The 56,064-nt window shown below is 68.4% G+C and carries 56 protein-coding genes and 2 tRNA genes (2 of these 58 cut by a window edge); 28 read left to right on the top strand and 30 right to left on the bottom strand.

The annotated features are described in order from the left end of the window. From JS278_RS06310 to JS278_RS06295, 4 genes are all read left to right on the top strand, one after another. Positions 1-12, top strand: partial view of a DUF3099 domain-containing protein gene (locus JS278_RS06310; protein ID WP_245935224.1) — the final stretch only. The gene continues 360 nt to the left of window position 1, outside the view; the window shows 12 of its 372 coding nt (coding positions 361-372); its start codon lies beyond the left edge, outside the window; the stop codon is at positions 10-12. A gap of 10 nt (positions 13-22) precedes the next feature. Continuing rightward, positions 23-871: an SURF1 family cytochrome oxidase biogenesis protein gene (locus JS278_RS06305; RefSeq protein ID WP_114044433.1), complete on the top strand. Its 849-nt coding sequence runs from the start codon at positions 23-25 to the stop codon at positions 869-871. Position 872: 1 nt separating this feature from the next. After that, positions 873-1,619: an SDR family oxidoreductase gene (locus JS278_RS06300; protein ID WP_114044432.1), complete on the top strand. Its 747-nt coding sequence runs from the start codon at positions 873-875 to the stop codon at positions 1,617-1,619. Positions 1,620-1,771: 152 nt separating this feature from the next. Beyond that, positions 1,772-2,449: a methyltransferase domain-containing protein gene (locus JS278_RS06295; RefSeq protein ID WP_114046162.1), complete on the top strand. Its 678-nt coding sequence runs from the start codon at positions 1,772-1,774 to the stop codon at positions 2,447-2,449. Here the strand turns inward: JS278_RS06295 and JS278_RS06290 are convergent. The 3 genes from JS278_RS06290 to JS278_RS06280 are packed head-to-tail and all read right to left on the bottom strand — an operon-like array spanning position 2,446 to position 5,068. Further along, the gene (locus JS278_RS06290; protein ID WP_114044431.1) at positions 2,446-2,922 is read right to left on the bottom strand and encodes a helix-turn-helix domain-containing protein; all 477 of its coding nucleotides are present in this window, start codon (positions 2,920-2,922) and stop codon (positions 2,446-2,448) included. The genes JS278_RS06295 and JS278_RS06290 overlap by 4 nt on opposite strands. Positions 2,923-2,967: 45 nt before the next feature. Beyond that, positions 2,968-4,566: an ABC-F family ATP-binding cassette domain-containing protein gene (locus JS278_RS06285; protein ID WP_114044430.1), complete on the bottom strand. Its 1,599-nt coding sequence runs from the start codon at positions 4,564-4,566 to the stop codon at positions 2,968-2,970. Between the two features lie 55 nt (positions 4,567-4,621). Continuing rightward, entirely contained in the window at positions 4,622-5,068 is a 447-nt protein-coding gene (locus JS278_RS06280; RefSeq protein WP_245935223.1) for a GNAT family N-acetyltransferase, read from the bottom strand. A 96-nt stretch (positions 5,069-5,164) separates the two neighbouring features. Here JS278_RS06280 and JS278_RS06275 point away from each other — a divergent pair, with 96 nt between their 5' ends. From JS278_RS06275 to JS278_RS06250, 6 genes are all read left to right on the top strand, one after another. Then, entirely contained in the window at positions 5,165-5,524 is a 360-nt protein-coding gene (locus JS278_RS06275) for a hypothetical protein (protein WP_114044429.1), read from the top strand. Between the two features lie 107 nt (positions 5,525-5,631). After that, entirely contained in the window at positions 5,632-5,835 is a 204-nt protein-coding gene (locus JS278_RS06270) for a ribbon-helix-helix protein, CopG family (RefSeq protein WP_114044428.1), read from the top strand. Next, a complete protein-coding gene (locus tag JS278_RS06265) occupies positions 5,832-6,209 on the top strand; it encodes a type II toxin-antitoxin system death-on-curing family toxin (protein WP_114044427.1) in 378 nt (125 codons plus the stop codon). Before JS278_RS06270 ends, JS278_RS06265 begins: the two co-directional genes overlap by 4 nt. A 12-nt stretch (positions 6,210-6,221) precedes the next feature. Continuing rightward, complete coding sequence (ypfJ, locus tag JS278_RS06260) at positions 6,222-7,100, top strand: KPN_02809 family neutral zinc metallopeptidase (protein ID WP_114044426.1); 879 nt, start codon at positions 6,222-6,224, stop codon at positions 7,098-7,100. A 99-nt stretch (positions 7,101-7,199) separates the two neighbouring features. Continuing rightward, entirely contained in the window at positions 7,200-8,552 is a 1,353-nt protein-coding gene (locus JS278_RS06255; protein ID WP_114044425.1) for a hypothetical protein, read from the top strand. 105 nt (positions 8,553-8,657) lie between these two features. Next, positions 8,658-9,215, top strand: coding sequence for a hypothetical protein (locus JS278_RS06250; RefSeq protein ID WP_114044424.1), 558 nt, complete (start codon positions 8,658-8,660; stop codon positions 9,213-9,215). Positions 9,216-9,217: 2 nt separating this feature from the next. Here the strand turns inward: JS278_RS06250 and JS278_RS06245 are convergent, their stop codons facing one another. Genes JS278_RS06245 through JS278_RS06210 form a run of 8 tightly spaced genes read right to left on the bottom strand, consistent with a single transcriptional unit; the run spans position 9,218 to position 16,041 of the window. Beyond that, the gene (locus JS278_RS06245) at positions 9,218-9,637 is read right to left on the bottom strand and encodes a metal-sulfur cluster assembly factor (RefSeq protein ID WP_245935221.1); all 420 of its coding nucleotides are present in this window, start codon (positions 9,635-9,637) and stop codon (positions 9,218-9,220) included. Next, positions 9,634-10,116, bottom strand: a complete 483-nt coding sequence (gene sufU / locus JS278_RS06240; protein WP_114044423.1) for a Fe-S cluster assembly sulfur transfer protein SufU — start codon at positions 10,114-10,116, stop codon at positions 9,634-9,636. The genes JS278_RS06245 and sufU overlap by 4 nt, the downstream gene beginning before the upstream one ends. Continuing rightward, on the bottom strand, positions 10,113-11,396 hold the full coding sequence (locus JS278_RS06235) for a cysteine desulfurase (protein ID WP_114044422.1): 1,284 nt from the start codon (positions 11,394-11,396) through the stop codon (positions 10,113-10,115). Before JS278_RS06235 ends, sufU begins: the two co-directional genes overlap by 4 nt. Then, positions 11,396-12,163 carry a Fe-S cluster assembly ATPase SufC gene (gene sufC / locus JS278_RS06230; protein ID WP_114044421.1) on the bottom strand — a complete coding sequence of 256 codons (768 nt, stop codon included), beginning with the start codon at positions 12,161-12,163 and terminating at the stop codon, positions 11,396-11,398. The genes JS278_RS06235 and sufC overlap by 1 nt, the downstream gene beginning before the upstream one ends. Before the next feature lie 5 nt (positions 12,164-12,168). After that, entirely contained in the window at positions 12,169-12,507 is a 339-nt protein-coding gene (locus JS278_RS06225; RefSeq protein WP_015070932.1) for a Rieske (2Fe-2S) protein, read from the bottom strand. Then, entirely contained in the window at positions 12,507-13,763 is a 1,257-nt protein-coding gene (locus JS278_RS06220; protein WP_425451475.1) for a SufB/SufD family protein, read from the bottom strand. Before JS278_RS06220 ends, JS278_RS06225 begins: the two co-directional genes overlap by 1 nt. Next, positions 13,750-15,228: a Fe-S cluster assembly protein SufB gene (gene sufB / locus JS278_RS06215; protein WP_245935220.1), complete on the bottom strand. Its 1,479-nt coding sequence runs from the start codon at positions 15,226-15,228 to the stop codon at positions 13,750-13,752. The genes JS278_RS06220 and sufB overlap by 14 nt, the downstream gene beginning before the upstream one ends. Before the next feature lie 54 nt (positions 15,229-15,282). Beyond that, entirely contained in the window at positions 15,283-16,041 is a 759-nt protein-coding gene (locus JS278_RS06210; protein ID WP_114044420.1) for a helix-turn-helix transcriptional regulator, read from the bottom strand. 359 nt (positions 16,042-16,400) lie between these two features. On the opposite strand from JS278_RS06210, the gene JS278_RS06205 reads away from it, so the two are divergent. From JS278_RS06205 to JS278_RS06170, 8 genes are all read left to right on the top strand, one after another. Next, positions 16,401-17,510: a sugar ABC transporter substrate-binding protein gene (locus tag JS278_RS06205; protein WP_181833886.1), complete on the top strand. Its 1,110-nt coding sequence runs from the start codon at positions 16,401-16,403 to the stop codon at positions 17,508-17,510. A gap of 93 nt (positions 17,511-17,603) precedes the next feature. Continuing rightward, positions 17,604-19,217 (top strand): ABC transporter permease subunit, encoded by a 1,614-nt coding sequence (locus tag JS278_RS06200; RefSeq protein WP_114044418.1) that lies wholly within the window; start codon positions 17,604-17,606, stop codon positions 19,215-19,217. A 1-nt stretch (position 19,218) separates the two neighbouring features. Further along, complete coding sequence (locus JS278_RS06195; RefSeq protein WP_015070939.1) at positions 19,219-20,124, top strand: sugar ABC transporter permease; 906 nt, start codon at positions 19,219-19,221, stop codon at positions 20,122-20,124. A 1-nt stretch (position 20,125) separates the two neighbouring features. Continuing rightward, positions 20,126-21,136: a LacI family DNA-binding transcriptional regulator gene (locus JS278_RS06190; RefSeq protein ID WP_114044417.1), complete on the top strand. Its 1,011-nt coding sequence runs from the start codon at positions 20,126-20,128 to the stop codon at positions 21,134-21,136. 261 nt (positions 21,137-21,397) lie between these two features. Continuing rightward, complete coding sequence (locus tag JS278_RS06185) at positions 21,398-23,983, top strand: sodium-translocating pyrophosphatase (protein ID WP_425451495.1); 2,586 nt, start codon at positions 21,398-21,400, stop codon at positions 23,981-23,983. A 60-nt stretch (positions 23,984-24,043) separates the two neighbouring features. Beyond that, positions 24,044-24,769, top strand: coding sequence for an ABC transporter ATP-binding protein (locus tag JS278_RS06180; protein WP_114044416.1), 726 nt, complete (start codon positions 24,044-24,046; stop codon positions 24,767-24,769). Between the two features lie 4 nt (positions 24,770-24,773). Next, positions 24,774-25,538 carry an ABC transporter permease gene (locus tag JS278_RS06175; RefSeq protein WP_114044415.1) on the top strand — a complete coding sequence of 255 codons (765 nt, stop codon included), beginning with the start codon at positions 24,774-24,776 and terminating at the stop codon, positions 25,536-25,538. Next, positions 25,526-26,419: a COX15/CtaA family protein gene (locus tag JS278_RS06170; protein ID WP_114044414.1), complete on the top strand. Its 894-nt coding sequence runs from the start codon at positions 25,526-25,528 to the stop codon at positions 26,417-26,419. The genes JS278_RS06175 and JS278_RS06170 overlap by 13 nt, the downstream gene beginning before the upstream one ends. Before the next feature lie 8 nt (positions 26,420-26,427). Here the strand turns inward: JS278_RS06170 and JS278_RS06165 are convergent, their stop codons facing one another. Beyond that, positions 26,428-27,396 (bottom strand): heme o synthase, encoded by a 969-nt coding sequence (locus tag JS278_RS06165; RefSeq protein ID WP_245935219.1) that lies wholly within the window; start codon positions 27,394-27,396, stop codon positions 26,428-26,430. Between the two features lie 386 nt (positions 27,397-27,782). Here JS278_RS06165 and zwf point away from each other — a divergent pair, with 386 nt between their 5' ends. The 5 genes from zwf to valS all read left to right on the top strand — a co-directional run bounded on the left by zwf (position 27,783) and on the right by valS (position 34,486). Next, positions 27,783-29,189, top strand: coding sequence for a glucose-6-phosphate dehydrogenase (gene zwf / locus JS278_RS06160; RefSeq protein ID WP_245935283.1), 1,407 nt, complete (start codon positions 27,783-27,785; stop codon positions 29,187-29,189). A gap of 23 nt (positions 29,190-29,212) precedes the next feature. Next, positions 29,213-30,223 carry a glucose-6-phosphate dehydrogenase assembly protein OpcA gene (locus JS278_RS06155; protein WP_245935218.1) on the top strand — a complete coding sequence of 337 codons (1,011 nt, stop codon included), beginning with the start codon at positions 29,213-29,215 and terminating at the stop codon, positions 30,221-30,223. Continuing rightward, a complete protein-coding gene (gene pgl / locus JS278_RS06150) occupies positions 30,220-30,954 on the top strand; it encodes a 6-phosphogluconolactonase (protein ID WP_114044412.1) in 735 nt (244 codons plus the stop codon). The genes JS278_RS06155 and pgl overlap by 4 nt, the downstream gene beginning before the upstream one ends. A 66-nt stretch (positions 30,955-31,020) precedes the next feature. Then, positions 31,021-31,815, top strand: coding sequence for a DsbA family protein (locus JS278_RS06145; RefSeq protein ID WP_114044411.1), 795 nt, complete (start codon positions 31,021-31,023; stop codon positions 31,813-31,815). A gap of 61 nt (positions 31,816-31,876) precedes the next feature. Then, complete coding sequence (valS, locus tag JS278_RS06140) at positions 31,877-34,486, top strand: valine--tRNA ligase (RefSeq protein ID WP_114044410.1); 2,610 nt, start codon at positions 31,877-31,879, stop codon at positions 34,484-34,486. Here the strand turns inward: valS and JS278_RS06135 are convergent, their stop codons facing one another. Then, complete coding sequence (locus JS278_RS06135) at positions 34,487-35,059, bottom strand: P-loop NTPase family protein (protein ID WP_114044409.1); 573 nt, start codon at positions 35,057-35,059, stop codon at positions 34,487-34,489. A 61-nt stretch (positions 35,060-35,120) separates the two neighbouring features. Continuing rightward, positions 35,121-38,444 carry a S41 family peptidase gene (locus JS278_RS06130; protein WP_114044408.1) on the bottom strand — a complete coding sequence of 1,108 codons (3,324 nt, stop codon included), beginning with the start codon at positions 38,442-38,444 and terminating at the stop codon, positions 35,121-35,123. A 102-nt stretch (positions 38,445-38,546) separates the two neighbouring features. Here JS278_RS06130 and JS278_RS06125 point away from each other — a divergent pair, with 102 nt between their 5' ends. Further along, the gene (locus tag JS278_RS06125) at positions 38,547-38,957 is read left to right on the top strand and encodes a hypothetical protein (RefSeq protein ID WP_114044407.1); all 411 of its coding nucleotides are present in this window, start codon (positions 38,547-38,549) and stop codon (positions 38,955-38,957) included. A gap of 34 nt (positions 38,958-38,991) precedes the next feature. On the opposite strand, the gene clpX is transcribed toward JS278_RS06125, so the two are convergent. From clpX to JS278_RS06080, 9 genes are all read right to left on the bottom strand, one after another. Continuing rightward, a complete protein-coding gene (gene clpX / locus JS278_RS06120) occupies positions 38,992-40,281 on the bottom strand; it encodes an ATP-dependent Clp protease ATP-binding subunit ClpX (protein ID WP_114044406.1) in 1,290 nt (429 codons plus the stop codon). Positions 40,282-40,418: 137 nt separating this feature from the next. After that, positions 40,419-41,126, bottom strand: coding sequence for an ATP-dependent Clp protease proteolytic subunit (locus JS278_RS06115; protein WP_114044405.1), 708 nt, complete (start codon positions 41,124-41,126; stop codon positions 40,419-40,421). Between the two features lie 8 nt (positions 41,127-41,134). After that, positions 41,135-41,731 (bottom strand): ATP-dependent Clp protease proteolytic subunit, encoded by a 597-nt coding sequence (locus tag JS278_RS06110; RefSeq protein WP_114046155.1) that lies wholly within the window; start codon positions 41,729-41,731, stop codon positions 41,135-41,137. Between the two features lie 148 nt (positions 41,732-41,879). Beyond that, the gene (locus JS278_RS06105) at positions 41,880-43,262 is read right to left on the bottom strand and encodes an AI-2E family transporter (protein WP_245935217.1); all 1,383 of its coding nucleotides are present in this window, start codon (positions 43,260-43,262) and stop codon (positions 41,880-41,882) included. 167 nt (positions 43,263-43,429) lie between these two features. After that, a complete protein-coding gene (gene tig, locus JS278_RS06100) occupies positions 43,430-44,836 on the bottom strand; it encodes a trigger factor (RefSeq protein ID WP_114044404.1) in 1,407 nt (468 codons plus the stop codon). 161 nt (positions 44,837-44,997) lie between these two features. Further along, positions 44,998-45,071, bottom strand: a tRNA-Gly gene (locus JS278_RS06095). 63 nt (positions 45,072-45,134) lie between these two features. Beyond that, complete coding sequence (locus JS278_RS16565) at positions 45,135-45,467, bottom strand: SDR family NAD(P)-dependent oxidoreductase (RefSeq protein WP_281269214.1); 333 nt, start codon at positions 45,465-45,467, stop codon at positions 45,135-45,137. A gap of 8 nt (positions 45,468-45,475) precedes the next feature. Continuing rightward, positions 45,476-45,829: an SDR family NAD(P)-dependent oxidoreductase gene (locus JS278_RS16560; protein ID WP_114044402.1), complete on the bottom strand. Its 354-nt coding sequence runs from the start codon at positions 45,827-45,829 to the stop codon at positions 45,476-45,478. Next, positions 45,826-46,554 carry a hypothetical protein gene (locus JS278_RS06080; protein WP_114044401.1) on the bottom strand — a complete coding sequence of 243 codons (729 nt, stop codon included), beginning with the start codon at positions 46,552-46,554 and terminating at the stop codon, positions 45,826-45,828. Before JS278_RS06080 ends, JS278_RS16560 begins: the two co-directional genes overlap by 4 nt. An 87-nt stretch (positions 46,555-46,641) precedes the next feature. Between JS278_RS06080 and JS278_RS06075 the strand changes: the two genes are divergently transcribed. Beyond that, complete coding sequence (locus JS278_RS06075; RefSeq protein WP_114044400.1) at positions 46,642-47,118, top strand: MarR family winged helix-turn-helix transcriptional regulator; 477 nt, start codon at positions 46,642-46,644, stop codon at positions 47,116-47,118. A 93-nt stretch (positions 47,119-47,211) separates the two neighbouring features. Here the strand turns inward: JS278_RS06075 and JS278_RS06070 are convergent, their stop codons facing one another. The 3 genes from JS278_RS06070 to JS278_RS15815 all read right to left on the bottom strand — a co-directional run bounded on the left by JS278_RS06070 (position 47,212) and on the right by JS278_RS15815 (position 49,166). Then, entirely contained in the window at positions 47,212-47,622 is a 411-nt protein-coding gene (locus tag JS278_RS06070) for a tyrosine-type recombinase/integrase (RefSeq protein ID WP_245935216.1), read from the bottom strand. A 500-nt stretch (positions 47,623-48,122) separates the two neighbouring features. Further along, positions 48,123-48,722, bottom strand: a complete 600-nt coding sequence (locus JS278_RS15820) for a hypothetical protein (RefSeq protein WP_147243162.1) — start codon at positions 48,720-48,722, stop codon at positions 48,123-48,125. A gap of 30 nt (positions 48,723-48,752) precedes the next feature. Then, a complete protein-coding gene (locus JS278_RS15815; RefSeq protein WP_147243161.1) occupies positions 48,753-49,166 on the bottom strand; it encodes an ImmA/IrrE family metallo-endopeptidase in 414 nt (137 codons plus the stop codon). Positions 49,167-49,229: 63 nt separating this feature from the next. Here JS278_RS15815 and JS278_RS06055 point away from each other — a divergent pair, with 63 nt between their 5' ends. From JS278_RS06055 to JS278_RS15810, 3 genes are all read left to right on the top strand, one after another. Continuing rightward, positions 49,230-49,949 carry a RelA/SpoT domain-containing protein gene (locus JS278_RS06055; protein ID WP_181833841.1) on the top strand — a complete coding sequence of 240 codons (720 nt, stop codon included), beginning with the start codon at positions 49,230-49,232 and terminating at the stop codon, positions 49,947-49,949. Next, positions 49,933-50,214 carry a hypothetical protein gene (locus JS278_RS06050; protein WP_114044395.1) on the top strand — a complete coding sequence of 94 codons (282 nt, stop codon included), beginning with the start codon at positions 49,933-49,935 and terminating at the stop codon, positions 50,212-50,214. The genes JS278_RS06055 and JS278_RS06050 overlap by 17 nt, the downstream gene beginning before the upstream one ends. Before the next feature lie 453 nt (positions 50,215-50,667). Further along, positions 50,668-50,916, top strand: coding sequence for a hypothetical protein (locus JS278_RS15810; protein WP_147243159.1), 249 nt, complete (start codon positions 50,668-50,670; stop codon positions 50,914-50,916). Positions 50,917-51,051: 135 nt separating this feature from the next. Here JS278_RS15810 and JS278_RS06045 read toward each other — a convergent pair. The 4 genes from JS278_RS06045 to JS278_RS06030 all read right to left on the bottom strand — a co-directional run. Next, positions 51,052-51,124, bottom strand: a tRNA-Pro gene (locus JS278_RS06045). Positions 51,125-51,209: 85 nt separating this feature from the next. Beyond that, positions 51,210-52,034: an alpha/beta fold hydrolase gene (locus JS278_RS06040; RefSeq protein WP_114044394.1), complete on the bottom strand. Its 825-nt coding sequence runs from the start codon at positions 52,032-52,034 to the stop codon at positions 51,210-51,212. Then, a complete protein-coding gene (gene lysX / locus JS278_RS06035) occupies positions 52,031-55,294 on the bottom strand; it encodes a bifunctional lysylphosphatidylglycerol synthetase/lysine--tRNA ligase LysX (RefSeq protein ID WP_114046153.1) in 3,264 nt (1,087 codons plus the stop codon). The genes JS278_RS06040 and lysX overlap by 4 nt, the downstream gene beginning before the upstream one ends. Before the next feature lie 90 nt (positions 55,295-55,384). After that, positions 55,385-56,064, bottom strand: partial view of a hypothetical protein gene (locus JS278_RS06030; RefSeq protein ID WP_114044393.1) — the 3' end only. 727 nt of this gene lie beyond the right edge of the window; 680 of the gene's 1,407 nt are visible here — the last part of the coding sequence; the start codon falls outside the window, past its right edge; the stop codon is at positions 55,385-55,387.

Here is a 56,064-nt window from a genome sequence, read left to right as displayed (position 1 = left end):
ACCAGCGACTAGGCTTCCCCGGGTGAGGAAGCTGTGGTTGCGTTGGATCGGGCTGGCTCTCTTCGTCGTCGTCCTGAGTCTGGTGATGATCCGGCTGGGCGAGTGGCAGATTCATCGTCTCGACGGCCGTCGAGAGGCCAATGCCACCATCCGGGCCCATCGCGCCCAACCCGTTCTGGACTGGACAGCCGTCATGAGGCCCGGCACCGCGATATCGGGCGAGGACCAGTGGAAACGGGTCCGGGTGAGCGGCTCCTATGACGCGGGCCACCAGGTGCAGGTGCGCTACCGGAAGGTGGGCGATCAGCAGGGCAGCGAGATCCTCACCCCGCTGCGCGCCACCGACGGCCGCACAGTCCTGGTGGACCGAGGATTCATCGGTCGCAAGGACGACGGCACCGATCCCGACATCGCCGACATCCCGAACCCGCCGTCCGGGCGGGTGACCGTGATCGGCTACGTCAAGGGCAATGAGAACGGCAAGGACACCGCCGTCGTTCCCGTCGACGGCCGGGCCCGTCTGATCAACTCCGACTCCTTCGCCAGGACCGCTGGCACCACATATGTCAACGGTTACATCGTCCTCGTGAACTCCACCCCCACTCAGAGCGGGAGACTGGCTCCGGTGCCCTTCCCGGAGCTGGACGAGGGCCCGCACCTGTCCTACGCCGTCCAGTGGTTCTGCTTCACCGCCATCGCCGTGGGCGGCCTGTTCATCCTCATCCGCGGCGACATCAAGGACCGCAGAAAACGCCGGGAGCGCGCCGAGCGGCGGCGGACCAGGCCGACACCGGTGGGTAAGCCGGCAACCCGCGGCGGGGTGCCGATCGATCGGCCGGCCGACTCGCCGACGCGCACGGAAGGAGATTGAGATGGATCTGGGTCTGAGCGGCCGCACCTTCGTCGTCACCGCGGCCAGCTCCGGTCTCGGGCTGGCCGGCGCACGGGCCCTGGCCGCCGAGGGGGCCAATGTCGTCATGGTGGCCCGGCGGGCCGACGTGCTTGAGCGTCAGGCCCGCGGCATCGGCGAGCGCGCCCGGCCGATGGCCGCCGACCTCACCGACCCCGACACCCCGCGGCGGGCCGTCCGGACCGCCGTCGACTCCTTCGGTGGCATCGACGGCGCCCTGGTGAGCGTCGGCGGGCCGGCGGCGGGATCGGTGCTCGGCACCGACGACCAGACCTACCTGGACGCCGTGGAGTCGGTGATGCTGCCGGCCGTGCGGACCGCCCGCGCGGTGGTCTCCGAACGCCCGGACGCCCGGCTGGCCTTCGTGCTGTCGAGCTCGGCGCGCTCCCCACTTCCCGCCATGGCGCCGTCCAACGCGACCCGCGGCGGGCTGGCGATGCTGGTCTCCCAACTGGCCGACGAGATCGGACCTCATGGCGGACGGGCCGTGGGGCTGATGCCGGGCACCATCGCCACCCCGAGGATCACGCAACTCCACGGCAGCGGCCACCAGGGATCCCGCGCGGCCACCGAGGGGCGGATTCCGTTGGGGAGGCTGGGACGGCCCGAGGAGTTCGGGTCGGTCGCCGCGTTCATGCTCTCGGACCAGGCCTCCTACGTCACGGGCTGCCTCATCCCTGTTGACGGCGGCGCCCTGAGGGTGCCGTGAACACCTCCGGCCTGTCCCAGACGGTCAGCTGGCTGTGCTGCCCCACCTGCCTGCGCCGCACAGGGCATCGGGAATCCCTCGAGCTCGTCGACTCCACGCTGAGGTGCGCAGCCGGCCACAGCCTCGACGTCGCCCGCCAGGGCCATGTGACGATGATCGGAGCTCGGCCCGGGGCCAATGCCGACACCACGGAGATGGTGGCCGCGCGCACCCGGGTGCTGGAGTCCGGGCTGCTCGGCGGCGTCGACGAGGTGTTGGCACGCCGTCTGGCGCGGTCTCGACGGATTCTTGAGGCCGGGGCCGGTACGGGCCATCATCTGGCGCGGATCCTGGACGCCGTACCGCAGGCCACCGGGCTGGCCACCGACGTCTCGGTGGCCGCGATCCGGCGGGCCGCCCGGGCCCATCCGAGGATGGCGGCGGTGGTGGCCGACACCTGGGCGGGGCTGCCGATCCGCGACGGGGCGGTCGACGCCGTGCTGTGCGTCTTCGCCCCGAGGAACCGCGACGAGTTCTCCCGGGTGCTGGCCGGGAGCGGCCACCTGGTGATCGCCAGCCCCCTTCCCGACCATCTGGCCGAGCTGAGGGCCGCGACCGGGATGATCGACATCCAGGCCGACAAGCATCATGAGATCGTGCGCGCCATGTCGGGAGCCTTCTCCCCGATCTCTCACGACGTCGTCCAGGAACAGCACACTCTCGAACCCGAACTGGCGGCAGACGCTGTGCTCATGGGCCCCAGTGCCCACCACATCGCCCGTCCCGCCCTGGCAGGCCCGATCGACGTGACGGTGGCGGTGGAGGTCACCACCTTCGTGCGGAGTTCCTAGCGCCCGCGCGAGTCCATCTGCTCGCGGATGCGCTGCAGCCGCTGGGCGGCCTTGCCGGCCTTGCGGGAGCGTTTGGCCACCTTTTCCTTGGCGGCCCGGCGCTCCTTCTTGGTGCTGGTGCGCCTGGTGAGTCTGGCTCGGGCGCGCTCAGCCTTGGCGAGTCTCTTCTCGGCCTTGCGGACCTTCTGCTCAGCCTCTTCGAGTGCGGCGATCAGGCCAGGATCCGCCTCGACCGCAGAGGCTGAGGCCACCGTCTGTCGTTCGGCCCTGGTCTCCGGAGATGCCGGGTCAGCGCCTCCGCGGGGCCGGGTTTGCACTCCCGCTTCCCGGAGCAGCCGCTGCACCAGACCGTAGGAGCGCCCGAAGTCGGCGGCCAGGGAGCGGATCGAGGCACCGTCGCGGTACCGGTCGGCCAGCACCCGGGCCATCGCGGCCCGTTCATCCCCGGTGAGGCGGGGCGGTGATGGGGCCATCTGGCACCTCCAGTCGGTCGGCTGGCCCACATGCTACGGGAGATCTCAGGCCAACGAGATGAGGTCGGCGTAGTCCTGGCTCCACAGGTCCTCCGTGCCGTCGGGCAGGACGAGCACCCGGTCGGGATCCAGGGCATGGACGGCGCCCTCGTCGTGGGTCACCAGCACGATGGCCCCGCCGAAGTGGGCGATGGCGTCGAGCACCTGCTCCCGGCTGGCCGGGTCCAGGTTGTTGGTGGGCTCGTCGAGGAGCAGGACGTTGGCAGAGGAGACGACCAGCATGGCCAGCGCCAGCCGGGTCTTCTCACCGCCTGAGAGCACCTGGGCGGGTTTCTCGACGTCGTCGCCGGTGAACAGGAAGGAGCCGAGGATCTTGCGGATGTCGGTGTCGGTCATGTCCCCGGCGGTGCGCGCCATGTTGTCCAGCACGGTGCGATCCATCTCGATGAGGTCGTGCTCCTGGGCGAAGTAGCCGATCTTCAGGCCGTGCCCGGAGACCACCTCGCCGGTGTCGGGGGTCTCCACTCCGGCAAGGATCCTCAGCAGGGTGGTCTTCCCGGCGCCGTTGAGTCCCAGGATCACCACCTGGGAGCCGCGGTCGACGGCCAGATCCACTCCAGCGAAGACCTCCAGGGAGCCGTACGTCTTGGTGAGGTCGTGCGCTGTCAGCGGGGTCCTGCCGCAGGGGGCGGGGCTGGGGAACCGGATCGCGGCCACCTTGTCGGCGGCGCGCTCCCCCTCCACCCCGGCGAGCAGCCGCTCTGCCCGCTTGGCCATGTTCTGGGCGGCGACGGCCTTGGTGGCCTTGGCGTGGAGCTTGTCGGCCTGGGCCATCAGGGCCGAGGCCTTCCGTTCGGCGTTGATCCGCTCCTTGTGACGGCGCTTCTCATCGGCCGCGCGCTGATTGAGGTAGCGCTTCCAGTCCATCGAGTAGATGTCCATGGTGGAACGGTTGGCGTCCAGGTGGAAGACCTTGTTGACGGTGGCTCCCATCAACTCGGTGTTGTGGGAGATCATCAGCACCCCGCCCTGGTAGCTCTGCAGGAAGGTGCGGAGCCAGCCGATGGAGTCGGCGTCGAGGTGGTTGGTGGGCTCGTCGAGGAGCAGGGTGTCGGCGCCGGAGAACAGGATCCGTGCCAGCTCGACGCGGCGTCGCTGCCCTCCCGACAGGTTCCCCAGAGGCTGTCCGAGCACCCGGTCGGGCAGGGCGAGGTTCGAGGCGATCCGGGCGGCCTCGGCCTCAGCCCCGTATCCGCCCTGGGCCATCAGCCGCGCCTCGGCCTTGGCGTACTTGTCCATCGCCCGCTCACGGACGGCGTCATCGTCGGCGGACATCTGATCCTCGAGCTTCTGCATCTTCTCGAGGATGTGGGACAGGCCGCGGGCCGAGAGGATCCGGTCCTTGGCCAGCTGGCTGAGATCCGGATCGCGGGGATCCTGGGGCAGGTAGCCGAGTTCCCCGGTGCGCTTCACCGTACCGGAGGTGGGCATCCCCTCCCCCGCCAGAATCTTGGTGAGGGTGGTCTTCCCGGCGCCGTTGCGCCCGACCAGACCGATCTTGTCCCCGGGGGCGACCTGGAAACTCACCGGGTTGAGGAGCAAACGGGCCCCGATCCGGACCTCCACATCATTGACCTGCAGCACCGGACAATCGTGCCCCGACCGGGGCGGACTGCCAAATGCTCGGTCGAATGTCCGCTCACCGCGTCATCCGCATGGGCACATGCGGAATGCCGGCCTCCATGAACTCGGGCCCGTCGACGATGAATCCGAAACGGGCGTACCAGTCTGCGAGATGCGCCTGGGCGTGGAGCACCAGCGGCCCTTCGGTGACGTCCAGGACATCCCTCAGCAGAGCGCCGGCGATTCCCCGGCCCCGATACTCCGGCTCGGTGACCAGCCGGCCGATGACGGTGGTGCCGTCCTCATCCAGGAGCCGCAGGGAGGCGATCGGGAGACCGTCCCGCTGGGCCCACATGAGGCTCGACGACGGTTCGAGGTCGCGCCCGTCAAGATCGTCGTCGGTGGCGTGCTGCTCGCCGTTGAAGACTCGGCTGCGCATCCACAGCAGCCGGTACAGCATCACCGCATCCATCTCCTCGAGGCGACGACGGAGGATCCGGATCCCGGAGAGTTCATCGGCCATGTGGGCAGTATCGCAGCGCTGCGAAAGGATGCCTCACCCGTCCACGGCGCGCCACCGGACGGGCCTTCCCCACCCGATGGCCGAACAGTTGGCACAATGGGTGGCATGTCAAGCCCCCGACGCGCAGCCCCCGAGAATGAGGAGGAGCTCGTCGCCGACGCCAAGGCGTGGCGACGCTACTCCGTTCTGGTGATCATCGGGATCGTCGTGGCCGTCCTCGGCCTGGGGGTCTTCGGCTATCTGGGCTGGTGGAGCCTGTGCGGTTCCACGGTCGCCGGTTGCCGGCCTGGCGAGGAGGCGACCTACTGGGGATCGGCGGTGGCCGCCGCGGCGCTGGGAGCGATCATCGGAATCCTGTCCCAGATCTGGCTCCCGCGGAAGTGGCACGTGGGCCTGAGCGTCGCCCTTCCGGTGCTGCTTGTCGTGATCGCCGCCATCTTCTGGTTCGTCGTCTGACCCTGGCCGCGGCCCCGGCAGCGTTGTCGACTCGATGCGGGTAGACCAGCGTCAACTCGACACCGCTCTTTCGGGCCTCAGTGGTGTCACGGCGGTATCATCGCGTCATGGCGATGACACTACGGCTTGAGGCCGAGGATGAGAAGACATTGGCCGAGCTGGCCGAGATGGATGGCGTCAGCAAACAGGAGGCCACCCGGCGGGCGATCCGCGAGGCGGCCTCTCGCCGGCACCATCAGGCGGGGGTGGCCGAGGCGTCGGCCTGGGCGCGTGACCGGTATGCCGAGGTGCTCGAACGGCTCGGCAAGTGATCGAGTACCTCACCATTGAGGACGTTCTCGACCTCGTCGAGGATCTCGGCGTGGGTCCGATCCGTGACATCGGGCTGTTGGAGTCTGCTGCCCACCGGCCACTTGCCAGCGCCTTCGGTCAGGAGGCCTATCCGGATCTGGACACCAAGGCCGCGGTTCTGCTGGAGTCGCTGGTGGGCAACCATGCTCTGGTCGACGGCAACAAGCGGATCGGCTGGCTCTCGACCGTGGTCTTCTACGTGCTCAACGGGGTCCGTCTGGATGTGCCCGACGACGACGCCTACCGCCTCGTCATAGCGGTGGCGGGTGGGCAACTCGGGTATCCTGCCGTGGCCGAGCAGTTCGCCGCGTGGCGGGCAGCGGCCACGGACTGACCCGGAGGACCCATGGACTTCAAGGACGACGCGAAGATCGACTCCGACGCGATCGACAGCAGCGCCGGCGGGCCGGGGCGCGGTGGCGGCGGGAAGATCGCCCTGGGTGGCGGGGCCGGCATCGTCGTGCTCATCCTCGCCCTGCTCTTCGGCATCAACCCCGGCGACATCCTCGGCACCGACGACGGATCCCAGGCCGCGCCGACCTCGACCTCCTCGTCGACCTGCCGCACCGGCGCCGACGCCGATCGCGACCCGAATTGCCGCTGGGCCGCCTACGCCACCAGCATCAACCAGTACTGGGGCGAGCAACTGTCGGGGTACACCAAGGCCCGCACCAAACCCTTCAGCAACTCCATCTCCACGGCCTGCGGATCGGCCACCGCCGAGGGGGGTCCCTTCTACTGCTCCGGTGACAAGCTCGTCTACCTCGACACGAGCTTCCTCTCCCAGCTCCTGAACCAGTTGGGCACCGAGACGTCGACGGCCGCCGAGGCCTACGTCATCGCCCACGAGTACGGCCACCACGCCCAGGATCTGCTCGGCACCATGGCCAAGGCCCATGCGGCCGGCAACCAGACCGGCCCCCACTCCCCCTCGGTCCGCCTGGAGCTGCAGGCCGACTGCTACGCCGGCGCCTACCTCAAGTGGGCCGCCGACAACCCCGACGACCTCATCGAGAACGTCACCTCGGCCGACATCACGAAGATCGTCAACGCCGCCAAGGCGGTCGGCGACGACCACATCCAGAAGCAGTCCTCGGGTCAGGTGAACCAGGACGCCTGGACCCACGGGTCCTCGAAGATGCGCGTCTACTGGACCCAGAAGGGGTTCAACGCCGCGAGCCTCAAGTCCTGCGACACCTTTGCCACCAACAACCTGGGCGACTGAAGGGGTCTTCCAGAATCCTCAGAAAAGTGGTGTCCACATTCTGAGATTTTGGTGGTTCTGTCGGGGGAAACTGTCACACCTGCCTGGTTGCCTTGGTCCATGGAGGCGATGACGCGGTTCAGGGCGGCGAGCGACCGGCTGGTCGACGCCGATACCGCCGTGCGTCGCGCCGAGGCCGACCGGCTCATCGCCGTCGCCGCGATGATCGACACCTATCCCGCACCCACACCACTGGACACTCCGGCCGCCGAACGGGTCGTGCCAGCGGGGGCCGAGGGGGCCGGTGCCGTGGGCGAGTTCGTGGCCCTGGAGGTCGGTGCGCTGCTGGGTCTGGGGGAGCCGGCGGCCTGGAGCCTGGTCCATGACGTCGCCAACCTGCGAAGCCGCCACCCCCACCTGTGGAATGCGGTCGACGACCTCCGGGTCGAAGCGTGGCAGGCCCGCAAAGTCACCCAGGCGGCCGAGGAGCTGTCCGCCGAGGCCGCCCGATCGGTCGACGCCAAGCTCGCCGACGCTTGGGGCGTCGCTCCCTGGCCGAGGATCCGACGCCGCCTGCAGGGATTGATCATGCGCGCCGACGCCGACCTGGCGCGACGGCGCGCCGAGATCGCCCGACGGGACCGGTTCCTGTCGATCCGCCACCTGGGGGACGGCACCTCGGCCATCGGCGGACTCATCGACACCGGCGCCGCCCTGCAGCTGCAGGCCGCCATCACCCGGATCACGAGTCGGATGAGGAAGGCCGGCGCCACCGAGCCGCTGCCGGTCCTGGCGGCCCGGGCCCTGGAGGAACTCGTCACGCCCACCACCACCGATGAATCCACCGGGGACAGCACCGCGGCCCTGCCTCTGGCCGACGTCGTGGTCCACATCGCCGCCGAAGCCCTCGACACAGCGGCCAGCGACGGCGCGCATGTGGCCAGGGTCCTCGCCCGGGGTGGGGATGTCGGTCCGGTGCTGGTCGATCAGTTGGCTCATCTGCTGGGTCATCACCGCATCCGGACGCTGCCCGTGGTGGACCTGGCCGGTGATCCCGCGGTGGACGGGTACGAGATCCCAGACCGCATCCGCCGGCAGTTGATCATCCGAGAGGACTGCTCCGTCTTCCCCTTCTCCACCGCCAGATCCCGCACCGCAGACCTGGACCACACCGTGCCCTACCGCAGATCCACCCCCGGATCACCGGCCCCACCGGGCCAGACAAGGATCTCCAACCTCGGCCCGCTGGGCCGGCGGGAGCACCGGGCCAAGACCGCCGGCGTCTGGAAAGTGACGCAGCCGACACCCGGCGTCTACCAGTGGACCAACCGCCTGGGGCAATCCTGGCGAGTCACCCGAGGACGCACTCTCAAGCTCCCCGAAAAGGCGCCCGACCTGCCACGCAACGCTGATCGACCGCGCCGCAAGGAGAGGATCGACCTCGCCTACAGCAGCTGCGTCGCGCTCGGCTGAGATATCGGTCTCATCACGATCGCCCTGTACCCCGCACTGACCCTGGACGGGCCACGTACGCTCCCTCCATAGGCTCCCAGGGATCCCCTAGCGCCGGAGGGACTCATGCCCGCGCTCATTGTTCGACGCCGAACTCTCGGTGCTCTGGTGCTTCTCTCCACCATCGGCCTTTCGGCCTGCGCCTTCACCAGCGCTCACACGGGCGGATACGACGGGCCGGTCTACGATTCCGTGAAGGCCATCGGGTCCACCAGCAACGCCGTCGTCATCGGCCGATTCAGCGCATTCAACCAGGTGGACGGCACCCGCCTGGGCACCTTCCGCATCGACCGCTCCACCTCGTCGCTGCCCACAACTCTGACCGTTGACACGACCGGGGAGAATGGCGAGCACAACGCCCACTCCGAGAAGTTGGCGAAGGCCACGACCGGCACGTCGTATCTGATCTTCGTCAGGAGACTCGCCAAGAAGTCGCGCGCCGACCTTCAGCAGTACGGCAACATCTACCAGATCGAGGGCGGAGCCAACGGAGTCTTCACCGTCACGGGCGACACCGCCACCCCGTTGGGGCCCGGCGTCCCCATGTCCACCGCCTCACTGGGTCCGTCCGGGGCACACACCTACTCCGTCGAAGACCTCATGTCGCTGAAGGTCAACGGCTGAGATCAGACGTTGAAGCCGATCGCCTGCAGCTGCTGGCGTCCGTCGGGGGTGATCCTCTCCAGGCCCCACGGCGGCAGCCACACCCAGTTGATCGCCACACTGTTGACGATCCCCTCCAACACCGTCTGGGTGTCGTACTCCAGACGGTCGGTCAGCGGGCAGGTCGGGCTGGTCAGCGTCATGTCGATGGTGACATTGGCGTCGTCGTCGATCTGGATGCCGTAGACCAAGCCCAGATCCACCACATTGACCATCAGCTCGGGATCGATGACGTCCTTCATCGCCTCGACGACGTCATCGACCGTCGGCAGGGACACGGTCGGCGCCGAACCCTGATCGGGCTGGGGCGTTGACTCCTCATCGGGAAGGGTGTCGCGCACCAGGTCCGACGGCCTGGTCCCCTCGGTCGTCTCCTCGCTCATGCTGTCTCTCCCTTCGTCGGCGCACCGGCCGAAGCCGTGTCGCTGTTCTGTTCAGCCTCCATGAGGCTCTCCTCCAGGGCCGACCAGCCGAGCATGGCGCACTTGACCCGCGCCATCAGCTTGGCCACCCCCTCGAAGGCCACCGCGTCCTCGTACAGGTCCTCGTCCAGGGACTGGTCCCCGTGGGAGCGCATCATCTCCTGGAAGCCCCGGTAGAGCTGCTGCGCCTCCTCGACGGTCTTGCCGATCACCAGGTCGGTCATCACCGAGGTGGAGGCCTGCGAGATCGAGCAGCCCACGGCGTCGTAGGAGATGTCGCGGATCCGCTCCCCGTCCAGGTGCAGCCGCAGCAGCAGCTCGTCCCCGCAGGACGGGTTCACCTGGGTCACCTGGGCCGTGAAATCCTCGCGAAGCCCCGCATGGTGCTTCTCCCGGTAGTGATCGAGGATGATCTCCTGGTACATGTCCTCGACGTTCATGACTGTCGCCTCCCTGAACCGGCGCCCACACTCATGCGCCCGGTGAAGAAGTCCCGGGCGTACTCCACTGCATCGACGAGGGCGTCGATCTCGCCTCTGGTGGTGTACAGGTAGCCCGACGCCCGCAGCGACGACTGCAGGCCCAGCCTCTCGTGGAGCGGCCTGGCGCAGTGATGGCCACCGCGCACCGCCACACCTCGGGAGTCCATGATGCTCATCGCGTCATGGGGATGCACACCCTCAATGCTGAAGGAGATCGTGCCCGTGCGGTCCACAGCCTCCTCAGGGCCCAGTATGCGCAGCCCCGCCACCCCGGACAAACCCTCCAGGGCGTAGTCGGCCAGGTCGCGCTCATGGGCCGCGATGGCGGCCATCCCGATCCCGTCGAGATAGTCGGCGGCGGCGGCCAGTCCCACCATCTGGGCGATCGGCGGCGTGCCGGCCTCGAAGCGGTGAGGCGGCTCGGCGTAGGTGGAGTGATCCATCCTGACGATCTCGATCATCTCGCCGCCGCCCAGGAAGGGCGGCAGTTCGGCGAGGAGGTCGTAGCGGCCCCACAGGATCCCGATGCCGGTGGGCCCGACCATCTTGTGGCCGGTGAAGGCGACCAGGTCCGCGCCCAGCGCGGACACGTCGACCGGCAGCTGGGGCACGGCCTGGGAGGCGTCGACCACCATCACCGCGCCGACCGCGTGGGCCTGTTCGGCTATGAGACCGATCGGGTTGACGGTACCGAGCACGTTGGAGGCCAGGGCCAGAGAGACCACCTTGGTGTGCTCGTTGATGAGCCCCTCGCGGGCAGCCTTCTCCAGGTCCAGGCGCCCCTCCTCGGTGATGTCGTACCAGCGCAGCGTGGCACCGGTCCGCTGGCAGACCAGCTGCCAGGGCACCAGGTTGGAGTGGTGTTCCATCACGGAGATCACCACCTCGTCGCCTGGCCCCAGCCGCGAACCCAGGGTGTGGGCGCACAGGTTGAGAGCCTCCGACGCGTTGGACAGCGCGACAACCTCCTCGGGACGGTTCGCCCCGATGAACCTCGCTATCCGCTCGCGCCCGCCCTCATAGGCCTGGGTGGACTCGAGTCCCAGCTTGTGCATGGCACGAGCCACATTGGCGTTGTGGTGGGCGTAGTGATCGGCCACCGCGTCGATGACGACCTGCGGCTTCTGCGAGGTGTTGGCTGAGTCCAGGTAGACCAGCGGGTGGTCCCCGACCCTGGTGGACAGGATCGGGAAGTCCGCGCGGACCGCCTCGACGTCGTACGCAGTGGCCTCACTCATCAGGCGTTGGCCTTCGCGGCCTCGACGTACTTCTCGTAGCCCTCGGCCTCGAGCTGCTCGCCCAGCTCCGGGCCGCCGGTCTCGGCGACCCGCCCGTCGACGAAGACATGCACCTGGGTGGCCTTGATGTAGCGCAGGATCCGCGTGTAGTGGGTGATCAGCATCACTCCGTGGGAGGCGTCCTCCAAGTAGTGGTTGACGCCGGTGGAGACCACCTTGAGGGCGTCGATGTCCAGGCCGGAGTCGGTCTCGTCGAGGATCGCGAACTTCGGGTGCAGCAGCTCGAGCTGGGTCATCTCGTGGCGCTTCTTCTCGCCGCCGGAGAATCCCTCGTTGACCGAGCGGTCGGCGAAGTCGTCGTCGAGGTCCTGGCGCTGCAGGGCGGCGTCGACCTCCTTCACCCAGGTGCGCAGCTTGGGGGCCTGGCCGTCGATCGCGGTGCGGGCCGAGCGCAGGAAGTTCGACACCGAGACGCCGGGGATCTCGACCGGGTACTGCATGGCCAGGAAGAGGCCGGCGCGGGCGCGCTGGTCGACGGTCATGGCCAGCAGGTCCTCGCCGTCGAGGGTCACCGTGCCGCCGGTGACCTTGTACTTGGGGTGACCGGCCAGGGTGTAGGCGAGGGTGGACTTGCCGGACCCGTTCGGGCCCATGATGGCGTGCACCTCACCGGAACTCATGGTGAGGTTGACGCCCTTGAGGATGTTCTTGGGGCCTGACTCGGTCAGGACGTCGACGTGGAGGTCGTTGATCTGGAGCGTTGCCATGGGGTTCAGGACTCCTTGTAGGGAATGGGGTTGGCGACGTCGACGAGAACGTCGTCGCCGTCGATGGTCACGGGATATACGGGAATCGGCTCGGTGGCCGGCAGGTTGGTGGGGGCTCCGGTGCGCAGGTCGAACATGGACCCGTGCATGTAGCACTCGATGGCGCAGTCCTCGATCTCGCCCTCGCACATCGGGACGTCGGCGTGGCTGCACCAGGCGCCGATCGCGTAGGTTTGTCCCTCGGTGCGCACCAGCACGATGTCGGTGAGTCCGTCGACGTCGTCGAACTGGACGGGGGTGTCGTCCTCCAGCTCGTCGACCGTCGTCACCTTCACCGCCGCCATCAGTTCTCCGGCAGTTCGGTCTTGGCGCCCAGGGTCTCGCGCAGCTCGTCCTCGATGAGGTGCATGAGCTCGGTGCTGATCTCCTCGACGCCGATCCGGCGCACGATGTCGGTGAAGAAGCCGTGGACGACCAGGCGCCTGGCCTCCTCCTCCTCGATGCCGCGCGACTGCAGGTAGAACAGCTGCTCGGCGTCGAAGCGGCCGGTGGAGGCCGAGTGGCCCGCGCCGCGGATGTTGCCGGTCTGGATCTCCAGGTTCGGCACCGCGTCGGCCCGGCAGCCCTCGGTGAGGACCAGGTTCTTGTTCGACTCGTAGGTGTCGATCCCCTCGGCCACCGGGCGGATGAGCACATCGCCGATCCACACCGAGTGGGCGTCCTGACCCTGCAGACAACCGCGGAAGTCCACCCGGGAGTTGGTCCGGGGGGCGTTGTGGTCGACGAAGAGCCGGTGCTCGATGTGCTGGCCGGCGTCGGCGAAGTAGACGCCGAGCTGGTTGAGATCGGCGCCGGGGCCCTGGTAGGAGGCCGCCTGGGAGATCCTCACGGCCTTGCCGCCGAAGGTGGCCTGGGCGGTGCGCACGGTGGTGTCGCGGCCCAGCTCGAAGGCGATCTGCGCGCCGTGGACGGCGTCGTCGGCCCACTCGTGGAGGAAGACGATCGTCACCTCCGCGCCGTCGCCGATCCGGAAGGTCCAGTTCTCGCCGAGATTGGCCGAGCCCTTGTAGCGCACCACGATGGTGGCGCGGGCGAAGGCGCCGATGGCCACCACGACGTTCTGGAAGGCCGATTCCTCGACGCCGGTGCCGGTGAGGTCGATGTCGACGGGCGCGTCCAGCTCGGCCTCGGCCGGGATGTCGATGCGCCGCGACGGATGGGTGTCGTTGGCCGCGGCGATCGCCGAGAGGCGATCCTGCGGGATCTCGGCCAGGCCGCGCATGGCGTCACCGGACAGCTCGGACACGACGACCTGCTCGGGGGCCCGGACCGCCCACTCGATGGCGGCCTTCGTCGTCCCCTCCGTCAGGAGCGGCTTGAACTGCTTGACCGGGGTGAAGCGCCAGATCTCCTCGCGGCCGGTGGGCATCGGGTGATCGGCGACGTCCCAGGAGGGCATGGGATGCAGGTGCGACTCCACATCCCCCTCGATGGTGACGTTGTGACCCTTCTCGGGGGCCTGGACGGGTGCGCTCAACGCAGTGCTCTCTTTCTTGAGGATTGTCGGTGATGTGGTGATCGGCGTCTCAGCCGACCGCACCCTCCATCTGGATCTCGATGAGCCGGTTGAGCTCCAGGGCGTACTCCATCGGGAGCTCCTTGGCGATCGGCTCGACGAATCCGCGCACGATCATGCCCATCGCCTCCTCCTCGGTGAGGCCGCGCTGCATGAGGTAGAACAGCTGGTCCTCACTCACCTTGGAGACGGTGGCCTCGTGGGCCATCGACACCTCGTCGGTGCGGATGTCGTTGTAGGGGTAGGTGTCCGAGCGGGAGATGTCGTCGACCAGCAGGGCGTCGCATCGCACCGAGGAGGCCGAGTGGTGGGCGTTCTTCCCCACCTCGACCAGGCCGCGGTAGGCCGAGCGGCCGCCGCCCTGGGAGATCGACTTCGAGACGATCGTCGAGGACGTGTACGGCGCGTTGTGGACCATCTTGGCGCCGGTGTCCTGATGCTGTCCCTCGGCGGCGAAGGCCACCGAGAGGGCCTCGCCCTTGGCGTGCTCGCCCATCAGGTAGCAGGCCGGGTACTTCATGTTGGACTTGGAGCCGATGTTGCCGTCGATCCACTCCATCGTGCCGCCCTCCTCGACGTAGGCACGCTGGGTGACGAGGTTGTACACGTTGTTCGACCAGTTCTGGATGGTCGTGTAGCGGCATCGGGCGTTCTTCTTGACGATGATCTCCACAACGGCCGCGTGCAGCGAGTCCGACTTGTAGATCGGGGCGGTGCAGCCCTCGACGTAGTGCACGTAGGCGCCCTCGTCGACGATGATCAGAGTCCGCTCGAACTGACCGAGGTTCTCGGTGTTCATCCGGAAGTAGGCCTGCAGCGGGATGGTGCAGTGGACGCCCTTCGGGACGTAGATGAAGGAGCCGCCCGACCACACCGCGGAGTTCAGTGCGGCGAACTTGTTGTCACCGACCGGGATGGTCGAGGCGAAGTACTCCTTGAACAGCTCCGGCTGCTCCCGCAGCGCGGTGTCGGTGTCGAGGAAGATGACGCCCTGCTTGCCGAGCTCCTCGTTGATCTTGTGGTAGACCACCTCGGACTCGTACTGGGCGGCCACGCCGGCCACCAGGCGGTCCTTCTCGGCCTCGGGGATGCCGAGCCGATCGTAGGTGTTCTTGATGTCGGCGGGCAGATCCTCCCAGGACTGGGCCTGCTGCTCCTGGGCGCGCACGAAGTACTTGATCTGGTCGAAGTCGATGCTGTCGAGGTTGACGCCCCAGGCGGGCATCGGCTTCTTCTGGAACTGGCGCAGGGCCTTGAGGCGCAGCTTGAGCATCCACTCGGGCTCGTGCTTCATCGCCGAGATGCCGCGCACCACGTCCTCGGAGAGGCCGCGCTGGGAGGCGGCGGCGTAGGCGTCGGAGTCGTGCCAGCCGTACTTGTACCCGGTCAGGGCGGCCAGGTGCTCATCCTGGGTCACCCCGGTGCCCGGCAGCGGTGCGGGCGCGGCCTCCTCGTCCCGGATGATGGTGGGGTTCTCGACCTGGGTCATATCTGGGCCTTTCGGGTTCGTGATCTGAGGTTCATGGGTGACGCCGTGGCGGTCTCAGCCGACCGTCGACGTGCTCGGGGGATCGGCGGCGATGCGTCTTCGGGTGATCTCCACATCCACCGGGACGTGGGTGGTGCACACCCCGTCGCCGTGGGCGATGGTCGCCAGCCGCTGCACATTGGACCCGAGCAGTTCGGAGAACAGCCGGGTCTCGACGTCGCAGAGCTCTGGGAAGACCTTGGCCACCTCGGCGACCGGGCAGTTGTGCTGGCAGATCTGCTGACCCGCCGGCCCGGGCTCGATGGTGGCGACGTAGCCGCCGGCCGAGAGACACTCGGCCAGCGTCTGGGCCGGGTCCTGGGCGGGCCTGGCTGCCCGCATTCCCCGGTAGCGCTCCTCGATGTCGTCGACGCGGGCCTGGGCGACCTTCGCCAGGGCATCGGGGCCGGCCGCCGCGGCCAACTGCTTGAGCGCGGTGATGGCCAGCTCGTCGTAGGCCGTGTAGTAGTCGGCCCGACCGGCGTCGGTGAGGAAGAACACCCGCGAGGGGCGTCCCCTTCCGCGCGGCCCGAACACCCGCTCCTCACGGCTGGCCACCTGGCCGTTTTCACTCAGGGCCGACAGGTGGCGCCGCACGGCGGCGGGTGTCAGGCCGAGGCGCTCGGCGAGATCGCCGGCCGTCGAAGGCCCGTGATGAAGGATCGACGACATGACGCGGTCGCGCGTGGTGCCGTCTGCGGGCTCTTCGAAGCGAGCCTCGGCCGCAGCGCGGCCCTCGCCGCGCCCACGGGAGGTGTCACTCGAATTTTTCACAACTCCATTGTTTCCAAATGTTGCCGCGATGCAAGTAAGGCGACCCTTCCTCGGGACGGGCATCCCCCGAAGTGGGGCCACTGTGGACATCCATGAAAGATTTTGCAAGAATCAGAACCGGTTGCAAGAGCTTCCACATCCAGTGGTGGAGGAGCCTCCGCACCGCGCGCTCGACGATGGCCGTCGAACGCATCAGCGAAAGGTACTGACTACCCATGACCGACATCGCGCGTCGCTCACTGCTGCTCTCGGGACTGGGGCTGGGAGCCCTTGGCGTGCTCTCCGCCTGCGGCGGATCGGACTCCAGCAGCTCGTCCACCCCCGCCGCCTCGGGATCCGCCGGGGCCGGAACCATCACCATCTGGGTCGACTCCGACCGTGCGCCCGTCCTCAAGAGCGTCGCCGCCCAGTTCAAGAAGGACGTCGGCGTCACCGTGAACCTGGTGGTCAAGGACAACTCCAAGATCGTCCCCGACTTCATCACCCAGGTGCCCACCGGCAAGGGGCCCGACGCCATCATCTGCGCCCACGACCGCCTCGGCACCCTGGTCAAGAACGGCGTCGTCGCCCCTCTGGAGCTCGGCGACACCACCGACCAGTACCAGGACATCGCCATCAAGGCCTTCACCTATCAGGACAAGATCTACGGCGTCCCCTACTCGACCGAGAACCTGGCCCTGATCCGCAACACCAAGCTGGCCCCCTCGGCGGTCACCAGCTGGGACGCCATGATCGCCGCCGGCCGCAAGTCCGGGGCGAAGTACCCCGTCCTGGTCGGCATGGACTCGGTGCAGGCCGCCAGCCCGTACAACCTGTACCCCTTCCAGGCCTCCTTCAACGCCCCCGTCTTCAAGATCGGCGCCGACGGAGCCTATGACGGCACGACGCTGGGCATGGGGGACGCCGCGGGCGCCTCCTTCGCCACCTGGCTGGCCGCCCAGCAGAAGGCCAAGACGCTCAACATCAACATCTCCAACGACATCGCGAAGACCTCCTTCGTGTCGGGACAGAGCCCCTTCTTCATCTCCGGGCCCTGGAATCTGGCCGACATCAAGGCCAAGAACATCCCCTACGCCATCGAGGCGATCCCGGCCGCCGGCCCCCAGGCCGCGACCCCCTTCGTCGGCGTCCAGGGATTCGCGATGAGCTCCAAGTCGAAGAACACCGTCGCCACCCAGAAGCTCATCGTCGAGTACATCGGCAACGCCGACATCCAGTACAAGCTCTTCGAGGCCGGGCAGCGCCCGCCGGCCAACAAGGAGGCCTTCGAGAAGGCGAAGTCGGACAAGGACGTCGCCGCCTACGGAGCCGTCGGCGCCAAGGGCGTCCCGATGCCGGCCGTGCCGGCCATGGACTCGGTGTGGACCGACTGGGGCAATGCCGAGGCCGCCATCCTGTCGGGCAAGTCCGCCGATCCGGCGGCCGCCTGGCAGAAGATGGTCACCGGCCTGCAGGCCAAGATCAAGTGACCCACTGATCACCTCCCCCGGGGCCCGGCGCACCGGGCCCCGGGGGAGACCTCGGCTCTCACAATCGCAGCTCTCACAGACGACAGGCTGGAAATGACGAAGGAAGAGTTCACGCCCCCCGCGCAACGGGAGGAGCGCGTCCACCGGGCACAGGTCAGGTTCTCGGGCGGGGCATGGTCCTGGGTGATCAAGATCGTGCTGCTGGGGGGCTTCGACGCCCTCATGGTGCTGGGCCTGCTGGCCGCCGTGGCCAAGGCGTCCTGGGTGATCGTGGCCGTCATCGCGATCGGCACTCTGGCGGTCAACCTCATCTACCTGCCGCCCAACCGGGAGCTGCCCGGCAAGTACCTGGCGCCGGGCGTCGCCTTCATGCTCATCTTCTCGGTGAGCGTGATGCTGTACACGGTCTACGTCGGGTTCACCAACTACGGCGACGGCCACAACGGCTCCAAGGCCGACGCCGTCCTGGCCATCCAGCAGAACAACCAGGCCCGGGTGCCGGACTCGGCCACCTACAAGGCGGCCGTCGCCACGAAGAACGGCGGCGGGGACGAGCTGTGGCTCATCGTCGTGGACCCGAAGACCGGGCAGGCCCGCGCCGGGAACAACGACACCCCGCTGCAGGACGCCTCCGGCGTCACCACCTCCTCGCTGGGCGCCATCACCGGGGCCGACGGCTACACGGTGCTGGATTTCGCGGCCGTCTCGGCCCGCTCCTCGGAGGTCTCGAAACTCGCGGTGCCGCTCAGCGACAAGGGCGCCGACGGGTTCCTGCACACCACCACCGGATCCCAGGCCTACGTCTACCGGTCCACGATGACCTACGACGAGAAGGCCGACACCTTCACCGACACCGCCGGGACCGTCTACCGCGACTCCGGCCAGGGATCCTTCGTCTCCTCCGAGGGCAGGACCATCCAGCCCGGCTGGAAGGTCAACGTCGGGTTCTCCAACTTCACCGCGGCGATCACGAACTCCCAGGTGCGCGGGCCCTTCCTCAAGGTCCTGGTGTGGACCTTCGTCTTCGCCATCGGGTCGGTGGTCAGCTGCTTCGCCCTGGGCCTGATCCTCGCCCTCATCTTCAACGACTCCCGGCTGCGGGGCAGGCGCTGGTTCCGGCTCGTGATGATCCTGCCCTACGCCTTCCCCGCCACCATGATGACGATGGTGTGGTCGGGCCTGTTCAACCAGGACTTCGGGTTCATCAACCAGGTGCTGCTCGGCGGGCTGCAGGTCCCCTGGCTCAACGACGGCACCTGGGCCAAGGTGGCGATCCTGGTGGTCAACCTGTGGCTCGGATTCCCCTACCAGTTCCTGGTCGCGACCGGGGCCCTCCAGTCCCTCCCCGACGACGTCAACGAGGCCGCCGAGGTGGACGGCGCGTCGGGGTGGAGCGCCTTCTGGTACATCAAGTTCCCGCTGCTGATGGTCTCCCTGGCCCCACTGCTCATCAGCACCTTCGCGTTCAACTTCAACAACTTCAATCTCATCTACATGCTGACCCGCGGCGGCCCGCGGTTCACCGACACGAGTCTGGACGTCGGCTCCACCGACATCCTCATCTCGATGGTCTACAAGGTCGCCTTCGGCGACCAGGGCCGCCAGTACGGCCTCGGATCCGCCTTCGCGATCCTCATCTTCATCATCGTGGGAGTCATCTCCTGGATCGGCTTCCGCCAGACCCGGGCGCTGGAGGACATCAACTGACATGAGTACCGCAGCACTGAACCCGCCCAAGGGCGCGCCCCGACAGTCACGATCCCGCGGCCCCCGCGGCCGAGGGCTCTGGTGGCGCTACGTCGTCGCCGTGGTGGCGTGCGTCTTCGCCGTCTTCCCGATCCTCTACGTCCTCTCGGCCTCACTGAACCCGTCGGGCACCATGACCGGCTCCAACTCGCTGTTCACCACCTTCTCGGGGTCCAACTACGTCAAGCTGTTCACCGACTCCGAGCGCCCCTACGGCCGCTGGTACCTCAACACCACCCTGCTGGCGGTCGGTGTGTCCCTGCTGACGGTGCTGTTCTCGGCGCTGGCCGCCTACGCGTTCTCGCGGCTGCGCTTCCACGGACGCCGCGGCGGCCTGCTGAGCCTGATGCTCATCCAGATGTTCCCGCAGATGCTGGCCGTGACCGCCATCTTCCTGCTGCTGTCGAACCTGGGGGATGTGGTGCCGGTGCTCGGCATCGGATCCCTGCTGGCGCTTGCGGCGGTCTACCTCGGCGGCGCCCTGGGGGCGAACACCTACCTCATGTACGGATTCTTCAACTCCGTACCGCGGGCCCTGGACGAGGCGGCGCAGATCGACGGGGCCGGCCACGCCCGGACCTTCTTCACCATCATCCTGCCGCTGGTGATCCCCACCCTGGCGGTGGTGGGGCTGCTGAGCTTCATCAACACCTTCAACGAGTACGTCGTGGCCTCGGTGGTGGTCGGCAACGACCCCGCCACCCAGACCCTGGCCCTGGGCCTGTACCAGTACGTCTCCGAGCAGACCAACTCCAACTGGCCGGTCTTCGCCGCCGGCACCGTGCTGGCCTGTCTGCCCCCTCTCATCGTGTTCTTCTGGCTTCAGAAGTACCTGGTCTCCGGCCTCACCTCGGGCTCGGTGAAGTGACATGGAGGGCCCCACACTGGCCGACATCGCCGAGCAGGCGGGGGTGAGTCAGGCCACCGTCTCCAGGGTGCTCAACGACAAACCCGGCGTCTCCGAGGCCACCCGCCAGGCCGTGCTCACCGCCCTGGACGTGCTCGGCTACGTGCGCCCCGCCCATCTGCGGCCGATCACGACCGGGATGATCGGGCTCATCGTGCCCGAACTGGTCAACCCGATCTTCGCGGCCTACGCCCAGGCCGTGGAGACCGACACCGCCAGGGCCGGATTCGCCACCCTGGTCTGCACCCAGGCACCCGGCGGGATGCGCGAGGACCAGTACTTCGAGGTGCTCCGCTCCCGCCAGGCCGCCGGGATCATCGTCGTGTCGGGATCCCACGCCGACACCACCGCCGACCTGTCCACCTACCGCACCCTCATCGACGTCGGCCTGCCGATCGTCCTGATCAACGGCTTCGTCCCCGGGCTGGAGGCCCCCTTCATCTCCGACGACGACGCCTCGGCGATGGACCAGGCCGTCGATCACCTGGCCACCCTGGGCCACCGGCGGATCGGACTGGCCCTGGGGCCGGCGCGCTACGTACCGGTCCGGCGCAAGGAGGCCGGCTTCCGGGCCGCGATGATCCGGCGCTTCGGGACCGACGAGGGGATCCGCGTCGCCTACTCCATCTACTCCGCCACCGGGGGCGGCCAGGCCGCCGCAGACCTGCTGGGCGAGGGGGTCACCGCGATCATCTGCGCCTCCGACATCATGGCCATGGGCGCGATCCGCTCAATCCGCGCCCACGGGCTGTCAGTGCCCGATGACGTCTCGGTGATCGGATGCGACGACTCCCCGGTCTCGCGCTACTGGGATCCCGGCGTCACCTCCGTGCGACAGAACGTCGACCTCATCGCCTCGATGGCGGTGTCGACCCTCGTCGGACAGATTCACGGAGAGTCCGCCCAGACCGGGGAGCGTCTCGTGAGACCGGATCTGGTGATCCGCTCGACCACCGGGCCGGCCCGCTCCTGAGCGCGGCTCCGCTCACCGCGCTGCGCGTGTCGACATCAAAATTGTGATCTTGCGCACATCCGAGCCTTCTGGCGGTGACAACGCCATTCAGTCGTCATAGCGTGACCCTCACGGGTCTCGGATCCCACGACGACGTGCCGGTCACCACGACGGTGTTCCGGGAGGCCCCTGAACGAGAGTGCTCGAGGAAGAGAACAAATCGTGAATGTCAGGCAAGACACGACAGGCGTCCCCATCGGGACGCGCCCGTCGGCCCGCCGCATGCTCTGGGCCGCCCTCGGCGGAACGGCCCTGCTCGGACTGGCCGGGTGCGGCGGCTCCGGATCGGCCGGCGGCCATGATGTGGGCGGAGAGGCCAACATCAAGCTGCCGCCCCTCGACGAGATGGTGGGGGGGATCTCCGGCACCACCCTGTTGTGGATCGGCCTGGTCGTCTGTCTGCTCGGTCTGGGATTCGGGCTGCTGAGCTACTCCAAGCTCCACAAGCTGCCGGTGCACAGCTCCATGAAGGAGGTCTCGGAGACCATCTACGAGACCTGCAAGACCTACCTCAAGCAGCAGGGCAAGTTCCTCATGGTGCTGTGGGTCTTCATCGCGGCGATCATCCTCATCTACTTCCAGTTCCTGCAGCACATGGGCGCGAAGGTGCTCATCATCCTGCTGTTCAGCCTGGTCGGCATGGCCGGCTCCTTCGGGGTCGCCTGGTACGGCATCCGGGTCAACACCTTCGCCAACTCCCGGACCGCCCACGCCTCGCTGCGCGGCAGGCCCTACGAGTGCTTCGACATCCCGATGCGCTCCGGCATGAGCGTCGGCATGGTGCTCATCTCGGTCGAGCTGTTCATGATGCTGTTCATCATGCTGATCCTGCCCGGCGACGTCGCCGGCCCCTGCTTCATCGGCTTCGCGATCGGCGAGTCCCTGGGCGCCGCCTGCCTGCGGATCGCCGGCGGCATCTTCACCAAGATCGCCGACGTCGGCGCGGACCTCATGAAGATCGCCTTCCACATCAAGGAGGACGACGCCCGCAACCCCGGCGTCATCGCCGACTGCACCGGTGACAACGCCGGCGACTCGGTCGGCCCGTCGGCGGACGGCTTCGAGACCTACGGCGTCACCGGCGTCGCCCTCATCACCTTCCTCACCCTGGCCATCCCGAACTCCTCCGAGCAGGTCAAGCTGCTGGTGTGGATCTTCGTGGTGCGCGTCGTGATGCTCATCGCCTCGTTCGTCTCCTACCTCATCAACACCGCCCTCGCCAAGGCGCGCTTCGGCAACGCCAAGGCCTTCGACTTCGAGAAGCCGCTGAGCTCCCTGGTGTGGATCACCTCGGTGATGTCGATCCTGCTCACCGTCATCACCACCTGGTGGATGCTCGGCGACATGGGTGACGGCATGTGGTGGAAGCTGTCGGTCATCATCTCCTGCGGAACTCTTGCCGGGGCGCTGATCCCCGAACTCGTCAAGGCCTTCACCTCCACCAAGTCGCGGCACGTCCGCGAGGTGGTCACCAGCGCCAAGGAGGGCGGCGCGTCCCTGGACATCCTCTCGGGTCTGGTCGCCGGCAACTTCTCCGGGTTCTGGCTGGGCATCGTGATCGTGGCCCTGATGGGGGGCGCCTTCCTGGTCTCCAGCACCGGACTGGGCGACATGGGTGCGATGTCGAGCGTCAAGTGGGCGGTCTTCGCCTTCGGCCTGGTGGCCTTCGGCTTCCTCGGGATGGGTGCGGTCACCATCGCTGTGGACTCCTACGGTCCGGTCACCGACAACGCCCAGAGCGTCTACGAACTGTCCACCATCGAGGAGATCGACGGCATCTCCGAGGAGATCGAGAAGGACTTCGGCTTCACCCCGGACTGGGCCGTGGCCAAGCACTTCCTGGAGGAGCAGGACGGTGCCGGCAACACCTTCAAGGCCACCGCGAAACCGGTGCTCATCGGCACCGCCGTGGTCGGCGCCACCACGATGATCTTCTCGATCATCATGGCCCTGACCAACGGCCTGGCGGAGACCGCCGAGGTGACCAAGCTCGGCCTGACCCATGCCCCCTTCCTGCTGGGCCTGATCACCGGAGGGGCCATCATCTACTGGTTCTCCGGAGCCTCCATGCAGGCCGTCACGACCGGCGCCTACCGGGCCGTCGAGTTCATCAAGTCCAACATCGAGCTCAGCGACGAAGCCACCAAGGCGTCGATCGAGGACTCCAAGAAGGTGGTGCAGATCTGCACCGAGTACGCCCAGAAGGGCATGCTCAACATCTTCCTGGGGATCTTCTTCTTCGCCCTGGCCTTCGCCTTCCTCGATCCCTACTTCTTCGTCGGCTACCTCATCTCGATCGCCGTCTTCGGGCTCTACCAGGCCATCTTCATGGCGAACGCCGGCGGCGCCTGGGACAACGCCAAGAAGATCGTCGAGGTGGACCTGGATGCCGGCGGTACCCCCCTGCACGACGCCTCGGTGGTCGGCGACACGGTGGGCGACCCGTTCAAGGACACCTCTTCGGTGGCCCTGAACCCGGTGATCAAGTTCACCACCCTGTTCGGCCTGCTGGCCGTGGAGCTGGCGGTGTCCATCGGAACCGGTGTGGTGACCCACATCATGGCCGCGGTGTTCTTCGTGGTGGCCGCCTACTTCGTGTACCGCTCCTTCTACGGCATGCGCATCCACTCCGGAGACTCCGACGGACTCGAGGATCCGGACCAGGACCTCACAGCCCCGGCCGCCGCGGCCGCCGGACTGCCGTCGATTCCCGCCCCTGCGGCATCGCCGGACTCCCCGGACAGCCCGTCATCACCCACCTCACCCGAGGCAGTGGCGCGGGCCACGCACCGGGCGGGCACCGCCTGAGCGGCCCCCGCGGACACAACGCAAGGCACGGCCCGTCCTGTTCACAGGGCGGGCCGTACACTGTCGCTCGTGCCCGAAGCCGAACCCCTCGTCATCGAGGATCTGCATGTCTCATTCGGTGCCGTCACAGCCCTGGACGGTCTCACCCTCACCGCGAACCACGGCGAGGTGACGGCCGTCCTGGGACCCAACGGCGCCGGCAAGACCACCATGATGCGCTGCTGCACCGGACTCGTCCGCCCCGACTCCGGATCGGTCAGCGTCATGGGGCACTCTCCCGGCTCTCCCGAGGCCGCCGAGGCCACTGGGCTCATGCCGCAGAGCGCCGGAGCGTGGAGCGGCATCCGGGCCGGCGAGCTGCTGCATTACATGGCGGGGCTGCACGCCGACCCTATAGACCCCGGGACGCTCATCGAGGCGCTGGGGATCCGTCCCTTCGCCCGGACGACCTACCGTCGCCTGTCGGGCGGCCAGCAGCAGAGTGTCAACCTGGCCGCAGCGCTCATCGGACGCCCCCGGCTCGTCTTCCTCGACGAGCCCACCGCCGGGATGGACCCGCACGCCCGCCACCACACCTGGGACGTCGTCGAACAGCTGCGTCACGACGGGGTGTCGGTGGTGCTCACCACCCATGCCATGGACGAGGCCGCCCGGCTGGCCGATCACATCTGGATCGTCGACCGGGGGAAGGTCGCCATCTCCGGGAGCGTCGCCGCGCTCACCGCCGAGGCGGATCTCGAGGCGGTCTTCCTGGCACACACCAGCGACACGGGAGAACGAGGCTGAGATCATGACCGCACTTGATCTTCATCCGGCCCCGCACGCCGCCCCGGCGGCCACGCGGATCCGCAACCACGGGCTCACCGAGGCGAAACTGGTGATGCGCAACGGCGAGCAGATCGTGCTGGCCCTGGTGATCCCGATCGCGATCCTGGTCGGCGGGCGGTTCCTCGGGGATCGCGTCGACCTGCCGATGTCGATGCTCGCCCCCTCGGTGCTCGCCCTGGCGATCTGGTCGACGTGCTTCACATCGCAGGCCATCATGACCGGGTTCGAACGACGCTACGGCGTCCTGGAACGGTTGTGCGCCACACCGCTGGGACGCGGCGGCCTGCTGGCCGGCAAGGCGCTGGCCTACTCCCTCATCTCCCTGGCCCAGGTGATCCTGCTGGCGGTCGTCGCCCTGATCCTGGGCTGGCGCCCGGTCGGATCGGCTCTGGCCTGGTTGCCGATGCTGGCGTCGGTGCTGCTGGCGATGGCGGCCTTCTCGCTCTTCGCCCTGTCCTTGGCGGGCTCGCTGCGGGCCGAGGCGACCCTGGGCCTGGCGAATCTGCTCTACCTGGTCGGGCTGGCCGCCGGGGCCGTCGTCTGGCCGCTACGCGACTACCCCGACGCTGTACGGCCGATCGTCGCCGTCCTTCCCACCACGGCCCTGGGGGAGTCCCTGAGGGCCTGGGGCGGTGGGCAGACGCTGTGGTGGCCGGTGCTGAGCCTGGTTCTGTGGGCCGCCGCCATGGCCCTCCTCGCGCGGAAAGTGTTCAAATGGGTGTCCTGAGTTCCGCGGTCTCCAGCCGCACCGCCCTGTACCGGTGGTCGATGGCCACCCTGGCGGGCAACATGATCCTGGTGGTGACCGGCGCCGTGGTGCGGCTCACCGGGTCGGGACTCGGCTGCCCCACCTGGCCGCACTGCGCCGCGGGCTCCTTCGTGCCCCACTCCTCGATGGGCATCCACTCGGTGATCGAGTTCGGCAATCGGCTGCTCACCTTCGTCCTCGTCATTCTCTCGGTGATGCTGGTGATCACCGCCACCCTCACGAGGGCCTCCGGGCGGGTGCGCTCCCTGGCCTGGGTGGTGCTGGTCTCGATACCGCTGCAGGCGGTGGTCGGCGGGCTCACCGTACTCAGCGATCTCAACCCCTTCGTGGTGGCCCTGCACCTGTTGCTGTCGGTGGCGATCATCCTGGTCGCCGTCAAGATCGTCTGGCTGGTGGGGCGCCGTCCCAGCGCCGAGGTGGACTCCATGACGATGGGTGCGGTGCGCGGCACCGTGGCCCTCATGGCGATCGTGATGTGGCTCGGGACGGTGGTCACCGGATCGGGGCCCAACGCCGGTGACTCCGGGGCCCACCGCACCGGCTTCGCCATCGAGACGGTCGCCCGGCTGCACGGCATCTCGGTGTGGCTGACCATCGGGCTGACCGTCATCTGCCTGCTGCTGGGGGTGATGCACAAGGCGGGCCCGCTGCGGCGCTGGGCCCTGATCCTGCTCATCGTCGAGTTCGCCCAGGGAGCCGTGGGATACGCCCAGTACTTCGCCCACCTCGACCCCTGGCTGGTGGCCCTCCACATGGTCGGCGTCGCTGCGGCATCCATGGCGGTGGGGGCCCTGTGGTCCAGCGTGAGGCCCCTGAGGACACCGGACCTCAGCCGGTAGTTCCAGGCTCAGGGAAGCAGGGGGTCGATGGCCACCGCCAGGAAGACCAGCGACAGGTAGGTGTTCGACCAGTGGAACAGCCGCATCGGCTTGAGCTGGGCGTCGCGCAGGCCGGCCCGGGCGCGGCGCAGCAGCTGCACCGCCTCCCACATGAAGATCGCCCCGGCCACCACGCACACCGCCGGGTAGAGCCAGTTCATCTGCGCCACCGGCCACAGCACCAGCGAGGTGAGCACGGCCACCACCGTGTAGACGAGGATCTGGGTGGCCACCGCCGGGGCGTCGCGCACCACCGGCAGCATCGGCACTCCCCCGGCCGCGTAGTCCTCCCTGTAGCGCAGACCCAGCGCCCAGGTGTGCGGCGGGGTCCAGAAGAAGACCAGCAGGAAGAGCACCAGCGGCTCCCAGCCCACCCGGCCGGTCACCGCCGTCCAGCCGATCAGAGGGGGGAAGCAGCCTGCGATCCCGCCCCAGATGGTGTTCTGCCAGGTCCGCCGCTTGAGCAGCAGGGAGTAGATGAAGACATAGAACAGATTCGCCGCCAGAGCCAGGCCGGCAGACAGCCAGTTAGCCCCGAGTCCCAGGATCAGGGTGGCCGCCACCCCGATGAGGATTCCGAAGACCAGGGCGTTGCGCGGCGCCACGGTGTGGCGCGGCAGCGGGCGGCGCCGGGTGCGTCGCATCTTCTCGTCGATGTCGGCGTCGATGACGCAGTTGAAGGTGTTGGCGCTGCCGGCGGCCAGATATCCGCCGATCAGGGTCGCCAGGGCCAGCCGCCAGTCCGGCAGGCCCCGGGAGGCCAGGAACATCACCGGAAGAGTCGAGACGAGCAGCAGCTCGATCACCCGGGGCTTGGTGAGCGCCAGATAGGCGTCGAAGCGGGCCTTGAAGGTCGTCATCGAGGCCGGCCCGGACGCCGCGGCATCGGTGCTCAGCGTCTTCGGTGCTCTCATCGAACTCGTGGTGTCGTGGGTCACGGTGTCCTTCACATGCCTGGGGGCCCGCCGTCGTGCCGGCGCAGGGCTACCCCGCAGCAGACTCTCAGCGTTGGGCCCGAGTCTAGGCATCCGGCCCCATCCCGGCTATCCGATCGGCGAGCCTATCGCGGAAGGCGAAGCGCCCTCCTGCGCTGGCCGACTAGCCTAGGGACGTCGACCCCGGCACCCCGTGAGTGCATGACCGGCCCCGGGCCCGAATACTGGAAGGACAACGCGTGAGCATGCTCGACACAGGTCCGGCCCGACGCCAGCAGCGCGGCCGCAATCCCCTGCGTGATCCCCTCGACCGGCGTCTGCCCCGAGTGGCCGGACCCTGCGTCCTGGTGCTCTTCGGCGTCACCGGCGACCTGTCCCGCAAGAAGCTCATGCCGGCCGTCTACGACCTCGCCAACCGCGGACTGCTGCCCCCGGGTTTCGGCCTGGTCGGTTTCGCCCGTCGCGACTGGGAGGACGAGGATTTCGCCAAGGTGGTGCATGACGCCGTCGCCGAGCACGCCCGCACCCCCTTCCGCGAAGAAGTCTGGCAGCAGCTGCTGGAGGGCATCCGCTTCGTGCGCGGCGAGTTCGACGACGGCGCCGCCTTCGACCGTCTCGCCGACACCATCCGCGATCTCGACGAGGAACGGGGCACCGGCGGCAATCACGCCTTCTACCTCTCGATCCCCCCGAAATCCTTCGAGAAGGTCATCGCCCAGCTCAAGGGCCACGGCATGGCCGTCCAGGACTCCCGGCACTGGAACCGAGTCGTCATCGAGAAGCCCTTCGGCCACAATCTGGAGAGCGCCCGCCAGCTCGACGCGATGCTCTCGGAGGCCTTCTCCCCCGACGCGGTCTTCCGGATCGACCACTACCTGGGCAAGGAGACCGTCCAGAACGTCATGGCGCTGAGATTCGCCAATCAGATCTTCGAGCCCATCTGGAACCGCAACTACGTCTCCCACGTGCAGATCACGATGGCCGAGGACATCGGCATCGCCGGGCGCGCCGGCTACTACGACGGCATCGGTGCCGCCCGCGACGTCATCCAGAACCATCTGCTGCAGTTGCTCGCGCTCACCGCGATGGAGGAGCCCACCAAGTTCGAGGCCGAGGAGCTGCGCACCGAGAAGAAGAAGGTCCTCGCGGCGCTCACCCTGCCCGATGACCTGGACGCCCACACCGCCCGCGGCCAGTACACGGCCGGCTGGCAGGGCGGCGAGCGGGCGCCCGGCTATCTCGAGGAGGACGGCGTCGCCCCCGACTCCACCACCGAGACCTACGCCGCGATCAGGCTCGGCGTCGACAACCGCCGCTGGGCCGGCGTCCCCTTCTACCTGCGCACCGCCAAGCGGATGCCCCGGCGCGTCACCGAGGTGGCGCTGAACTTCCGGCGCGCCCCGCACCTGCCCTTCCACGACACCCAGTCGCTGGGCTCCAACGCCCTGGTGCTGCGGATCCAGCCGAATGAAGGGGTCACGCTGCGCTTCGGCGCGAAGGTGCCGGGCACCCAGAACTCGGTGCGCGACGTCACCATGGACTTCGGCTACGGGTCCTCCTTCACCGAGTCCAGCCCGGAGGCCTATGAGCGTCTCATCCTCGACGTCCTGCTCGGCGATCCCCCGCTCTTCCCCCAGCATGAGGAGGTCGAGCTGGCCTGGAAGATCCTGGACCCCGTCCTCGACCACTGGGCGGACTCCCCCATCCCCCCCGAGGGCTATCCGTCGGGCACCTGGGGCCCGGCCTCCGGTCGCGAGATGTTGGCCCGGGACGGCTTCGAGTGGCGCCGGCCCTGATTCCGGCAGGAAGGAACTCCCTCATGATCGTCACCCTCAACGACACCACCGCCGGAAAGATCGTCTCGGCCCTCATCGAGGCCCATCGCGGCGTCGGGGGCAGCTCGGCGCTGGTCCACACCCTCATCACCATCTGCGACTCGGCGCACTACGACTCGGTCCTGTCCGACGCCGTGGAGGCCGCCCGCGAGCACCCCGCCCGGGTCCTGATGGTCGTCCACACACGGGGACGCTCCAGCAAGCTCGACGCCGAGATCCAGGCCGGGGAGACCACTCCCGGCGACGTCATCGTGCTGCGGATGTCCGGCGAGATCGCCGCTCACCCCGACTCGGTCGTCCTGCCGCTGCTGCTGCCCGACTCCCCGGTCATCGCCTGGTGGCCCCACAACGCCCCCGACGACATGGCCGACGACCTCATCGGGCGGTTCGCCACCCGAAGGATCTCCGACTCTGCCTCGGCCCCCGACCCGTGCGCGGCGCTGCGGCGCCGGGCCGAACACATGTCTGCCGGCGACTCCGACCTGTGCTGGGCGAGAATCACCAGGTGGCGCGCCCTGGCCGCCGCCGCCCTGGACCAGCATCCCGGCCTGGTGCACTCCGCACGGGTGGAGGCCGACCCGCACAACGGGCCGACCTCCCTGCTCACCGCCTGGCTGGCCGAGCGGCTGGGCGTCCCGGTTGAGCGCCGCGACGCCGAGGGCCCCGGTGGGATCGTCTCGCTGTCGCTGACGACCGCCGCCGGCGATATCGAGATCCGCCGCACCGACGGCCGGTCCGCCGTCTACCGCATCCCCGGGGAACCCGCCCGAGGAGTCGCCCTGGAGCGCCGCAGCATCGCCGAGGCGATGGCCGAGGAGCTGCGCCGCCTCGACCCCGACCCGGTGCAGGGCGAGGCGATGGAGGCCTTGGCGCGGGGCCTTGGCCAGGGAAGGCCCGGTCACCATCCCTCCCGTGCCGGGAAGACGTCGCCGAAGGACGACGCCGAGGACACCTCCGGCGACGCCGCCTCCAAGCCGGAGGAGCCCGCCCGATGACCGCGCCCCGCGTGATGCGCTACCAGTCCGGCGACGACCTCGCCGAGGGGGTCGCACACCGTCTTGCCCATGAGATCGTCCGCCTTCAGGGCCGGCGGCCACGGGTGGACCTGTGCCTGACCGGCGGCCGGATCGCCAATCGGATCTACTCCGCCCTGGCCGCGGCCCCCGAGGGCGACCAGGTGGATCCCTCCCAGCTGCACGTCTGGTGGGGGGACGACCGCTTCGTACCCGCCGGGGACCCCGACCGCAACTCCCTGCAGTCCCTGCTCCAGCTGTCCAAGGCCTTCCACCTCGACCCGGCCAACACCCACGTGATGCCCGCCGCCGACGGCAAGGCCGATCCCGACGAGGCCGCCTACTCCTATGCCCAGGAGATCGGCGACACGATCTTCGACATCTGCCTGCTGGGGATGGGCCCCGACGGCCACGTCGCCTCCCTGTTCCCCGGCCACCCCTCCTTCGTGCCCGACACCAGCCAGATCGCGGTCGGCATCACCGAGGCCCCGAAGCCGCCGCCCGAACGGATCTCGGTGACCCTTCCGGTCATCAACCGGTCCAGGCGGGTGTGGTTCCTGGTCAGCGGCGCCGAGAAGGCCGACGCCGTGCAGAGGGTCTTCGCGGGCGACCGCACGCTGCCCGCCACACTGGTCCACGGCACCGAGGAGACCTGCTGGATGACGGACCCGGACGCCTCGGCGGGCCTTCCCCGCTACAACTGCGTCCTGTGAAAGGCCGCGCGCCGTGACCCCATGGGTAGCATGACCCCGAGACGAAACCGAGCTGAAGAGGATCAGATGAGTCAGTCGAAGCAGTCCCGGCGAGAGGCGCTGCGCGCCCAGCAGGAGGCCGAGATCAGGGCCGCCAAGCGCAAGAAGCTGATCGCCGTCATCGCCGGCGTCGTCGTGGTGGTGGTCGCCGTCGTCGCGATCGTCGTCGCGGTGACTCACCGCAGCGGATCCGACTCGGCCACCGGCGCCCAGGTGACCCCGCCCAGCGCCGACAAGGACTCCGGCACCTACACCGTCAATTCCTCGACCGCCAAGAAGGGCGTGCCGACTCTGACTCTGTACGAGGACTACCAGTGCCCGGGCTGCAAGTCGGCCGAGGACACCTACGGCCCCTCCATCCGGTCGCTGGCCAGGAGTGGGGACATCAAGCTGCAGTACCGCACCCTCACCTTCCTCGACGACAACATGCGCAACGACTCCTCCTACAAGGCCGCGATGGCTGCGGCCAGCGCCGACATGGTGGGCGAGCTCGAGGCCTACCACGACGTCATCTACAAGAACCAGCCCGCTCAGGAGGGCACCGGCTACACCGACGAGCAGCTGCGGGTGACCTTCCCGAAGGAGGCCGGCATCACCGGCGACAAGCTCACCAAGTTCCAGAAGTACTACGACGACAAGGCCACCTCGGATTTCGTCAAGAATGCTGCCAAGAAGGGCCTGGAACACGGGACGAGTCTGGATCCCAATCTGTCGACCCCGTTCTTCACCGTCAACGGCAAGAAGTACACCGACTGGCAGAACATCTCCTCGCCCACGGCCGAGACCCTGCTCGCCTCCATCAAGGCGGCCGCCGGCCAGTGACGCAGGCCCTGGGCGGGCGTCGTTTCGCGTGCGCGCGAGCGCTCTCCTAGAATGACGAGACATGACCTCTGAAGATCTGCACCCCACCGCCGACGAGCCCCCCGTGGCGCGCGGCGTCGTCCCCGAGAAACCGGCTCTGGAGGGCCTGGAGGCGAAGTGGGGAAAGGTCTGGGAGGACGAGCAGCTCTACGCCTTCAACGTCTCCCAGGTGGACTCGCGCGAAGCGGTGTTCTCGATCGACACCCCTCCGCCGACCGTCTCCGGCCACCTGCATCCCGGCCACGTGTTCTCCTACACCCACACCGACATCGTCGCCCGCTACCAGCGGATGCGCGGCAAGAAGGTGTTCTACCCGATGGGCTGGGACGACAACGGCCTGCCCACCGAGCGCAGGGTGCAGAACTTCTACGGGGTGCGCTGCGACCCGACGCTGCCCTACGACCCGGACTTCCAGCCCCCGGCCAAGCCCGACCCGAAGCATCAGGTCTCCATCAGCCGGCGCAACTTCGTGGAGCTGTGCGTCACCCTCACCCGGGTCGACGAGCAGGCCTTCCAGGACCTGTGGCGCTCGGTCGGGCTCTCTGTGGACTGGAATCAGCTCTACAGCACCATTTCCCCGGAGTCCCAGCGAATCGCCCAGCTGGCCTTCCTGCGCAACCTGTCGCGCGGCGAGGCCTACATGAGTGACGCCCCCACCCTGTGGGACGTCACCTTCCAGACCGCCGTCGCCCAGGCCGAGCTGGAGGCGCGTGACTATCCAGGCTCCTACCACCGGCTCGGCTTCCACCGCACCGACGGTCAGGGCGACGTCTTCATCGAGACCACCCGCCCCGAGCTGCTGGCCGCCTGCTGCGCCCTCATCGCCCATCCCGACGACGACCGCTACAAGGACCTCTTCGGCACCACCGTCACCACCCCGCTCTACGGCGTGGAGATCCCGGTGCTGGCCCACCCGGCGGCCGAGATGGACAAGGGCGCCGGCATCGCCATGTGCTGCACCTTCGGCGACCTCACCGACGTCGCCTGGTGGCGCGAGCTGTCGCTGCCCACCCGCACAGTGATCGGGCGCGACGGCCGGATCCTGGCCGAGACCCCCGAGTGGATCGTCAACAAGAATGCCTTCGAGACCATCGCCGGCAGGACGGTGTTCACGGCCCGCAAACTCGTCGTCGAGGCCCTGCAGGCCTCCGGCGAGATGGAGGGCGATCCGAAGCCCACCGAGCGCAAGGCCAACTTCTACGAGAAGGGCGACAAGCCCCTGGAGATCATCGGCACCCGCCAGTGGTACATCGCCAACGGCGGGCGCGACGAGAAGCTGCGCGACCGCCTGCTGGAGCGCGGCCGCGAGCTCGAGTGGGTGCCCGAGCACATGCGCCACCGCTACGAGAACTGGGTGGAGGGCCTCAACGGCGACTGGCTCATCTCCCGCCAGCGCTTCTTCGGCGTCCCCTTCCCCGTCTGGTATCCGCTGGACGCCGACGGCGAGCCCGATTACGACCACCCGATCGTGCCCGCCGAGGAGCAGCTTCCGGTCGACCCCGCATCCCAGGCACCCCAGGGCTTCGAGGAGTCCCAGCGCGGGCAGGCCGGCGGGTTCATGGCCGATCCGGATGTGATGGACACCTGGGCCACATCCTCGCTGACCCCGCAGATCGTCACCGGCTGGGAGCGCGACGCCGACCTGTTCGCCAAGACCTTCCCGATGGACTTCGCCCCCGAGGCCCACGACATCATCCGCACCTGGGTGTTCTCCCGGATCGTGCGGGCCCATCTGGAGAACGGCGTCCTGCCGTGGAGGCGGGCGGCCATCTCCGGGTTCGTCACCGACCCCGACCGCAAGAAGATGAGCAAGTCCAAGGGCAACACGGTGGTGCCCACCGAGATCATCGACCAGTTCGGGGCCGATGCCGTGCGCTGGCGGGCCGCGATGGCCCGTCCCGGCATGGACTCCCCCTTCGACAAGGCCCAGATGAAGGTGGGCCGTCGTCTGGCGATGAAGATCCTCAATGCCTCGAAGTTCGTGCTCGGTTTCGGCAGCGGCGGTGAGGTGACCGATGTCATCGCCCCCGTCGATCTGGCGATGCTGGCCGGGCTGCACGAGGTGGTGGTGGAGGCCTCGAAGGCCTTCGAGGAGTTCAACTACACGGCAGCCCTGGAGGCCGCCGAGCAGTTCTTCTGGACCTTCTGCGATGACTATCTGGAGCTGGTCAAGGAGCGCGCCTACGACTCCGAGGGAGCCGACGCCGCCGGGGCCACCAGTGCCCGCACGGCGCTGCGGCTGGCTCTGGACACCCTGCTCCGGCTCTTCGCCCCCTTCCTGCCCTTCGTCACCGAGGAGGTGTGGAGCTGGTGGCAGATCGGTTCGGTGCACACCACCATGTGGCCGCTGGCCGAGGAACTGCCGAAGGCCGGCGACACCGAGCTGCTGGACGACGTGTCTGCCGCTCTGGTGGAACTGCGCGGAGTGAAGTCGACCCACAAGATGCCGATGCGCACCCCGATCGTCTCGGCCACCGTCACCGCCGGGGGGCCTGTGATCGAGCATCTACGGGCCGTGGAGTCCGACCTGCGCAATGTGGCCCGGATCACCGGGGACCTGACCTACCGCGAGGGTGAGGCGGACCTGTCGGTGGAGGCCGAGCTCGGGGAACCCCCGGCGAAGAAGAAGTGATCAGCTGATCGCGGCGATCAGCTGCTCCAGCTCCGCGGGCCCGCTCACCAGGATGGTGGGCGGGCCCGCCGGATCCTGCGCCCAGCCGCGCATGGTGCGCCTCTTGCGGGCGAAGGAGCTGAAGTGCCACACGATGATGGAATCTCGGCCGAACTGCTGGCGCAGGGTCTCCCGGTTCCCGTTGCAGATCAGCCGACCGTCGCGCACCCTGGTCGCGGTGCGCCGGAGCAGCCGGGCCAATGACAGCCAGCGCGGGTAGTCCAGGCCGATGATCACCTCGGCGCGGGGCAGGATCTCGTCGCGGAATGCCCCGTAGGAGGAATCCAGGATCCAGCGGTCGCCGGACGCGACGCGCGCGGCGATGCGGCGCATCTCCTCGGGCGGCCTGTTCGTCCAGACGGCCTGCGATGCGGGCAGGAAGCCGATCTCCTCGTCGGCCAGATGCACCGGCAGATCGAGGATCTGCCCGATCCGGGCTGCCGCGGTGGACTTCCCGGCTCCGGTGGCGCCGTGGATGAGAACCCTGGTGGCGTGCGTGAGGTCTTCTGCTGTGGCGATCGGCACGGCGCCCATCGTGTCACTTCGCGAAGAATGGTGTCACCGTGCGCCCAGGCTCCTCACCCCGACTGGCTGCTCATCGACCGAAGGCCGGCGGCGGGAACTGCGGCGGCACCGCTGCCGGGTGCTCGTCGAGACGGCGCAGGCACTCGGTGATCGCGGCGTCGAGCTGGACGTCGCGATCGGACTCCCAGTCCTCGGGGGTCACCGTCACCTCGATGTCGGGGTCGACGCCGTGATTCTCCACCCCCCAGCCGTAGCCGCCGTACCAGCCGGCGTAACGGGGCTGGGTGACGCCGGTGCCGTCGACCAGATCGAAGCGCCCGTCGATGCCGATCACCCCTCCCCAGGACCGCTCCCCCACCACCGGTGCGAAGCCCAGGGCCTGGGTGGCGGCCGAGACGATGTCTCCGTCCGAACCCGCCCACTGGTTGGTCACCAGCACGATCGGCCCTCGCACGGCATTCTGCGGATAGCTGGTGGGCTCGGCGTTCCAGCGGGCGAAGTCCCAACCGATCACTCGCCGGGCGAGCCTCTCGATGACCAGCTGGGAGGTGTGCCCGCCGTGGTTGAACCGCACGTCGGCGATGACTGCCTCGTGGCGGGTCGCCTCGGCGATCTGGCGGTGCAGCTCGGCCCAGCCGTCGGCGACCATGTCGGGCACATGGAGATATCCGATCCTGCCGCCGGAATGCTCATCGACGTAGTGGCGCCGCGATGCGACCCAGTCGTGGTACCGCAGCACCGCCTCGTCGGTCATCGGGACCACCGCCACCCGGCGCAGCGCCGCTTCCGGGCCCTGCTTCGAGTCCGACACCGCGCCGGTGGGTCGCACCGTCAGTTCCACGGTGCGTCCGGCCGAACCCTCCAGCAGCTCTTCGACGGTGAGAGCGGGAGCCACCTGCTGGCCGTCGACCGCGACGATGGTGTCGCCGTCGCGCACCGCCACCCCGGCCGCCCGCAGCGGGGACCAGGCCCGCGGATCCGAGGACTCGCCCGGCACGACCCGCAGCACTGTCGCCCCCCGGTCGGTGGAGGGCCCCAGATCGGCGCCGAGCCGGCCCGCCCGATGGGACGGGTCTCCGACGGCTCCGGCCGGCATCACATAGGAGTGGGAGGTGTTGAGCTCGGCGACCGTCTCCCACAGCACGTCATAGAGATCGTCGACGCTCAACAGCCTGTCCAGGGTGGGCCGGTAGGAGTCCAGCACCGCCTGCCAGTCGGTGCCGTTCATGTCCTCGCGCCAGTAGTGGGAGGCCATCAGCCGGCCGTTCTCCTCGAACATCTGGCGCCATTCGGCGCGCGGCTCGATGCGCCGGCGCAGCCGCGACAGGTCGACGGTCACGCGGGCCGGGTCGTCGGGCTCCGTCTTGTGCTCGGAGGGGATGACGGTGATCTCGTCGCGATGGCGTATCACCAGCCGCTCGCCGTCACCCGAGACTGAGTAGGAGTCGACGGCCTCGGCGATCTGCTCGGCCTTGCGGGCCGCCAGCCCGAAATGCCACAGGGTGTCGGCCGGGGCTTCATCGGCCACCGCGGCGCGGGTCGAGCCGAGTTCGCCGCCGCGGTCGGCGGTCTCGATCCACACCAGCCCGTCCTTGACGGCGGCCAGCCCCCGGTAGTCCCCCGAGGCCACCGGGAAGGGCACCATCCGCTCCTCGAAGCCCTCGGCGTCGAGCCTGCACGTGATCTTCTCATTCTCCTCGGAGGAGTCCGGCTTCTCCCCCGCACCGTCCTTGCCACGAGCCTCCTGCACCTCGCTGATCCGCCACCCCTCGGGGCTGGGGCCGAAGGGGGACGGCTCGTCGGCGGCCAGCGGCACCAACCATGGCCGGATGGTGTGGGCGAAGGTGAGGTCGAAGGTCTGGCCGTCGTAGCTCGGGTCGAAGGTGCGCGCCGACAGCATCACCAGATACTTGCCGTCGGCGGTGAACACCGGATCGGAGTCGTCGTAGGCGCCCCTGGTGAGCGCTACCGACTCGGCGCCCTCGGACAGGTCGACCGCGACGATCTGCCCCCTCATCTCGGGATCGGTGGGCATCGGCGAGCGCCACGCCAGGTAACGGCCGTCGGGCGACCAGGCCAGCCCGGTGGCCTCGCCGTAGCGCGACAGGCCGGCGGTGCGCACCGTCTCGGAGTCGACGTCGACGATCAGGATCCGGCCGTCATGGCTCACCGCCGCGACCCGCCTCCCCTCGGGGTCGGGGGCCAGCCACAACACTCGGCCGAGCCGCCCGGCCGCGATCCGCCGGATCGGGCCTGTGCCGTCCAGTGGCGCGATCTCCAGGCAGTCCTCGCCGTCGTGGTCGCTGGCCCACACGCCCTTGCCCGTCTCTCCCAGTGACCGCGGCTCGCGTATCCGCACCCCCTGCTCCGCCGACAGGGCCCGGGCCGGGCCGGATCGGTGGGTGAGGTAGTAGGCGGCGCCCCGCCACTCCACCAGGGAGCCGTCACCGCCGTGGTCGGCGACGATGCGTTCCAGACGGTCGGTGGGCTCGACCCACACCGGCGCGGGGGCATCGATGCCCAGTTCCACCGGGATCTCGACGGGCTCGGCGTCCAGGCCGGCCATGGCGTACAGCCGGCCGCGGGCGTGGTAGACGATGGTCTCACCGTCCGTGCGGGGATCGCGGACGTAGCCGTGGGCCAGGTCGTGGCGGGTGTGACACCGCAGGTCGGAGCCCCGGCCGTCGACCGACCAGAGCTGGGCCTGCTCGCCGGGGCTCTCGGTCCGTTGCCCGGCGACGACGGCCGCGCCCATGTCGGAGGTGAAGATGAGGCGTCCGCCGATCCATCCCACCGAGTACCGACCGGCCGCGGCGTAGCGGCCGTCATGGTCGTCGTGGCCGTCACGCAGGACCCTGAGGGCCGTGTCGGCCCCTGCGGGGCGCAGCCAGATCTGGCCGGCCGTACCGCCCCGGTAGCGCTTCCAGCGCGAGCAGTCGCCGGAGTTCGGGGTGACGGTGGCCACCGCCCCGTCCGGTGAGACGGCCAGATCCATCCCGGGCCCGTATCCCAGTTCTTCGATCCGGCCCTCGACGCCGACGGTGTACAGCCAGCTCAACGCCGTGTCGTTGCGCTGGTAGGGGGAGGCCACGACGACGTGGTCCTCGTCGGCCCATCCCACCACCTGGGTATTCGCCGAGCCGAGCCAGGTGAGGCGGCGGGTGCGTCCAGTCGTCAGGTCGAGCATGAAGGCCTCGGGCCGGCGGGCCGCGGTGGAGGTCCAGGCGAGCCTGGCGCCCGAGGGTGAGAATCTGGGGTTGCGCACCGGAACCTGGTCGGTGGTGATCCGGGAGGCCCGCCCACCCTCGAGGGGGGCCAGCCACAGGTCGTCGTCGGCGCAGAAGACCACAAGATCGCCGTGAACGTCGGGGTAGCGCAGGTAACCAGAAGCCATGAGGTTCAGGCTATCCCTCGTCGCAGACGCCTCCGCCTCCGCACAGGGTTGATCGACCTGCAACGATGGGAGCGACTACCAGCTCGATCAGGAGGAGTCTCCATGGCCAAGTCATCGGCAGCGTCCACGTCGAAGTCCTCTCCCGGTGCGAGGGTCAGGTTGATCACCGCCGCGGTGGCAGCGGGGCTGCCGGTGGCACGAGACCTGTGGTCGCTCATCAACAAGGACGACCGCGCCGCCAAGGCGGTTCGCGACACCTGGACGAAGGCTCGCCACGGCGTCGACACCCGTACCCCGCTGGGTCATGCCGAGGCGACTCTCGACGCCGTCGTCGAGTTCGCGAAGGGATCCGATCATCCCGACGCCCGCCGGTGGCTCTCGGCCTCCGATGAGATCCGCTCGAGGCTCGCACTGGTGAAGATGCAAAAGGGCCGGGACCGCAGGATCGCGATCAAGGAGGTCAGGAAGCGCTCGGAGACTCTCTTGGGCACGGTGATCGACGCCACCGCCTGAACGGAACTGCTGAACGGACCGGGGTCCGGGGGACTCAGGCGGTGAGCTTGCCCCGGTTGCGGCTCATCTTCGCACGGGCCTGCAGGGTGCAGGGTACCTCACCGCTGACCGCCTCCGCGGTGACCACGACCCGGGCGACATCCTCGCGGGAGGGCACGTCGAACATGACCTCCATGAGGGTCTCCTCGATGATGGACCGCAACCCGCGGGCACCGGTCTTGCGCTCCAGTGCCTTGGCTGCGATCGCCTCCAGGGCCTCGGGATCGAACTCCAGCTGCACCCCGTCGAGTTCGAAGAGCTTCTCGAACTGGCGGGTGAGGGCATTGCGGGGCTCGGTGAGGATCCGCACCAGAGCCTGCTGGTCCAGGGCGTGGACGGTGGCGATCATCGGCAGCCGGCCGATGAACTCGGGGATCAGGCCGAACTTGTGGAGGTCCTCCGGGGCCACCATGGCCATCGCGTCGGCGGCGTCGAGCCGGTTGACGCTCGGATCGGTGTTGAATCCGATCGGACGGGTGCCGACCCGCTTGGTGATGATGTCCTCCAGGCCCGAGAAGGCCCCGCCGACGATGAACAGGATGTTCGTGGTGTCGATCTGCAGGAAGTCCTGGTGGGGATGCTTGCGCCCGCCCTGCGGCGGCACCGCCGCGGTGGTGCCCTCCAGAATCTTCAGCAGGGCCTGCTGGACGCCCTCGCCGGAGACGTCACGTGTGATCGACGGATTCTCCGATTTGCGGGCCACCTTGTCGATCTCATCGATGTAGATGATCCCCGTCTCGGCCTTCTTGACGTCGAAGTCGGCCGCCTGGATGAGTTTGAGCAGGATGTTCTCGACGTCCTCGCCGACATATCCGGCTTCGGTCAGTGCGGTGGCATCGGCCATCGCGAACGGCACGTTGAGCCGACGGGCCAGCGTCTGGGCGAGATAGGTCTTGCCGCACCCGGTGGGCCCCAGCACCAGGATGTTCGACTTGCCGAGTTCGATCCCGTCGTCCTCGGCGCGACGAGCGTGGGGGGTCTCCTGGGTGGCCTGAATGCGCTTGTAGTGGTTGTAGACGGCGACCGACAGGGTCTTCTTCGCCTCGTCCTGGCCGATGACGTAGGAATCCAGGAAGTCCCGGATCTCGTGAGGTCGGGGAAGCTCGTCGAGCGGGCCGAGATCGCTGGACTCGGAGAACTCCTCCTCAATGATCTCGTTGCACAGGTCGATGCACTCGTCGCAGATGTACACGCCGGGGCCCGCGATGAGCTTCTTGACCTGCTTCTGGCTCTTCCCGCAGAAGGAACACTTGAACAGATCACTGCTCTCGCCGATCCGTGCCATGAGATTCTCCTCCTCCCGACTCAGTTGTCCGGGGGTCGTCGTCCACTTTCCATCCACCCTAGCCCGGCGCGGGCCCTGAGGTCCCGGGACCCGCGCCGGAAGGTTCCTGCTTCGCTCTCAGCGCCTCCGCGGCCTGCTCAGACGGAGGTGAGAAGGTCGTCGATGATGCCGTACTGCTTGGCCCCTTCGGCCGTGAGGTACTTGTCGCGGTCGACATCCTTGGAGATCTGCTCGGTGGTCTGGCCGGTGGCGTCGGCCAGCATCTGCTCCATCAAGGTGCGGATCCGCTGGATCTCGTCAGCCTGGATCTCGATGTCGGAGGACTGGCCGTAGCTCTGCTGACCCATCGAGGGCTGATGGATGAGGATCGTCGAGTTCGGCAGCGCGAGCCGCTTGCCCTTGGTGCCGGCCGCCAGCAGCACGGCCGCCGCAGACGCCGCCATCCCCAGGCAGACCGTCTGGATGTCGGGGCGCACGTAGTTCATCGTGTCGTAGATGGCGCTCATCGCGGAGAAGGAGCCGCCGGGCGAGTTGATGTACATACTGATCTGACGGTCCGGATCCATCGACTGGAGGCACAGCAGCTGAGCCATCACCGCGTTGGCGATGTCATCGGTCACCGGGGTGCCGAGGAAGATGATCCGGTCCTCGAAGAGCTTGGTGTAGGGGTCGACGCGGCGCATCCCGTAGGAGGTCCGCTCCTCCCACTGCGGGATGTAGTAGTCCATCGAGGGGCCGGCCGGGGCGATCGAACTCGGGTTCATACTCATCGGATTCATGGGGACCGGGTTGGCGATGTGGGAGGCCTGGGCCGCGTTGAAGCGGGCCATCTCTGAAAGATCCATGGAAAACCTCACTTGTTGGGAGCGTCCTGGGCGATCTGCGAGGCGCTCTCGTAGACGTGGTCGATGAAGCCGTACTCGAGGGCCTCCTGGGCGGTGAACCAGTGGTCCCGGTCGGAGTCGGCCTCGATCTTGTCCAGCGGCTGGCCGGTGTGCTCGGAGATGAGCTGGGCCATCTCGGCCTTGATGTCCTTGAGGAATTTGGCGTGGATGGCCACCTCGGTGGCGGTGCCGCCGACGCCCCCCAGGGGCTGGTGCATCAGGATCTTCGAGTGCGGCTGGGCGTACCGCTTGCCCTTCGTGCCGGCCGAGAGCAGGAACTGGCCCATCGAGGCAGCCATGCCCATGGCGACCGTCGCGACGTCGTTGGAGATCCACTGCATGGTGTCGAAGATCGCCATGCCGGCGGTGATAGACCCGCCCGGCGAGTTGATGTAGAGGAAGATGTCCGCGTCGGGATCCTCGGCGTTCAGGAGCAGCATCTGGGCGCAGATCGCATTCGCGTTCTCGTCCTTGACCTCCGAACCCAGGAAGATGATCCGATTGCGCAGGAGAGACTGGTAGACGTTGTCGGTCATCCCGGTGCCACCCGGCTCCTGGCCGGCCATCTGCGGTCCTCCCGGGACGATGGATGCATTGATGTCGTTCACGGACTCGAACCTACCGTGCCGGTCCCACGGATTCTCGTGCCCGGTCCCCGTTTCGCCGATGGCGCGCCCGTTGAGGCCGTCAGCGAAGGCCCTTGTTCCTGGCCGCTCACCGGTCCGGTCGGCCGGAAGCTGTCGCGTCCTGGGGTCGCGAGGAGATCAGAGCGTTGATCCAGCGGGCCCCCGGATCGGCGTCGATGAGCAGGGCCTTGACCAGCAGAGAGCAGGGCAGCGCGATGAGGGTGCCCAGCGCCCCGAAGACCCAGCCCCACAGCAGCAGCGAGAGGAAGGAGAGGGTGGGAGTCAGCCCCACCGCGTCGCCTGCGAACTTCGGCTGGATGATCGACTGGACGACGAAGTTGAGTACCGAGTAGGCCACCACGACGATGACGGCGGTCACCCATCCCTTGTCGAAGAGCCCGAGCAGGGCCGGAGGGACCAGGCCGACGACGAAGCCGACGTTGGGTATGTAGTTGGTGAGGAAGCTGAACAGCGCCCACACCCCGGCCAGCGGGACGCCGAGCACCAGCAGCACCCCCCAGTCGAGCAGCGCCACGATGATGCCGAAGACCGTGGTCACCAACCAGTACTTGCGGATACCGCTGGCGAAGGCCGACAGGGACCGGGCGACCCTGGGCTTGACGGTGCCGGCAAGCTTCAACCGCTCGGCGACCTGCGGGGTGTCCATGATCATGAAGATCATCCCGGTGAGGATGACCACCAGCATCGTGACAACGTTGGTGGTGTCCGACAGCACCGAGGTCGCCACCGACAGCACCTGCTGCGGATCGATCGTCTTGACCTTGTCGAGGATCGCGTCCTCCCCCAGGCCGAACTGTGACAGCTGCTCGATGAGCTGGCGATACAGGGAGTTCATCTGGGGGACGTACTTCTGCATCTGGGTGACCATCGCCGCCACCGACCAGACGATGCCTCCCAGGAAGACCCCCAGCATCACGATCACCGTCGTCCCGGTGATCAGTGCCGCCAGCACCTTCGGACAGCGGTGACGCACCAGGACCGCGTGAATCGGGTAGGCGGTGATGAGCATGTTGAGTGCGAAGAACAGCGGTGCCAGTACCGACGACAGTTCGTGCAGCAGGCTGAAGGCCAGCCAGGCCCCACCGATCGTGAGTACCGCGACCGTGAACCCGGGCAGGCCCGCGGACGATGACCGCGGGGTCGCCTGCGGCGCCGTGGAGCCGTGTTCTCCCGGGCTTCGCGCGTCATCCCGGTCCGCCGGGTCCGGGATGCCGTCGCCGTTCTCATCGATCCACTCGACGTCGCCCTGCTCCACCCCCCGGGCCTTCGACAGCTGCCCGCGGACGCCGTCGCGGACCCGCTTCAGCCTCTCGGTGGGAGTCGTTCTGCCGCCTCCCCCCCTGGCGCGCCGCTCACCTCGGTCGTGGCGGCGTCGGTCGCCGGTCGACTCCTCCGCAGGGGCTTCGGGCTCCTGCTCGTCTGCGGAGTCGTCGTGGATCCGCGGCTTCATGGACTACCTCCCGGCACTGATCTGATCACCGGCCGGATACGAAGAACCGGCGCATCACAAGCATCGCACCCGTGAGCGCCGGTTCTGGTTCGTCGACGTGCGAGGGGGCGTGCCGGGAATGATCCTGCCAGATGCGGCGGCCAGGTCCCGGAACGTCCCGGTGCCGGTCAGGCCTTGTCGGCCTCGGCGGGAGCCTCCTCGGCCTCCTCGGCCTCCTCGACCTCGGGGGCGATGGAGCCGTCGGCCTGGATGCGGTCGAGCTCCAGCACCTCGCCGGAGGCGTCCGTGACGGTGGCCTGGGCGACCAGGGAGGCCAGCGCCTTGCCGCGACGGATCTCCTCCATCCACTCCGGCAGGTGGTTGTGCTCCATCATGTGCTGGGCCTCCTGCTCCGGCGTGGAGCCGTTCTGCTGGGCCTTGCGCACGATGAGCTCGGTGAGCTCGTTCTGCTCGACGCCGATCTCGTCATCGTCGGCCATCTTGTCGAGCACGATCTGGGCCTTGAGGGCGTCCAGGGAGCGCTTCTCGATCTCGGTCCAGAACTCGTCGGCGTCCTCGGCCTCCTCCTGGGAGTCCTCGAGGTACTGCTCGACGGTGAGTCCGGCCTGGGCGAGCTGCTGGTTCACCTGGTCGCGACGAGCCTCCAGCTCGGAATCGACGAGCTTGGCGGGCAGCTCGATGTCGATCTTGCCGATGACGGCCTCCAGCACCTTGTCGCGCGCGTCGGCGGCCTGGTCCAGGCGAGCCATCTTCTCCATCGCGGCCTTCAGGTCGGCGCGCATCTCCTCGACGGTGTCGAACTGGCTGACCAGCTGTGCGAAGTCGTCGTCGACGGCCGGAAGCTCCTGCTCGGAGACCTTGGCGACGGTGACCGTGATGTCGGCCTTCTCATCGCGATGGGCGCCGCCCAGCAGGGTGGACTCGAAGGTCTTGGACTCCCCGACCTTCAGGCCGGTGACAGCCTCGTCGAGGCCGTCGAGCATGCCGCCCGAGCCGAGCTTGTAGGTGATGCCGTCGGCCGAAGCGTCCTCGAGCTCCTCGCCGTCCTGGGTGCCCTTCAGGTCCAGGGTGACGACGTCCCCCTCGGCGGCGGCGCGGTCCACATCGGTGGTGGTGGCGAAGCGCTGACGCAGGGTCTCGACGCGCTCGTCGACGTCCTCTTCGGGAACGGTCACGTCGGGCACCTCGACAGTGATCCCGGACAGGTCGGGCAGCTCGAAGTCGGGGCGGATGTCGACCTCGGCGGTGAACTCGACGGTGACGTCGTTCTTGTTGTCCTCGAGCTTGGTCACCTCGATGTCGGGCTGGCCGAGGGGAACGATCTTGTTCTCGGTGACGGCCTTGCTGTAGGCCTGCGGGAGGGCGTCGTTGATAGCCTCCTGGAGGACGGCACCGCGGCCGACCCGCTGATCGATGACGGGTGCCGGCACCTTGCCCTTGCGGAATCCAGGGACATTCACCTGGCCGGCGATATCCTTGTACGCCTTGTCAAGGCTGGGCTTCAGCTCGTCGAACGGCATCTCGACAGTGAGCTTCACACGGTTGCTGCTGAGCTGCTCCAGGGTGTTGGGCACGAAGTTCTCCTGATAATCCGGGTACAGTCGCCGCCCATCCCGGCGGAGACACACGCCGTGCAAGCTTAGCGACCGCGCAGGCAGGCCACCAACCCGGAATGCTGTGATGCTCATATGCGCCCGCGGTTCTCGGGCTCCTCGCGAGTGCGGCAACGGCGCCGTGGAGCGGATGACGGGAATCGAACCCGCGTAGCCAGTTTGGAAGACTGGGGCTCTACCATTGAGCTACATCCGCGCGCCCCCCATGGGGACCCGATGAATGGTACATGGAAGTGCCCCCGTCGTCATATCGGCCCTCTCAGGCGCCGCCCGCTCCCCTCCCGCCGTCGATGACGAGCACGGATCCGGTCACATATGCCGCCTCCCGGCCGGCCAGCCACACGACTGCGGCGGCCACCTCCTCCCCGGTGCCCAGGCGTCCCATCGGCGAGGAGCGACCGACCCGCTCCTTCACCTGCTCCGGTTGTGCGGAGATGCCACCGGAGTCGATCGCAGCGCTGCGGGTGAGGCCGATCACGCCGTGCTTCGGGGCGACGTAGGCGGCCATTCCCGGAGCTGCGGCCAGACCCGCGGTCGAGACGACGTTCACGATTGCGCCGCCCTCGGGGAGGGCGGAAAGCTCGGACCGCATAGCCACCATCATCCCCCGCAGTGTGACCCGGAGCACCCGGTCGGCATCCCTGAAGGAAGATCCCCCAGCAGAGCCGGCATGTGGGTCGCTCCGGCGTTGTTGACGGCAATGTCCATTCCCAGCCCCGACGCCCGCTCGACAAGACTCTGCACCGCGCCATCATCGGTCACATCGGTGGGCATCACGAACGCCTCGACGCCGGCCGACTCGAGCTCGCCGCGCAGCTCTTCCAGCCTCGGGACGTTGCGGGCCGCGAGGATCAGGCGGCCTCCCGCCCGGCCCACCGACCGCGCGATGGCGTTGCCGAGACGCCCGTCGGCGCCGAGGACCAACGCGGTGCGGCCCTCCAGGACGGCACTCATGACCGTGCTCCGTCGTCCCGCCTGGACGCGGCGCTACGGGTAGCAGGGATGAGGAACCCCGCGATGCCGAGCCAGAGGAGCGACCCGAAGCGCCCGACCGGGATGAGCACCTGCAGCGGCTCGAGGACCATCGTCAGGAAGCTCAGCTCCGCCAGCCCCGCCAGAACCAGGCCGATCCACGAGAAGGCAACCGGCATGGTGCGCAGGATCAGCGCGGGCACGGCGATACCGGCTACCAGCAGCCCCAGCCCGAGGACGTGGGCGAAGCCCCCGGCGGCGAAGCTCAGGTAGGCCAGTGCGTGGGTCAGCACCGGATCGGCGCTCACGACGTCCTGCCCCTGGGCCCAGGTGATGACGGCCGAGACCGCCAGCAGGATGGCCGCGGCGCTGCCGCCGAACATCGCGATGCTCGGCCCGGGCACCCGGATCCCAAGTCTCTGCTGGCGTGCGTACATGGTGGCCGTGTAGACCCCGAGCGGGATCGCCGAGCCGAGCTGGAGCATCGCGGCGATCCGCACGGCGAGCCCGTGCTCGGCGAAGAACCCCGCGACGGTGCCGGTCGGGCCGAAGGGTGACGTGATGGTTCCCCCGCCCGACATGGCGGCCATCACGACGAGGCTGCCGATCAGCAGCCCCAGCGAGACCAGGCCGACGATGCCGGGGTTCGGCCCGCCGGTTCTGTGTGGTGTGGGTGTGCGTGGTCCGGTCGTGGCATGGGTGATCATCAGATGCTCCTTCCCTCACACCCGTTTAGTTCATTACAATAATGATACATGCCATGAACGATTCACCAAGTGAGTTAGAATCGGGCCATGAGCAGGTCGAGCCGCCCCATGAGCCGCCACCGCGTCGCGTTTCTCCTCGCCCAGCTCGGCGCGGACTCCTCGGCGGCCTTCGAGGCCGCCGTCGCGCCGCTGGGCATCACGGCCTCGGACGCGGGTCTGCTGAGGCTCATCGGCGGGAATCCGGGAATCGGGCAGAAGGCCGCCAGCCGGCAGCTCGGCGTCGTCCCGAGCCGGATCGTCACCGTCCTGGACCGCCTCGAGCGCCTCGGCGCGGTGGAGCGACGCCGCAGCACCACGGATCGCCGCAGCCACCAGCTCTTCCTCACATCCCGTGGCGAGGAGCTCCTCTCCGAGCTCCGGCCGATCGCCGAGGCCCACGAGAAGCAGTTCACCCAGGGGCTCGACGATGCCGACGCCACCAGTCTGGCCGGCTATCTGGAGGCCGTCGCCACTGCGCGGGGCCTCAGCCTCGAGGTCCACCGCGGTACCGGTCGCCCGGCCTGACGTCGGGGCGACGGGACTCGAACCCGCGGTCTCCTGCTCCCAAAGCAGGCGGCGTCACCTTGTCACAGGATGCTGCAACGACCGAGGTACGAATCACTTTGCGCGGACCAGGCCATCCATCCTCGCCGCCACATCATCCAGCGAGCGGTCAAAAAGTCCCGCGTACAGGTCCAGGGCCATCGCCACCGACGCGTGCCCCAGCATCCTCTGGACGCTCTTCGGGTCTGCGCCCGAGGCGATCGCCAGCGAGGCCGCCGTGTGCCTCGGCTCGTGGATCCGCAGGCCGTCGCCGCCCAGTCCATCACGTGCCGGCACCCAGTGACGCTGCCTCCAATGATCCTTGTCAATCCGCCCGCCGCTCGAGGTGCGCAGCAGCGGCTCGGCGGCAGGCCTCTCCAGATCCAGCATGGCCAGCACCGAGGCGGGGACCGGCACATCCCTCCCCCACCCCGTCTTCGACCGGCGCACCCGCAGCCGGCGGCGCACCACGTCGACGTCGCCCACGTTCAGGGCGCACGCCTCTCCGATTCGAAGCCCCGTCGTCCCAAGCAGCCACACGAGCGCCTCGGAGCCCCCCCCCCCCCCCCCGGCTGGCGCGTCTCGCCTGCCAGCCTGGCAAGCTCTCGCAGCTGCGCGACGTCCAGGAAGACGGCCTCGCGTCGCACTTCCTTCGGCACCCTGACCATTGACAGATCAGCGCGCCGCCCCGGGGCACCGGTGAGGCACTGGAGGGTCTTGTGCTTGAGGGAGGCGGAGGCTGGGCCGGATGGCGTGGACAGGCCAGCGATCCACGCCTGCACCTCGACCGGATCGACGTCGGAGACCGCGACGTCGCGACTCCGCCTCCACCTTCGTCCTGCACGCCGTCGACGGCCAGCCCTTCACCACCACCCGGTACCGCCTGCCCCTGCCGTACCTGGGTACGCTCCCTGCGGGGGTTGAACCACAGATCCTGGACGGCCATCAGTCGGATCGCCCAACCTGCCGTGGCTCCAACGTCAAGGTCAATTGCTCCGCCATCCGAGTTCGCCGAACTGCGCAACCTGAGAGACAGTGAAGGCTCCGTCGAACAGCACCCATCCCTCGAAGCACTGCCCGGCCGCTGGAGCGACGGACTGGGTGAACGGATACATCCGCTGACTGGGGAGGTCGATCTTGGAGTTCGCCCCGTCGCGCTGCGTTCCGTTCGCCTCAATCGCGGTCCACCTCCACCACCCGAGCCCCTGGTCGAGGTCGCTGCCTGATGTCGTCCTGTCCACGCAGGATCGCGCGTAGATCCCGGTGAGCAGTGCATTGGTGAGCGGGTCGGTGAATTTCCCCGACTTCCTCACGGTCGACGTGACCGTGAACGGGTAATCATCCCCGCCGAAATGCACCTCATGCCCGAACAGACGTGGAATCGGGTCCGACTGGCTCGGAGACGGCGCCGTCGGCGCAGGGGAAGGTGATGCCACCTGCTGTGTCACCGTCGGCGTCGGCGTCGCATCAGCCGCCTTGTCTCCGCATCCGGTCAGCGCTGGGATGAGCGCGAGCGCCGCCATGGCGCACACAGCCTTGTTCATCAGTTCTCCTCGGGATGGACGGGGCGCCGCCATGGCGTCCACGTGATGATGCTCCCACCGACGTCTGACGGTTCACGCGCCGTCCCGATGGTGGGCCGTAGCAGCCCGCAGCCGGTCCCGTTCCGCGATGTCGAGCCCGTCGAGTCTGGCGCCGGCCAGGCCGCAGGTGACGCCGAGGTCGAAGGCGACCACGCGCGGGTCAGGAGACCACTGGAGTTCGGCGGCCAGCACGTCAGGGGCGATCAGCGCGCGGGCGGCCAGCCGGTGCACCGTCCGTTCCTCGCCCGCCTTCGCCCAGCCCGGACACGGACCCCACGACGCGTGGACGAGCTCATGGGCTATCGTCGCTGCTCGCTCTTCCGGTGTGAGCCGAGGATCGATGGCGATCGTCCGCGACCCCCACCTGCACCGTCCCCGCCCCGACGCCAGCACCTCGACGGCCAGCCGCCACTCTGACGGCCACGTCACGTCACCCCTGATGTCCATGGGGTGATGCTGACAGCGGCCACCGACAGATCAGAGGCGCCACGCATGTGCCAGGATTCCGCCATGGCACTGACACGGAGCCAAGTCGACAAGGCCGGGCGTACGCTCTCCAGCTTCCTGAAAGACCCGCAGACCGTCTCAGTGGAGGACATCACCCCGGCTCTGGCCGTTGCCGATGAGTATCGAGCGACCTTCCAAGAACCCATGAACGCTGCCGCCATGTGGCTCAGATCCATGACAAAGACCGAGGGATGCGTTCAACCCGTCGTGTCTCAACGTCTCAAGGAGCGGCGGTCGGTACTCCGCAAGCTGCCCGGAGCCAGTCTGTGGAGAATGCAAGACTTGGGCGGCTGCCGGGCTGTCCTTCAGAGCACCACGGAAGTGCGCCGTGTGCAGGCCCGCATCCAGGCTCGGCAGCCAGATGCCAAGGTCTACGACTACATCGATCACCCACAAGCCAGCGGGTATCGCGGGGTCCACATCGTCGCTAAGTACGGGGGCGGCTCGAGCAGCTATCCCGAGCGCAGCATCGAGATTCAGATCCGCACCCAACTCATGCACCAGTGGGCGATCACCATCGAGCGGCTCTCGGACGCAACTGGTCTGGACCTGAAGCACGACAGGGAGCCCACCGAGATCCTCGACTACATGGCACTGGTGTCTCAGTTCTTCGACAGCGCCGAGAAGGCATCTACCGTCCCGGACGGTCTCAAGCGTAGGCTGGACGCAGCCGAGGCCACGTTCAAGGAGTACATGAGGAGGAATCATGGCATCGCACTCTGATGAGACGAACTACTTCATCCTCGTCTACGACCGCGCGAAGCGGGCACTGTCGCGAACCATCTCGTATGGCACGAAGTCGCGCCATGCTGTGGATGATTATTCCAAGCTTGAGCGTGAGTATGAAGGCGACGCCAACGTTGAGGTCGTCCTGATTGGGTCTGACTCGATCGAGACCGTGCAGAGAACCCACGCCAACTACTTCGGCGCCGCCGAGGTGACCAACCCCCTCCTGCGAGGAATCCTGGACACGGCTGGAGCCGTCTGACCGATCGATAGTTCTACCGGCCCCCGCCACTCCATGTGGCGGGGGCGTTCTTCTCTATTCCGATCACTCGTCCCCGTCGACCTACCCCCAGTCGTCGAGGTCCTGGGACGGGGCCGCCGTCGCCGCCTGCCGCGACTGCGAGGGGCATCCGGATGGCGCATGGGAGGCCCAAATCCACCGCGAGGCCATGGAGCGCCTGGCTCCCGCCCTCAAGGAGATCGACGCATGAACGGCAAGGACACGCCCACCCGCACCGCCCAGATGCCCGCCGACCTGTGGCCCGGCTCATGAAGCGCGTTTACACCCCGTCAAGTCATTTGAGAACCCATGTCAGAGGACCTCAGGAACAAGATCTACGGCGTCGGAGTCGCAGTCTTCGCGCTCATGGTGGCCATCGGGGTCATCGACGCCGTCACCGAGCAGCAGTAGCGCTCCATCCTCAACGCCGCCCTGGTGCTCACCGGTGTTTCCATCCCGCTGATCGCCAAGAAGCACGTCGGGGCCAAGGGCGTCGACTCGGGAAACATCCCCAGCGGTGAGATCGCCGAGTCCCAGCCCTCCGGCATCCCTGACGCCAAGGCCATCGCCACCAACCAGAGCTGGCCCAGACACACAGAACCGCCCCTCTCGCATTGCGCGGGAGGGGCGGCTTTCGTGCGTCCAAGTTACGAGTCCTCCTGGCCATCCGAGCATCGCCCCTAGTCGCTTGATTCGTACCTTGCAAGGGTTCAACCCACATTCGAGCATCATTTCGCATCATCGGCCACCATGCAGCATCAATGAGAAAGGGCCGCCCCACTAGGCATGACACCCGATGAACCGGCCCTCACTACGTCGTCGGGGCGACGGGACTCGAACCCGCGGTCTCCTGCTCCCAAAGCAGGCGCGCTAGCCACTACGCTACGCCCCGAATTCGCCGCCCCGAGGGCGGCGAACCCCGGCCAGTGTAGTGGAGTCGGCCTCCTGAGGCACGCCCTGCCGCTCCGCGGGCGTTCTCAGCCGATCCGGCGGACGGCCCGGGCGATGGTCGCCGGGTCGTCGAGCATCATGAGGTGTCGCGATCTCGGCACCGGCCACAGCTGCGCCCCGAGCAGCCGGGCGAGCCGCTCCTGGCGTCCGTTCTCCTGCTCGGCCCCCGACCTCTCGGCCGACAGCACGATCGCCGGCGTTCCGGGCCAGGCGTACCGCTCCCGCACCTCCATGAGGTCCCAGGCCTGCCGCTCATAGGCCATCAGCTCCGCAGTCACCATCGCCAGCGAGTCGGGCTGCCCGAAGATCTGGCGCAGCCGCTCGACGCTGAGATACCTGCGGATCCGCGGCAGCGACCAGCTCGTCTGGGTCAGCGTCGCCACCACGGCGCCGGCACGGCCCAGCCCCGACAGGCCGTACCCGGAGACCCTCGCGACCGCTCGGGCCCGGCCCGTCCCCGGCTGCGACGGGGACCTGGCGGGCCATTCGACCGAGGGGTCGACGAGCACCAGGCCCCGGACCGCGCCGGGGTGCTCGCGAGCCAGGGCCTCGGCGTGGAAGGCCGCCATGGAATGGGCCACCAGCACCAGCGGTCCGAGCTCGTCGGCCATTGCGGTGGCGGTCGCCACCTCCTCTGCCAGGCCCGGCAGCCGCCCGGGCCACGGCGTCGCGCCCATTCCCGGACGGTCGTAGCTGACGACCAGCCGCTCCCCCAGCTGCTCGACCACCGGCCGCCAGTACTCTCCGGGCTGACCGGCCCCCGACATCAGCAGGACCGCCGGAGCGGCGCCGTGGTGGACCCTCATCTCGACGTCCCGGCCGCCGAAGCGGCGCGTCACCCATCCGCTCACGAAGAGCTCCGCGGCCGCACCAGCGGGAAGGTGATGGTCTGGCGGATCGAGGCCCCGGTGAGCAGCATCACCAGGCGGTCCAGCCCCATCCCCATGCCGCCGGTGGGCGGCATGGCGTACTCCAGGGCCTCCAGGAAGTCCTCGTCGAGCTCCATCGCCTCCGGATCGCCGCCGGCGGCTCGCAGCGACTGGGCGGTGAACCGCTCCCGCTGGATCACCGGATCCACCAGTTCCGTGTAGGCGGTGGCGATCTCATCGCCCAGGACGATGAGATCCCATTTCTCGGCCAGCCTGGGATCGTCGCGGTGCTGGCGGGTCAGCGGGGAGACGTCGGAGGGGAAGTCGCAGAAGAAGGTGGGCCCGACGGTGGTCCGCTCGGACAGGTGCTCGTGGAGTTCGAGCACCACGTCTCCGCGCTGCCATTTGGGCGAGACCGGGATGCCCAGTCTCCGGGCGTACCCGATGAGGGTCTCCGTGGTGGTGTCGGCGGTCACCTCCTCCCCCAGCCCGGCCGAGATGCCGTCATTGACGGTGACCACCCGCCACTGGTCGGCCAGATCCATCTCATGCTCGACTCCCGCGGCGTCCCGGCCGTGGATCACTGTGCCGCCGGTGGCCCGCCGCGACGCCGCCAGGATCATCTCGCGGGTGAGGTGGCGCATCTGCACGTAGTCGCCGTAGGCCTGGTAGGCCTCCAGCATCGTGAACTCCGGGTTGTGGGTGGCGTCGGCCCCCTCATTGCGGAAGTTGCGGCCGATCTCGAAGACCCGGCCCGCTCCTCCGACCATCAGGCGCTTCAGATACAGCTCGGGGGCGATCCGCAGGTAGAGGTCCAGATCGTAGGCGTTGATGTGGGTGCGGAAGGGGCGGGCGTTGGCTCCCCCGTGGATGGTCTGCAGGATCGGCGTCTCGACCTCCAGGAAGTCATGGGACAGCAGGGTCTCGCGCACCGCGCGGATCGCCTGGGAGCGGGCCCTCAGCTGGTCGCGCGCCGAGGGATTGACGATGAGGTCGAGGTACCGGCGTCTCACCTTCTCCTCCGGATCGCTCATCCCGGATCGTCGCCCGGGCAGCGGGTGCAGCGCCTTGGCGGCCAGCCGGAACCCACGGACGAGCAGGGACCGCGTGCCGTTGCGCGAGGATCCGACCCGACCGGCGACCAGCACATGATCGCCCAGGGAGATGTCGGCCCTCCACCGGCTCATCTCCCCGGACCCGACGACCGCGGGGTCCAGCAGGATCTGGGCCTGGCCCGACCAGTCGGAGACGTCTGCGAAGAGCACCCCGCCGTGGTCGCGGACTCCCACGACCCGTCCGACCAGGGACTGTTCGGCGCCCTCGGCCGCGGTGGCGACGTCACCCGGCCGGTTCGCCGGGTGGATGTCGGGCGGGTAGGCCTGGCCCCCCTCGTCGATGATCCGGGCACGGGTCTGCTGGCGCAGCCTCATCTGCTCGCCGAGGCGGCGTGCGGGCGGGCCGGCGACCTGGCGCCGCGTCTCCCGCTGCCGCTCCAGGTGGGCGGTGATCTCCGGATGGTCTGCGACGGAGTAGATCGGCTGGTCGGGCGGGGGTGCCGGCCTCAGGATCCGCGGCAGGTCGATCTGACCCTCGGCAAGTCCCAGCGCCAGGCCGACCTGGGCCAGCTCCCCGGCATCGGAATAGCCCAGGTAGCGGGCCTGCCAGTCGGGGGCGTACTTGACGTTGGAGCGGTACAGCTGCTCGATCTGGAACCACCGGGAGATCCCGGAGATCAGACGGGCGGACAGACGCTGCAGGGGTCGGGCGCCCACTCGGCTGCCCTCCTCGATGACCTCCCGGAACACCGCGAAGTTCAGCGAGACCCGGCGCAGGCCGAGTTCCCGGCCGGCGCCCATCAGCCCTGCGACCATGAGTTCGGTGACGCCGTTCTCAGCGCCGCGGGTATCTCGCCGCATCACGTCCAGGGACAGCCCGTCCGGGCTCCACGGCACCAGGGAGAGCATGCCCGCGGTGGCCGGCTCGCCGCCGTGGGCGTCGTCGGGTGGATACAGCGCCTCGACCATCACGCAGTCCCCGTCGAGCGGGTCGCCCAGCCGTGACAGAGCCATCGAGAATCCCCGCTCCTCGCCGTCCTGGCGCCAGGCGTCGGCCAGCGCGATGAGGTGGGAGAGCTCGTCGGGAGCGATGTCGCTGTGACGTCTCACCCGTACCGTGTAGCCCGTTCTCCGCAGCCGGTTGACCACCGAGCGCACCGGCCTCAGATCGCGCGACTCCAGATCGAATGAGGCCGGCGAGATGACCGCCTCGTCGCCGATCCTCGTCACCCGCAGCCCGGCCCGCTGCCAGGCGGTGGCACCCTCCTCGGAGGTGCCGAGCACGGCCGGGCTCCACCCGTAGGCGTGGGCCATCGCCAGAAAGGCCTCGATGGCCGCGGGCCACTGCCCCCTGGGACCGACCGGATCGCCGGAGGCCAGGGCCACCCCGGCCACGGCCCGGTAGCAGACGGCGGCTCGCCGGTCGGCTGAGAAGACCACCGCCTTGTCGCGGCGCAGCGCGAAATATCCCAGCGAGTCCGACGGATTCTCGGCCAGCAGATCCCGCAGCTCAAGCTCGTCCGGCAACTTCAGCACCGCCACCTGGCGCTGGGAGCGCAGCAGCATGATGAAGGCGACGACGAGAGTGGCGGCCATCAGCAGCCCGATGAGATTCTCCACCCAGATCGGCGACGGCGCCGTGGCCCGGGAGCGGTTGCCGCGCAGCAGCTCGCCGATGAGGCGCCACAGCCTGTTGCGGGGACGGCCCTGCCCGCCGGTGGCCCAGACCAGCAGCCAGCCGATCAGGACCGACGCCGCCAGCCCGCCGACGAGCACTGCCAGAGCGGGACGCACATTCGCCCGGGCGGTCCGGGCCGCGAATCGGCGACGGTGAACGAGCAGGGCGATGAGTATGGCACCGACGCTGAAGGTGTTGAAGACGTAGCCGGCCATATCGAGGTCGTCGTGGATCCGGGTGGGTTCGCCACCGGCCACCTCGGCGATGAGGACTCCGAGGAAGAGCAGTGAGATCGCCCACATCAGGCCGAACAGCCCCAGGCAGACCGCCCAGGACAGCCGCTTGCGGCGGTTCAGCCCGGCGGCGAGGATGAGCAGCAGCACCGCCAGCCCCCAGCCGCCGCCGTCGATCGGGAAGACGAGGAAGGAGAAGCTCGAGGACAGCGCGGAGACCCACCAGGTCTGCTGGAAGAGGAGACGGCCGATGAGCAGGACGGCACCGGTCAGCATGAGCCGGGGCACCACGGTCGTGGTGGCGGGACGGGTCCGGGCCGGAGTCGATGTCACACCCCAAGACTGCCACCACCGTTGACCTGTCGCTCACCACATGAGCAGGGCCAGGGCCTCGTCGTCGAGATGATCCTGGGCCAGAAGCCGGCGGACGGCGCGCTGTCTCAGGGTGGCGGCGTCGGCCCCCCAGTCCGCGGTGACGTCCCACCACTCGGGCCACATGGAGGTGACGGCCACCGCCTGCGCGGTGCGCTGTGCCGGGTGGCGGCCGTGCCCGTCCAGCAGCGGTCCCGGAGCCGGGGAGGGAAGGACGCCGCCCAGCAGCCACAGCGCCGCGAGGGCGTCGGCGTCCGGATCCCGGCCGGGCTCCAGAAGCATGCTCCGCTCGGCGCGCACCAGCGGATCGTCGAGGTCGACCGGGCTCTCCAGCGGCCCCGGCCGGGGGCCGCCGCCGATGCTGGCCAGGGAGGCCGCCAGAGCGTGGGCCATCAGAGTGCCCGGTGCCTCGACGGGCAGCCGCGACAGCGCCTCCAGTGCCGCATTCCAGATATCGGTGTCGGCTGTGACCGAGGACCGGGTCAGCGCGGTGACGACCGTGAGCAGGTCGGCGCCCGGTCGCGACAGCAGGTTCTCCAGGGCTTCGTCGACCATCTCAAGGGCCACCCGGTCGACGTCGGCGGCCTCCGCGGCCCGGGTGAGGATCCACAGCCGGGGACCGTCGGCGCGGCGGACGTCGAGGCTGCGCATGATCTCCCCGCCACGAATCCGCC

It is taken from the genome of Acidipropionibacterium virtanenii, assembly GCF_003325455.1.
GTDB lineage: Bacteria > Actinomycetota > Actinomycetes > Propionibacteriales > Propionibacteriaceae > Acidipropionibacterium > Acidipropionibacterium virtanenii.
The sequence above is the reverse complement of the archived record's forward strand: the minus strand, read 5'-3'. Positions and strand labels throughout refer to the sequence as shown.

What these genes read in the sequence shown, in the direction of transcription:
- JS278_RS06300 (WP_114044432.1), top strand. Translation starts at nt 873, where the DNA reads ATGGATCTGGGTCTGAGCGGCCGCACCTTCGTCGTCACCGCGGCCAGC.
- JS278_RS06295 (WP_114046162.1), top strand. Translation starts at nt 1,772, where the DNA reads ATGATCGGAGCTCGGCCCGGGGCCAATGCCGACACCACGGAGATGGTG.
- JS278_RS06290 (WP_114044431.1), bottom strand. Translation starts at nt 2,922, where the DNA reads ATGGCCCCATCACCGCCCCGCCTCACCGGGGATGAACGGGCCGCGATG.
- JS278_RS06280 (WP_245935223.1), bottom strand. Translation starts at nt 5,068, where the DNA reads ATGGCCGATGAACTCTCCGGGATCCGGATCCTCCGTCGTCGCCTCGAG.
- JS278_RS06275 (WP_114044429.1), top strand. Translation starts at nt 5,165, where the DNA reads ATGGGTGGCATGTCAAGCCCCCGACGCGCAGCCCCCGAGAATGAGGAG.
- JS278_RS06270 (WP_114044428.1), top strand. Translation starts at nt 5,632, where the DNA reads ATGGCGATGACACTACGGCTTGAGGCCGAGGATGAGAAGACATTGGCC.
- ypfJ (WP_114044426.1), top strand. Translation starts at nt 6,222, where the DNA reads ATGGACTTCAAGGACGACGCGAAGATCGACTCCGACGCGATCGACAGC.
- JS278_RS06255 (WP_114044425.1), top strand. Translation starts at nt 7,200, where the DNA reads ATGGAGGCGATGACGCGGTTCAGGGCGGCGAGCGACCGGCTGGTCGAC.
- JS278_RS06250 (WP_114044424.1), top strand. Translation starts at nt 8,658, where the DNA reads ATGCCCGCGCTCATTGTTCGACGCCGAACTCTCGGTGCTCTGGTGCTT.
- JS278_RS06245 (WP_245935221.1), bottom strand. Translation starts at nt 9,637, where the DNA reads ATGAGCGAGGAGACGACCGAGGGGACCAGGCCGTCGGACCTGGTGCGC.
- sufU (WP_114044423.1), bottom strand. Translation starts at nt 10,116, where the DNA reads ATGAACGTCGAGGACATGTACCAGGAGATCATCCTCGATCACTACCGG.
- JS278_RS06235 (WP_114044422.1), bottom strand. Translation starts at nt 11,396, where the DNA reads ATGAGTGAGGCCACTGCGTACGACGTCGAGGCGGTCCGCGCGGACTTC.
- sufC (WP_114044421.1), bottom strand. Translation starts at nt 12,163, where the DNA reads ATGGCAACGCTCCAGATCAACGACCTCCACGTCGACGTCCTGACCGAG.
- JS278_RS06225 (WP_015070932.1), bottom strand. Translation starts at nt 12,507, where the DNA reads ATGGCGGCGGTGAAGGTGACGACGGTCGACGAGCTGGAGGACGACACC.
- sufB (WP_245935220.1), bottom strand. Translation starts at nt 15,228, where the DNA reads ATGACCCAGGTCGAGAACCCCACCATCATCCGGGACGAGGAGGCCGCG.
- JS278_RS06200 (WP_114044418.1), top strand. Translation starts at nt 17,604, where the DNA reads ATGACGAAGGAAGAGTTCACGCCCCCCGCGCAACGGGAGGAGCGCGTC.
- JS278_RS06195 (WP_015070939.1), top strand. Translation starts at nt 19,219, where the DNA reads ATGAGTACCGCAGCACTGAACCCGCCCAAGGGCGCGCCCCGACAGTCA.
- JS278_RS06190 (WP_114044417.1), top strand. Translation starts at nt 20,126, where the DNA reads ATGGAGGGCCCCACACTGGCCGACATCGCCGAGCAGGCGGGGGTGAGT.
- JS278_RS06185 (WP_425451495.1), top strand. Translation starts at nt 21,398, where the DNA reads ATGCTCTGGGCCGCCCTCGGCGGAACGGCCCTGCTCGGACTGGCCGGG.
- JS278_RS06175 (WP_114044415.1), top strand. Translation starts at nt 24,774, where the DNA reads ATGACCGCACTTGATCTTCATCCGGCCCCGCACGCCGCCCCGGCGGCC.
- JS278_RS06170 (WP_114044414.1), top strand. Translation starts at nt 25,526, where the DNA reads ATGGGTGTCCTGAGTTCCGCGGTCTCCAGCCGCACCGCCCTGTACCGG.
- zwf (WP_245935283.1), top strand. Translation starts at nt 27,783, where the DNA reads ATGCCGGCCGTCTACGACCTCGCCAACCGCGGACTGCTGCCCCCGGGT.
- JS278_RS06155 (WP_245935218.1), top strand. Translation starts at nt 29,213, where the DNA reads ATGATCGTCACCCTCAACGACACCACCGCCGGAAAGATCGTCTCGGCC.
- pgl (WP_114044412.1), top strand. Translation starts at nt 30,220, where the DNA reads ATGACCGCGCCCCGCGTGATGCGCTACCAGTCCGGCGACGACCTCGCC.
- JS278_RS06145 (WP_114044411.1), top strand. Translation starts at nt 31,021, where the DNA reads ATGAGTCAGTCGAAGCAGTCCCGGCGAGAGGCGCTGCGCGCCCAGCAG.
- valS (WP_114044410.1), top strand. Translation starts at nt 31,877, where the DNA reads ATGACCTCTGAAGATCTGCACCCCACCGCCGACGAGCCCCCCGTGGCG.
- JS278_RS06135 (WP_114044409.1), bottom strand. Translation starts at nt 35,059, where the DNA reads ATGGGCGCCGTGCCGATCGCCACAGCAGAAGACCTCACGCACGCCACC.
- JS278_RS06130 (WP_114044408.1), bottom strand. Translation starts at nt 38,444, where the DNA reads ATGGCTTCTGGTTACCTGCGCTACCCCGACGTTCACGGCGATCTTGTG.
- JS278_RS06125 (WP_114044407.1), top strand. Translation starts at nt 38,547, where the DNA reads ATGGCCAAGTCATCGGCAGCGTCCACGTCGAAGTCCTCTCCCGGTGCG.
- clpX (WP_114044406.1), bottom strand. Translation starts at nt 40,281, where the DNA reads ATGGCACGGATCGGCGAGAGCAGTGATCTGTTCAAGTGTTCCTTCTGC.
- JS278_RS06115 (WP_114044405.1), bottom strand. Translation starts at nt 41,126, where the DNA reads ATGGATCTTTCAGAGATGGCCCGCTTCAACGCGGCCCAGGCCTCCCAC.
- JS278_RS06110 (WP_114046155.1), bottom strand. Translation starts at nt 41,731, where the DNA reads ATGGCCGGCCAGGAGCCGGGTGGCACCGGGATGACCGACAACGTCTAC.
- JS278_RS06105 (WP_245935217.1), bottom strand. Translation starts at nt 43,262, where the DNA reads ATGAAGCCGCGGATCCACGACGACTCCGCAGACGAGCAGGAGCCCGAA.
- JS278_RS16565 (WP_281269214.1), bottom strand. Translation starts at nt 45,467, where the DNA reads ATGCGGTCCGAGCTTTCCGCCCTCCCCGAGGGCGGCGCAATCGTGAAC.
- JS278_RS16560 (WP_114044402.1), bottom strand. Translation starts at nt 45,829, where the DNA reads ATGAGTGCCGTCCTGGAGGGCCGCACCGCGTTGGTCCTCGGCGCCGAC.
- JS278_RS06080 (WP_114044401.1), bottom strand. Translation starts at nt 46,554, where the DNA reads ATGATCACCCATGCCACGACCGGACCACGCACACCCACACCACACAGA.
- JS278_RS06075 (WP_114044400.1), top strand. Translation starts at nt 46,642, where the DNA reads ATGAGCAGGTCGAGCCGCCCCATGAGCCGCCACCGCGTCGCGTTTCTC.
- JS278_RS15815 (WP_147243161.1), bottom strand. Translation starts at nt 49,166, where the DNA reads ATGGACATCAGGGGTGACGTGACGTGGCCGTCAGAGTGGCGGCTGGCC.
- JS278_RS06055 (WP_181833841.1), top strand. Translation starts at nt 49,230, where the DNA reads ATGGCACTGACACGGAGCCAAGTCGACAAGGCCGGGCGTACGCTCTCC.
- JS278_RS06050 (WP_114044395.1), top strand. Translation starts at nt 49,933, where the DNA reads ATGGCATCGCACTCTGATGAGACGAACTACTTCATCCTCGTCTACGAC.
- lysX (WP_114046153.1), bottom strand. Translation starts at nt 55,294, where the DNA reads ATGCTGACCGGTGCCGTCCTGCTCATCGGCCGTCTCCTCTTCCAGCAG.